Annotated in this window: 47 protein-coding genes (2 of these 47 only partly in view); 26 read left to right on the top strand and 21 right to left on the bottom strand. The window is 69.1% G+C overall.

What is annotated here, in order from left to right:
* The 3 genes in view from ACN0TP_RS06785 to ACN0TP_RS06775 are tightly spaced (each overlapping or abutting the next) and all read left to right on the top strand, a layout consistent with a single transcriptional unit that may run on beyond the window.
* Window positions 1-875 carry the 3' portion of an ABC transporter permease gene (locus ACN0TP_RS06785; RefSeq protein WP_417217979.1) on the top strand. It extends 157 nt beyond the left edge of the window, so 875 of the gene's 1,032 nt are visible here — the last part of the coding sequence; its start codon lies beyond the left edge, outside the window; it ends in the stop codon at window positions 873-875.
* A complete protein-coding gene (locus tag ACN0TP_RS06780; protein WP_417217977.1) occupies window positions 872-1,753 on the top strand; it encodes an ABC transporter permease in 882 nt (293 codons plus the stop codon). Before ACN0TP_RS06785 ends, ACN0TP_RS06780 begins: the two co-directional genes overlap by 4 nt.
* Window positions 1,750-3,477, top strand: coding sequence for a dipeptide ABC transporter ATP-binding protein (locus ACN0TP_RS06775; RefSeq protein ID WP_417217976.1), 1,728 nt, complete (start codon window positions 1,750-1,752; stop codon window positions 3,475-3,477). Before ACN0TP_RS06780 ends, ACN0TP_RS06775 begins: the two co-directional genes overlap by 4 nt.
* On the opposite strand, the gene ACN0TP_RS06770 is transcribed toward ACN0TP_RS06775, so the two are convergent.
* Complete coding sequence (locus ACN0TP_RS06770) at window positions 3,470-4,372, bottom strand: LysR family transcriptional regulator (RefSeq protein WP_417217974.1); 903 nt, start codon at window positions 4,370-4,372, stop codon at window positions 3,470-3,472. The genes ACN0TP_RS06775 and ACN0TP_RS06770 overlap by 8 nt on opposite strands.
* Window positions 4,373-4,531: 159 nt before the next feature.
* Here ACN0TP_RS06770 and ACN0TP_RS06765 point away from each other — a divergent pair, with 159 nt between their 5' ends.
* From ACN0TP_RS06765 to ACN0TP_RS06750, 4 genes are read left to right on the top strand one after another with little or no spacing between them, the layout of a single operon-like run.
* Window positions 4,532-6,163 carry an amidohydrolase gene (locus ACN0TP_RS06765; RefSeq protein ID WP_417217972.1) on the top strand — a complete coding sequence of 544 codons (1,632 nt, stop codon included), beginning with the start codon at window positions 4,532-4,534 and terminating at the stop codon, window positions 6,161-6,163.
* A 51-nt stretch (window positions 6,164-6,214) separates the two neighbouring features.
* Window positions 6,215-7,189, top strand: a complete 975-nt coding sequence (locus ACN0TP_RS06760) for an ABC transporter substrate-binding protein (RefSeq protein WP_417217969.1) — start codon at window positions 6,215-6,217, stop codon at window positions 7,187-7,189.
* Between the two features lie 9 nt (window positions 7,190-7,198).
* Window positions 7,199-8,182, top strand: a complete 984-nt coding sequence (locus tag ACN0TP_RS06755; protein ID WP_417217967.1) for an amino acid ABC transporter permease — start codon at window positions 7,199-7,201, stop codon at window positions 8,180-8,182.
* Window positions 8,179-8,964 (top strand): amino acid ABC transporter ATP-binding protein, encoded by a 786-nt coding sequence (locus ACN0TP_RS06750; protein ID WP_417217965.1) that lies wholly within the window; start codon window positions 8,179-8,181, stop codon window positions 8,962-8,964. The genes ACN0TP_RS06755 and ACN0TP_RS06750 overlap by 4 nt, the downstream gene beginning before the upstream one ends.
* A gap of 48 nt (window positions 8,965-9,012) precedes the next feature.
* Here the strand turns inward: ACN0TP_RS06750 and ACN0TP_RS06745 are convergent, their stop codons facing one another.
* Window positions 9,013-9,612 (bottom strand): DUF4396 domain-containing protein, encoded by a 600-nt coding sequence (locus tag ACN0TP_RS06745; protein WP_417217963.1) that lies wholly within the window; start codon window positions 9,610-9,612, stop codon window positions 9,013-9,015.
* Between the two features lie 35 nt (window positions 9,613-9,647).
* Window positions 9,648-10,118 (bottom strand): YdhK family protein, encoded by a 471-nt coding sequence (locus ACN0TP_RS06740; RefSeq protein WP_417217961.1) that lies wholly within the window; start codon window positions 10,116-10,118, stop codon window positions 9,648-9,650.
* A 340-nt stretch (window positions 10,119-10,458) separates the two neighbouring features.
* On the opposite strand from ACN0TP_RS06740, the gene ACN0TP_RS06735 reads away from it, so the two are divergent.
* The 3 genes from ACN0TP_RS06735 (at window position 10,459) to ACN0TP_RS06725 (ending at window position 14,573) form a co-directional block, all read left to right on the top strand.
* Window positions 10,459-12,204, top strand: a complete 1,746-nt coding sequence (locus ACN0TP_RS06735; RefSeq protein ID WP_417218219.1) for an MDR family MFS transporter — start codon at window positions 10,459-10,461, stop codon at window positions 12,202-12,204.
* Between the two features lies 1 nt (window position 12,205).
* Window positions 12,206-12,733: a MarR family winged helix-turn-helix transcriptional regulator gene (locus tag ACN0TP_RS06730; RefSeq protein ID WP_417217959.1), complete on the top strand. Its 528-nt coding sequence runs from the start codon at window positions 12,206-12,208 to the stop codon at window positions 12,731-12,733.
* Window positions 12,734-12,938: 205 nt separating this feature from the next.
* On the top strand, window positions 12,939-14,573 hold the full coding sequence (locus ACN0TP_RS06725) for a family 10 glycosylhydrolase (protein ID WP_417217957.1): 1,635 nt from the start codon (window positions 12,939-12,941) through the stop codon (window positions 14,571-14,573).
* 24 nt (window positions 14,574-14,597) lie between these two features.
* Here the strand turns inward: ACN0TP_RS06725 and ACN0TP_RS06720 are convergent, their stop codons facing one another.
* From ACN0TP_RS06720 to ACN0TP_RS06710, 3 genes are read right to left on the bottom strand one after another with little or no spacing between them, the layout of a single operon-like run.
* Window positions 14,598-15,356, bottom strand: a complete 759-nt coding sequence (locus ACN0TP_RS06720; RefSeq protein WP_417217956.1) for a class I SAM-dependent methyltransferase — start codon at window positions 15,354-15,356, stop codon at window positions 14,598-14,600.
* Window positions 15,353-16,315: an acyl-CoA thioesterase gene (locus ACN0TP_RS06715; protein WP_417217954.1), complete on the bottom strand. Its 963-nt coding sequence runs from the start codon at window positions 16,313-16,315 to the stop codon at window positions 15,353-15,355. Before ACN0TP_RS06715 ends, ACN0TP_RS06720 begins: the two co-directional genes overlap by 4 nt.
* A 30-nt stretch (window positions 16,316-16,345) precedes the next feature.
* Complete coding sequence (locus ACN0TP_RS06710; protein WP_417217953.1) at window positions 16,346-17,164, bottom strand: SDR family oxidoreductase; 819 nt, start codon at window positions 17,162-17,164, stop codon at window positions 16,346-16,348.
* Window positions 17,165-17,546: 382 nt separating this feature from the next.
* On the opposite strand from ACN0TP_RS06710, the gene ACN0TP_RS06705 reads away from it, so the two are divergent.
* A complete protein-coding gene (locus tag ACN0TP_RS06705) occupies window positions 17,547-18,131 on the top strand; it encodes a TetR/AcrR family transcriptional regulator (protein ID WP_417217951.1) in 585 nt (194 codons plus the stop codon).
* A 64-nt stretch (window positions 18,132-18,195) separates the two neighbouring features.
* On the opposite strand, the gene lhgO is transcribed toward ACN0TP_RS06705, so the two are convergent.
* The 4 genes from lhgO to ACN0TP_RS06685 are packed head-to-tail and all read right to left on the bottom strand — an operon-like array spanning window position 18,196 to window position 21,145.
* Window positions 18,196-19,401 (bottom strand): L-2-hydroxyglutarate oxidase, encoded by a 1,206-nt coding sequence (gene lhgO / locus ACN0TP_RS06700; RefSeq protein WP_417217949.1) that lies wholly within the window; start codon window positions 19,399-19,401, stop codon window positions 18,196-18,198.
* A gap of 59 nt (window positions 19,402-19,460) precedes the next feature.
* The gene (locus tag ACN0TP_RS06695; RefSeq protein ID WP_417217947.1) at window positions 19,461-19,973 is read right to left on the bottom strand and encodes a DinB family protein; all 513 of its coding nucleotides are present in this window, start codon (window positions 19,971-19,973) and stop codon (window positions 19,461-19,463) included.
* On the bottom strand, window positions 19,970-20,581 hold the full coding sequence (locus tag ACN0TP_RS06690; RefSeq protein WP_417217945.1) for a hypothetical protein: 612 nt from the start codon (window positions 20,579-20,581) through the stop codon (window positions 19,970-19,972). The genes ACN0TP_RS06695 and ACN0TP_RS06690 overlap by 4 nt, the downstream gene beginning before the upstream one ends.
* Before the next feature lie 60 nt (window positions 20,582-20,641).
* On the bottom strand, window positions 20,642-21,145 hold the full coding sequence (locus ACN0TP_RS06685; RefSeq protein ID WP_417217944.1) for a hypothetical protein: 504 nt from the start codon (window positions 21,143-21,145) through the stop codon (window positions 20,642-20,644).
* A 170-nt stretch (window positions 21,146-21,315) separates the two neighbouring features.
* Between ACN0TP_RS06685 and ACN0TP_RS06680 the strand changes: the two genes are divergently transcribed.
* The 6 genes from ACN0TP_RS06680 to ACN0TP_RS06655 all read left to right on the top strand — a co-directional run bounded on the left by ACN0TP_RS06680 (window position 21,316) and on the right by ACN0TP_RS06655 (window position 35,019).
* Window positions 21,316-21,576 (top strand): hypothetical protein, encoded by a 261-nt coding sequence (locus tag ACN0TP_RS06680; RefSeq protein ID WP_417217942.1) that lies wholly within the window; start codon window positions 21,316-21,318, stop codon window positions 21,574-21,576.
* Between the two features lie 125 nt (window positions 21,577-21,701).
* Window positions 21,702-32,195 (top strand): amino acid adenylation domain-containing protein, encoded by a 10,494-nt coding sequence (locus ACN0TP_RS06675; RefSeq protein ID WP_417217941.1) that lies wholly within the window; start codon window positions 21,702-21,704, stop codon window positions 32,193-32,195.
* Between the two features lie 34 nt (window positions 32,196-32,229).
* Window positions 32,230-32,442, top strand: coding sequence for an MbtH family protein (locus tag ACN0TP_RS06670; RefSeq protein ID WP_417217939.1), 213 nt, complete (start codon window positions 32,230-32,232; stop codon window positions 32,440-32,442).
* Window positions 32,439-33,485, top strand: coding sequence for an ATP-binding cassette domain-containing protein (locus tag ACN0TP_RS06665; protein WP_417217937.1), 1,047 nt, complete (start codon window positions 32,439-32,441; stop codon window positions 33,483-33,485). Before ACN0TP_RS06670 ends, ACN0TP_RS06665 begins: the two co-directional genes overlap by 4 nt.
* Entirely contained in the window at window positions 33,485-34,282 is a 798-nt protein-coding gene (locus ACN0TP_RS06660; protein WP_417217935.1) for an ABC transporter permease, read from the top strand. Before ACN0TP_RS06665 ends, ACN0TP_RS06660 begins: the two co-directional genes overlap by 1 nt.
* Before the next feature lie 5 nt (window positions 34,283-34,287).
* Window positions 34,288-35,019 carry a 4'-phosphopantetheinyl transferase family protein gene (locus tag ACN0TP_RS06655; protein WP_417217934.1) on the top strand — a complete coding sequence of 244 codons (732 nt, stop codon included), beginning with the start codon at window positions 34,288-34,290 and terminating at the stop codon, window positions 35,017-35,019.
* On the opposite strand, the gene ACN0TP_RS06650 is transcribed toward ACN0TP_RS06655, so the two are convergent.
* The 4 genes from ACN0TP_RS06650 to ACN0TP_RS06635 form a co-directional block, all read right to left on the bottom strand.
* A complete protein-coding gene (locus ACN0TP_RS06650; RefSeq protein WP_417217932.1) occupies window positions 35,016-36,707 on the bottom strand; it encodes an ABC transporter ATP-binding protein in 1,692 nt (563 codons plus the stop codon). The two genes, ACN0TP_RS06655 and ACN0TP_RS06650, sit on opposite strands and share 4 nt — an antisense overlap.
* A gap of 11 nt (window positions 36,708-36,718) precedes the next feature.
* Window positions 36,719-37,711, bottom strand: coding sequence for an ABC transporter permease (locus ACN0TP_RS06645; protein WP_417217930.1), 993 nt, complete (start codon window positions 37,709-37,711; stop codon window positions 36,719-36,721).
* Complete coding sequence (locus ACN0TP_RS06640) at window positions 37,704-38,630, bottom strand: ABC transporter permease (protein WP_417217928.1); 927 nt, start codon at window positions 38,628-38,630, stop codon at window positions 37,704-37,706. The genes ACN0TP_RS06645 and ACN0TP_RS06640 overlap by 8 nt, the downstream gene beginning before the upstream one ends.
* A 147-nt stretch (window positions 38,631-38,777) precedes the next feature.
* Complete coding sequence (locus ACN0TP_RS06635; protein ID WP_417217926.1) at window positions 38,778-40,418, bottom strand: peptide ABC transporter substrate-binding protein; 1,641 nt, start codon at window positions 40,416-40,418, stop codon at window positions 38,778-38,780.
* Window positions 40,419-40,688: 270 nt separating this feature from the next.
* Here ACN0TP_RS06635 and ACN0TP_RS06630 point away from each other — a divergent pair, with 270 nt between their 5' ends.
* Complete coding sequence (locus ACN0TP_RS06630; protein ID WP_417217924.1) at window positions 40,689-41,150, top strand: hypothetical protein; 462 nt, start codon at window positions 40,689-40,691, stop codon at window positions 41,148-41,150.
* A gap of 94 nt (window positions 41,151-41,244) precedes the next feature.
* Window positions 41,245-41,736 (top strand): hypothetical protein, encoded by a 492-nt coding sequence (locus ACN0TP_RS06625; protein ID WP_417217922.1) that lies wholly within the window; start codon window positions 41,245-41,247, stop codon window positions 41,734-41,736.
* Here the strand turns inward: ACN0TP_RS06625 and ACN0TP_RS06620 are convergent.
* Entirely contained in the window at window positions 41,733-43,094 is a 1,362-nt protein-coding gene (locus tag ACN0TP_RS06620) for an MFS transporter (protein ID WP_417217920.1), read from the bottom strand. The two genes, ACN0TP_RS06625 and ACN0TP_RS06620, sit on opposite strands and share 4 nt — an antisense overlap.
* Window positions 43,091-44,329, bottom strand: coding sequence for a M20 metallopeptidase family protein (locus ACN0TP_RS06615; protein WP_417217918.1), 1,239 nt, complete (start codon window positions 44,327-44,329; stop codon window positions 43,091-43,093). Before ACN0TP_RS06615 ends, ACN0TP_RS06620 begins: the two co-directional genes overlap by 4 nt.
* A gap of 117 nt (window positions 44,330-44,446) precedes the next feature.
* Here ACN0TP_RS06615 and ACN0TP_RS06610 point away from each other — a divergent pair, with 117 nt between their 5' ends.
* The gene (locus tag ACN0TP_RS06610; protein WP_417217916.1) at window positions 44,447-45,442 is read left to right on the top strand and encodes an Lrp/AsnC family transcriptional regulator; all 996 of its coding nucleotides are present in this window, start codon (window positions 44,447-44,449) and stop codon (window positions 45,440-45,442) included.
* A gap of 7 nt (window positions 45,443-45,449) precedes the next feature.
* Here the strand turns inward: ACN0TP_RS06610 and ACN0TP_RS06605 are convergent, their stop codons facing one another.
* Window positions 45,450-46,238, bottom strand: a complete 789-nt coding sequence (locus ACN0TP_RS06605; RefSeq protein WP_417217914.1) for a FadR/GntR family transcriptional regulator — start codon at window positions 46,236-46,238, stop codon at window positions 45,450-45,452.
* A 19-nt stretch (window positions 46,239-46,257) separates the two neighbouring features.
* Window positions 46,258-47,952, bottom strand: coding sequence for an L-lactate permease (locus ACN0TP_RS06600; protein WP_417217912.1), 1,695 nt, complete (start codon window positions 47,950-47,952; stop codon window positions 46,258-46,260).
* 225 nt (window positions 47,953-48,177) lie between these two features.
* Here ACN0TP_RS06600 and ACN0TP_RS06595 point away from each other — a divergent pair, with 225 nt between their 5' ends.
* The 5 genes from ACN0TP_RS06595 to ACN0TP_RS06575 are packed head-to-tail and all read left to right on the top strand — an operon-like array spanning window position 48,178 to window position 52,519.
* Window positions 48,178-48,978 carry a (Fe-S)-binding protein gene (locus ACN0TP_RS06595; protein WP_417217910.1) on the top strand — a complete coding sequence of 267 codons (801 nt, stop codon included), beginning with the start codon at window positions 48,178-48,180 and terminating at the stop codon, window positions 48,976-48,978.
* Entirely contained in the window at window positions 48,975-50,504 is a 1,530-nt protein-coding gene (locus tag ACN0TP_RS06590; RefSeq protein WP_417217908.1) for a LutB/LldF family L-lactate oxidation iron-sulfur protein, read from the top strand. Before ACN0TP_RS06595 ends, ACN0TP_RS06590 begins: the two co-directional genes overlap by 4 nt.
* Entirely contained in the window at window positions 50,504-51,139 is a 636-nt protein-coding gene (locus ACN0TP_RS06585; protein WP_417217906.1) for a LutC/YkgG family protein, read from the top strand. The genes ACN0TP_RS06590 and ACN0TP_RS06585 overlap by 1 nt, the downstream gene beginning before the upstream one ends.
* Window positions 51,140-51,151: 12 nt before the next feature.
* Window positions 51,152-52,069: a macrolide 2'-phosphotransferase gene (locus ACN0TP_RS06580; protein WP_417217904.1), complete on the top strand. Its 918-nt coding sequence runs from the start codon at window positions 51,152-51,154 to the stop codon at window positions 52,067-52,069.
* 18 nt (window positions 52,070-52,087) lie between these two features.
* Entirely contained in the window at window positions 52,088-52,519 is a 432-nt protein-coding gene (locus ACN0TP_RS06575; protein WP_417217902.1) for a VOC family protein, read from the top strand.
* A 27-nt stretch (window positions 52,520-52,546) separates the two neighbouring features.
* Here ACN0TP_RS06575 and ACN0TP_RS06570 read toward each other — a convergent pair whose 3' ends face one another.
* The gene (locus ACN0TP_RS06570; protein ID WP_417217900.1) at window positions 52,547-54,157 is read right to left on the bottom strand and encodes a sialidase family protein; all 1,611 of its coding nucleotides are present in this window, start codon (window positions 54,155-54,157) and stop codon (window positions 52,547-52,549) included.
* Window positions 54,157-54,834: a helix-turn-helix transcriptional regulator gene (locus ACN0TP_RS06565; protein ID WP_417217898.1), complete on the bottom strand. Its 678-nt coding sequence runs from the start codon at window positions 54,832-54,834 to the stop codon at window positions 54,157-54,159. Before ACN0TP_RS06565 ends, ACN0TP_RS06570 begins: the two co-directional genes overlap by 1 nt.
* A 92-nt stretch (window positions 54,835-54,926) precedes the next feature.
* Between ACN0TP_RS06565 and ACN0TP_RS06560 the strand changes: the two genes are divergently transcribed.
* Window positions 54,927-55,373, top strand: coding sequence for a hypothetical protein (locus ACN0TP_RS06560; protein WP_417217896.1), 447 nt, complete (start codon window positions 54,927-54,929; stop codon window positions 55,371-55,373).
* Between the two features lie 75 nt (window positions 55,374-55,448).
* Here the strand turns inward: ACN0TP_RS06560 and ACN0TP_RS06555 are convergent, their stop codons facing one another.
* Window positions 55,449-56,853 carry the 3' portion of a gamma-glutamyltransferase family protein gene (locus tag ACN0TP_RS06555; RefSeq protein WP_417217894.1) on the bottom strand. Its footprint extends 407 nt past the window's final position, so the window shows 1,405 of its 1,812 coding nt (coding positions 408-1,812); the start codon falls outside the window, past its right edge; it ends in the stop codon at window positions 55,449-55,451.

The raw sequence follows: 56,853 nt of genomic DNA, 5'->3' as shown, positions 1-56,853 counted from the left end.
CCTTCACCTTCTTCATCCAGGCGCTGCTGCCCGGGGACCGCGCGACGCTGCTGCTGAACCAGCTCACCGGCCAGATCCAGGAACGCACCGCCGCCGAGCTGGCCCCCATCAACGCCAAGTACGGGTTCGACGAGTCGCTGCCCGTGCAGTACCTGCACTTCCTCACCGGGCTGCTGCGCGGTGACCTGGGCATGTCCTACCAGCTGTACAAGCCGGTCACCGAGGTCATCGGGGACCAGGTCCTGCCCACGATCGTGCTGACCTTCTCGGCGCTGGCCGTCGCCTGGGTGATCGCCACGATCTTCACGATCGCCACGGTGCGCCGGGCCGGCTGGCTGTCCTCGCTGGCCGCATCGATCGAGGCCTTCGCCGCCGGGCTGCCGCAGTACTGGCTGGGGGTGATCCTGCTGGTGGTCTTCGCCCTGGGGCTGGGGGCCTTCCCCATGGTCGGCGGCACCGGATTCGATTCCCTGGTGCTCCCGGCCCTGACGCTCGGCATCCCGTTGGCCGGGTTCCTGGGCCAGACCATCCGCAGCGAGTTCGCCAGCGCCCTGGACCAGCCGTTCACGTTGACCGCCAGGATGCGCGGGATGGGAGACACCCAGGTCAGGCTGCGCCATGTGCTGCGCCATTCGGTCCTGCCGGGCATCACGCTCAGCGGCTGGGCGATGGGAGCCCTCTTCTCCGGTGCCGTCATCGCCGAGAACATCTTCTCCCGCCCGGGCCTGGGCAAGGTCCTGGTCACCGCGGTGAACAGCCGCGACCTGCCCGTCGTCTGCGGGGTCGTGATCCTGGTGGCCGTCATCTACGTGGTGGCCAACCTGCTGGTCGACCTCGCCTACACCCTGATCGACCCAAGGATGAAAACCGCATGAGCACCCTCCAGATCCCCACCCCCTCCCGGACCGCCGCCGCGGGGACCACCGGGCGCCTGCCGGCGCTGCTGCGCCAGGTGCCCCTCGGCACCGTGGTGGCCACCGCCGTCGTCCTCTTCTTCGCCGTCGCGGCCCTGGCACCCGGGCTGCTCACCGGCGGTGACCCGTTCGCGATCGACCTCGGCGCCGCGCTGCAGGGCCCCAGCGCGCAGCACTGGTTCGGCACCGACCAGTCCGGGCGCGACCTCTACACCCGGGTGGTCTACGGCACGCGCGAATCGCTGCTGATCGGCCTCGGTGCCACGGCCCTGGCCGTCGGGATCGCCGTGGTCCTGGGCCTGGCGTCCGGGCTCGGTGCCCGCTGGGTCGACGGGCTGGTCAACCGCGGGCTCGAGGTGCTCTTCGCCTTCCCCGTGTTGCTGCTGGCGATGCTGTTCGTGACCATCTACGGGCCCAGCGTCACCACGCAGGTCATCGCCGTGGGCCTGGGGACGGCCCCCGGGTACGCCCGCATGATCCGCGGCCAGGTCCTCTCGGTCCGCACCTCCGGGTACGTGGAGGCGGCGCACGCACTCGGCCACGGCAGGGCCCGGATCCTGCGCCGCCACCTGCTGCCCAACGCCACCCGGCCGCTGGTGGCCGTGGTGGCCCTGGGGGTCGGCCAGTCGATCGTGTGGGCCTCGGGGCTCGCGTTCCTGGGGCTCGGCGTGGCCCCGCCCTCGCCGGAGTGGGGTGCCCTGCTCGACGCCGGCCGCCTGTTCATCACGCACGCCTGGTGGCTGGAGGTCATGCCGGGCCTGGCCATCGTGGCCCTGGCGCTGGCCTCCACCACGCTGGGCCGATTCCTGCAATCCAACCTCGAAGGGGCACGACCATGACCACCACCGCCATCCCGACCGAGACCACCGCCACCCCGGCTCCCCCGGCGCCGGCACCGCGGCGGCTGCTCGCCGTGGAACACCTGGACGTGTCCTTCACCTCAGGGCGCGGGCGATCGGCGCACACCACCCACGTGGTCAAGGACGTGTCCCTGACCTTGGAGGCCGGGCGGTGCCTGGCCATCGTCGGGGAATCGGGCTCCGGCAAATCGGTCACCGCCCGCACCCTCGTGGGGCTTCCCGGTGCCGGGGCCCGGGTGGCGGCGGACCGCCTCGAGGTCGCCGGGCACCAGGGCCTGGGCCGCTCCGAACGGTTCTGGCGGCGGATCCGCGGGGCGGACATCGGGTTCCTCCTGCAGGACGCACTGGTCTCGCTGGATCCGCTGCGGCCCGTGGGCCGGGAGATCGAGGAGTCGCTGCGCCTGCACGGCGCCACGCACGCTGCGGATCGCCGGGCCAAGGTGTTGGAGCTGCTGGCCAGCGTCGGGGTCCCGGAGCCGGAGGTGCGCGTCCTCCAACGCCCGGACCAGCTCTCCGGCGGGTTGCGGCAGCGGGCCCTGATCGCCTCGGCCATCGCCCTGGACCCCGCACTGGTCATCGCCGACGAGCCGACCACGGCCCTGGACGTCACGGTCCAGGCCCAGGTGCTGGACCTGCTGGCCGGCATGAAGGAGGCGGGAACGGGGATCGTGCTGATCAGCCACGACCTCTCGGTGGTCGCCCGGATGGCCGACCACGTGGCGGTCATGCAGGGCGGGGCGATCGTCGAACAGGGCCCCGTGGCCCAGGTCCTGGGCGATCCGCAGCACGAATACACCCGGGCGTTGCTGGATGCCGTGCCCTCCTCCCACACCCGCGGCGTCCCGCTGACCAGCGCCGGCCGGGAGGCCTTGTCCGGCACCGCGGGTCGGGAGCGGATCGAGCGCGGTGCCGACGCGCCAGCCGTCCTGAGCGCCGAACACCTGGTGAAGACCTACCCGGGCCCCGGCGGCCGGCGCAGCACCGTGGTGGATGATGTCTCCTTCGAGCTGCGTGCCGGCGAAACGCTGGGCATCGTGGGCGAATCGGGTTCGGGCAAGAGCACGACGGCGAAGATCGCCTTGGCGATGCTGGAACCTGATTCCGGGCGGGTGCTGCTCGACGGGCAGGCGTGGACCGGGCTGACCACCGCCCAACGCCGTCCGCGCCGGCGGACCGTCACCGCCGTCTACCAGGACCCCCTGGGTTCCTTCGATCCGCGCTGGAACGCCGAGCGGATCCTGCTCGACGCCCTCGACGCCGGCGCCTACCCCACCTCGTCTGCCCGGCGGGCACGGATCGTGGAGCTGGCCTCCGCCGTCGGACTGGCCGAAGAGCACCTGGCCAAGCACCCGCTCCAGCTCTCCGGCGGACAACGCCAACGCCTGGCGATCGCCCGCGCGCTCGCCCCCGAACCGGAGGTGATCGTGCTGGACGAGGCGGTTTCCGCACTGGATGTCTCGGTCCAGGCGCAGGTGCTGGACCTGCTGGCGGACCTGCAACAGCGCTTTGGTCTGAGCTACCTGTTCATCTCCCATGATCTGGGCGTCATCCACCACATGAGCGACCGGGTGCTGGTGATGAAGGACGGCCGGGCAGTGGAGCAGGGGGATGCGGACCAGGTCTTCACCGACCCGCAGCACCCCTATACCCGCGAGCTGCTGGCCTCGTTGCCGCGGGTGGACGCCGGGGACCGGGTCAGCTGACGGAAAGCATCCGTCCGCACCCCTCCACGAGGCGCTCCACCAGGTCCGCCGGGGCATCCTCGGACCACAACGCCATGAGCTTGCGGGAAAGCTGCAGCTCGGGGACCTGGACGGCGACCACTCCGGGCGGACGGGCGGTCATGGCCAAGTGCGGAACCATGGCCGCCCCGTGCCCCGCAGCGACCAGGCGCAGGGTGGCGTTGAAGTCATCGCTGGACGCGACGATGCGCGGGTGGATGCCCGCATTGGCCAGGACCGCGTCCACGACGGTCGCGTCGCTTGAACCGCGCTGGTGGATGACCCAGGGCATCGCCCCCAGCTCGCCGAGGTCCAGGCGCTGCCCTTCCTCGTGGCCCGCTGCGGCCGGGACCACCACCCGGAAGGCGTCGTCGGCGAGCCACTGCCGCGTGACCCCCTGCGGGAGAACCAGACCCGACTCCCCCACCTGGTAGACCAGCGCCGCGTCGAGTTCACCGCCGGCCCTCAGCCCGGGGACGACGGCGCTGGGCTCACCGATCGAGATCACCATCTGCGCACCGGAGCCGGTCCACGCCTCGGATTCCAGGAATCCCGCGAGCACGAAGGTCGCCGCCGACGGGAAGACCCCGACCCGCAGTTCCCGGTTCCCCGGCTCGTGCGCGGCCGCCCCCGCCGCCAGCAACCCCTCCACATCGCGCAGCAGCTTCAGCGCGTGCCGGCCCATCGCGAGCGCAGCCTGGGTGGGTTGGACGCTGCGCGCACTCCTGACGAACAGCCGCATCCCGGTGTCACGCTCCAGTGCCGACATCTGCTGGGACACCGCCGAGGCCGTATAACCCAACCGGTTCCCGGCGGCCGTGAAGGAGCCCAGCCGGAGGACTTCGGCCAGCGTGCGCAGGTGCGTCAGATTGAGCATTAGCAATCCTTGAACTCAGTGTGTCAAACGGTCAGGTGACTTACATCATATGCCCGGCATTCCTCCCCTAGAGTTAGCGGCACGACCGACAAGAAGCTCCGGATGCTGCAGGGGAACACCTCCCCTGATCCGCGCGCGAATCTCCACAGAGGATTAGGAATGCTTGAGCAACACCTGTACGTCAACGCCACGTTCCACACCCAATGGGCCGGGGTGCCCCGGGCGACGGCGTTGTGGACGCGCGGTGAGCGGATCCTCGCTGTCGGGTCGCCGGAAGAACTCAGGGCACACCTCACCGGCCCCGTGGAGACCGTCGACCTGGGCGGCGCCACCGTCATCCCGGGCCTCACCGACGCCCACATCCACACCGCCAACTACGCCCGTGAGATCTCGGCGCTGGACCTGCGCGGGACCACCAGCCTGCCCGAGGCGTTGGCACGGATCCGCGCCCATGCCGCCACCCTGCCGGACGGCGCCTGGATTTTTGGCGGCCGGTGGGATTTCAACGCCTGGGACGTCCCCGTCCAGCCGGATCGGGCGGCCCTGGATTCCGCCACCGGCTCCCACCCCGCAGCACTGCCCAGCGTCGATGGCCATACCGTGTGGGCGAATTCGGCGGCGCTCGCCGCCGTCGGGATCGATGCCCGCACCCCGGATCCGGTCGGCGGGGAGATCGTCCGCGGGCCGGACGGGGAACCCACCGGGATCCTCCGCGAATCCGCCCACGCGCCCCTTGCGGAGATCATGCACGGCGGCGCCGCCGGCGACCTGCACTCCCAGCTCGACCGCGCCCAGCACCGGCTCCTGGCAGTGGGGCTGACCGGCGTCCATGACTTCGACGGCGATGAATGCCGTGCCGCCTACGCATCACTGCGCGCCGAGGGGAAGCTGCGGCTGCGGGTCCACAAGTCCATCCCGGCCACGTCCCTGGAACGCGCCATCGACGCGGGCTGGGCGACCGGGGACGGGGACGCCTGGCTGCGCACCGGCCCGGTCAAGCTCTTCTCCGACGGCGCCCTCGGTTCCCACAGCAGCCACATGGGCCATCCCTTTCCCGGCGAGGACGGGAACACCGGGATCGAGGTCACCCCCTATCTCGAACTGCTCGCCCTGGTCCGCCGCGCCGCCGGCGCCGGGATCGCCGTGGCCACCCATGCCATCGGCGACCGGGCCAACCAGCTGGTGCTCGACGCCTACCAGGACCTGCTCCGCCACCCGTTGGACGCCGCCCCCGGCCGGCCCGGCAGTTCGCTGCCCACCCACCGGCCGCTGCGGCACCGCATCGAACATGCCCAGCACCTGCGTCCCGAAGATGTCCAACGGGTGGCCGGCCTCGGCGTCGTGCCCTCGATGCAGCCCACCCACTGCACCACCGACATCCCGCTCGCCTCCACGCTGCTGGCCGATCGCCAGCTGGCCTCCTACGCCTGGCGGTCATTGATCGACGCGGGGGCGTGGCCGGCCTTCGGCTCCGACGCACCGGTGGAACTGCCCCACCCGTTGCACGGGATCCACGCCGCCGTCACCCGCCAACGCCACGACGGCGAACCCGCCGGAGGGTGGCAGCCCGGCGAACGCATCACGGTGGCCGAAGCGATCGCGGGCTTCACCACCGGGGCGGCACGCGCCTCCGGGGAGGAAGCCCTCAAGGGCCGCCTGCGCCCGGGAATGCTGGCCGACTTCACCGCGCTGGCCGCCGACCCCCATGCCGTCGACCCGCGGGACCTGCGCGAGCTGCCGGTGACGGCCACCGCCGTCGGAGGCACCCTGCGCTACCGCAATGACTCCTGACCGTCTTCCCACCCATCCACCCACGCACGACCATCCACCGAGGAGAACACCATGAACACCACGCTGTTCCGCAAGCTCCGCACGGGGGCCCTGGCCTCCGCAGCCCTGCTCGCCGTCCTGTCCACCACCGCCTGCGGCGGCCAGTCGCTCTCCGGCAACGACGACGCAGCCGCGGCCGACCCCTCGGCCTTCTCCGCCGCACCCGCGCCAACCGAGGACCTCGCGGCCCAGGCGATCGACGCCATCAAGCCCGACGCCGAACTGGCCAAGATGCTTCCCGATTCAGTGCGCACCAAGGGCCTGCGCATGACCACATCGGAGGGCTACCCGCCCATGGAGCTCTTCGCGAAGGACGGCAAGACCCTCATCGGTGTGGACCCCTCGCTCGGTCGGGCCATCGCCAACAAGCTCGGCGTGAACATCAGCATCAAGAACGAGGACTTCAACGCCCAGATCCCCGGCATCACCACGGGCCGGTACGACATCATCATGTCCTCGATGACCGACAACGCCGAGCGCCGCGAGACCGTCTCGTTCGTCGACTACGTCCAGTCCGGCAACGGCTGGGTGGTGAAGAAGGGCAACCCGGCGGGCCTGGGGGAGCCCATGACAGCGTGCGGAAAGACGGTATCCGTCGTCGACAACGGATCCTCGCTCGCCCTGGCCCAGCAGTTCGACAAGGACTGCACCGCGGCCGGGAAGGACGGGGTGAAGATCCTGAAGTTCACCGGCGACCAGGACGCCATCCTGCAGGTGCGCAACGGCCGGGCCGACGCCGGCATCAACGACTACCCGGTGGCCGCCTACCGCGCCCAGACCTCCAAGGACGTGCTGGAGGCAGTGGCCATCCCCGGCGACGAGAGCGTATGGGGCATCGCCATGAAGCAGGACGCCACCGAGCTCTCCTCGGCAGTGCAGAAGGCACTGCAGGAACTCATCGACGACGGCAGCTATGCCAAGATCCTCGATGCCTGGAACGTGCAGAAAATGGCCCTGGAGACCGCGACGATCAACGACGGGAAGTAGGAGGACGCCATGAGTGCGGCCACTCGACGCAACCACCGGCCCACCCAGCTCAGCGGCCCCGACGGCGCCACCGTGCCCGTCGTCGCGCTCAAGCACCGCGAACGCTGGGTCCTCGGCGCCCTCGCAGCCGCCGTGTTCCTCTGGCTGGCCTACACGATGGCCACCAACCCCAACATCCGCTGGGGCAAGGTCGCCGAATACCTGTTCTTCCCCAAGATCATCGACGGCATCTGGATCACCCTGATGATCTCCGTGCTGGCCACCGTCCTCGGGCTGGTCCTGGGCGTGGTCCTGGCCGTCATGAAGCTCTCGGTCAACCCGGTCCTGAATTGGCTCTCCACGCTCTACATCTGGTTCTTCCGCGGAACCCCGGTGCTGGTCCAGCTGATCTTCTGGTACAACTTGGCGTTCCTGTTCCCGACGCTGGTCCTCAAGATCCCCTTCACCAACATCGGGTACCTGTGGAACACCAACGACGTGATGACCGGCTTCACCGCCGCCTTGCTCGGCCTGGGACTGAACCTGGCCGCATACTTCGCCGAAACGGTGCGGGCCGGCATCCAGGCAGTGGACACCGGACAGACGGAGGCCGCCTACGCGCTGGGCATGACCCCGGGCAAGCGCATGCGCAAGATCGTCCTGCCACAGGCGCTGCGCATCATCATCCCCCCGACGGGCAACGAGTTCATCTCCATGCTCAAGACCACCTCGCTGGTCTATGTGGTCGCCGGGAACGACCTGATGACCAACGCCAGCCAGATCTACAAGCAGAACAACCTGATCATGGAACTGCTGATCGTCGCCTCGCTCTGGTACATGGTGATGACGGCCATCGCCACGTTCTTCCAATCCAAGCTCGAAGCACACTACGGCGCCGAGGCCGTGCGCCTGGTGCGCAAACCCGGCGTGCTGCTCAAGACCGTCAGCGCCGCGAAATCCGGTGCCCCGCGTGGCGACGATGATGTCGCCGCCGCAGGAAAGGACCTCTCATGAACGCCCAACCCATCGAGCACGGAACGCTCCACGTCCAGGCCAGCGGGGTGACCAAGTCCTTCGGCAGCCACCAGGTGCTCACCGGCGTCGACTTCACCGTCGGCTCCGGGGAGGTCAGCTGCATCGTCGGCCCCTCGGGATCCGGGAAGTCGACCTTCCTGCGCTGCCTGAACGCACTGGAGACATACGACGACGGCACCCTGTTGGTCGAAGGCCGGCACGTCGGGTACGAATTCCGCGACGGACGCTACTACGAATGGAACACGAAGCAGTTCGCCGCCTTCCGCTCGCGCATCGGGATGGTCTTCCAGCGTTTCAACCTCTTCGGGCACTTCTCCGCGGAGGAGAACGTCGCCTGTGCCCTGATGGAGGTACGGGGATTCCCCAAGGCGAAGGCACGCTCGCGTGCCCTGGCCGAACTCGAACGCGTCGGGCTGGCCGGGCACTCGCACAAGCGCCCCCACCAGCTCTCCGGCGGCCAGCAACAGCGCGTGGCCATCGCCCGCGCGCTGGCCATGGACCCGGAGATCATGCTCTTCGACGAACCGACGTCAGCGCTGGATCCGGAGCTGGTCGACGAGGTGCTCGAGGCGATGAAGGCGCTGGCGCGCGCGGGCATGACGATGGTGGTGGTCACCCACGAGATGGGTTTCGCCCGGGAGGTCGCGGACACCGTGCACTTCTTCGACGAAGGGGCCATCGTCGAATCCGGTCCGCCGGCCGAGGTGCTGGCCAACCCGCAGATGGACAGGACCCGGGCCTTCCTGGCCAAAGTGCTGTGACCCGCACCGGTCCGCAGGCGGGTCGCGGCACGGCCCGCGGACCGGCCGTCAGCCCAGCAGTGACCCGATGGACGCAATGAACCCACCCAGCAGGAAGGCGCTGATGCCGATGACCAGCGGCCGGTTGTCCATCGTCGCGCCCTCACCGAGCGCATGATGGGTGACAGCGTGCCCTTTGCCGCGGCGCAGCAGGGCCCGGTTGACCGGCCAGGCAACGAAAAACGCGACGGTCAGGGCGATCGCCATCGAGACCCAGAAGATGGGGTTGAGCAAACCGGCGTCCATGGCCCCGGGAATGACCAGCATGACCAGGTTGTCCACGATCTCCATCGTCACGATGGACAAGGTATCGGCGGCTAGAACCAAGCCCAGGGCGGCGGAGAGGGCGATCCCACCGCGCACCAGGGGCAGTGCCGACAGCGAGTACCCGAAAATGAAGGCCAGTACGATCGACAGGACCGTCGTCGGCAAGTTCGCCCAGCCGGCGGCGGTCCCCACCAGCAGGCCGATGATCTCCCCGATCGAGCAGCCGGTCAGGCAGTGCAGCGTCGCGCCGACTGCCATGCCCGACATGTCATGCCCGTGCCCCGCGCCGTGTCCGTCGTGCCCGGCTTGTGCAGGGTCGTGCCCTGCGTGCTCCCCGCTCATGTCGTGATCCAACGCAGTCCTCCTCGATTCGTCCGTCAGTTGGCGGGCCGGAGCTCTTCCTCGGCAACCCATTTGTGGTTCTTCATCGTCATGCCGTCCGCCTGGTAGTCGACCATGTAGACGGTACCCGTCCACACCCGGGCGATCTTCGCCGTCGCGCCCTTCATCCCGGGCATGTGGTCCGCCGTCATGACTGCGGTGTCCCCGGCCTCCAGCTGCTGGTCGCCCGAGTCCCGTAGTTCCTCCTGCACGACCCATTTGTGGTCCTCGACCTCTGGGCCGCCATCCGTCGGCGTGTAGTCGACGGCGTAGGCGGTCGTCGTGAAGGCGCCCGAGATGGTGGCGGGCGCGTTCTTCATGCCCGGCATGTGGTTGGCCTCCAAGGTGACCTTGGCCCCGACCGGGAACCGGGGATCTGCCGCCTTCTCGATCCCCTCCGGCACGGGTCCACCGTCCATGGCGTGGCCGTGGGCGGCCGAGCCGGAGGAAGCCGGCGACGACGGCATCGAGTGTTCCGGACTCGACGGGTGGTGGGCACCACCGCCTCCCGCAGCGCATCCGCTCAGCGCTAGAACGGCTACGGCCGTTGCAGTGGCCATTCGGATTCCCGGCGAGGTCTTCATGCATTCTCCCTAGCTTCGACGTCACGACGAAGATACCCCTAGGGGGTATGTAGGGTCAAGAATGCACGTGGCTGTCGCGAGGCACATCACGCCTAAACTAGTTGTCCTGAGGCAACCATTTCTCATATAGTTGTCTCAGAACAACCATCCCCTTCTTCTCCATGGAGCCCCCTTGTCTTCAGTTTCCACCCCGGAGCGCACGGCATCGCTGTCCGATTCCGGCATGACCCACCGGCAGGTCATCCAGTCGCTGACCGGCCTGCTCATGGGCATGTTCGTCTCGATCCTGGCCGGGACCGTCGTCTCGACGTCGCTGCCCGTCATCCTCTCCGACCTCAACGGCAGCCAGACAGCCTACACCTGGGTCGTCACCGCCACCCTGCTGGCCACCACGATCTCCACCCCCATCTGGGGCAAGCTCGCGGACCTGAGCAACCGCAAGGTGCTGCTGCAGCTCTCGCTGCTGATCTTCGTGATCGCCTCGGCCATCGCCGGGTTCTCGCAGGACACCACGATGCTCATCACCATGCGTGTCTTCCAGGGCCTCGGCGCCGGTGGCCTGACCGCCCTGAGCCAGATCGTCATGGCCGACATCATCTCCCCGCGCGAACGCGGCAAGTACATGGGCCTGTTCGGCGCCGTCATGGCCCTGGGCACCGTGGGCGGGCCGTTGATCGGCGGCTTCATCACCGACTCGATCAACTGGCGCTGGAACTTCTTCATCGCCCTCCCGTTCGCCGCCGTCGCGATCATCCTCATCCAGAAGACCCTGCACCTGCCGGCCCAGGCCAAGCGCAAGGTGAGCATCGACTACGCGGGCATCGTCCTGCTCTCCACCGGCGTCGCCCTGCTGCTGATCTGGGTCTCCCTGGCCGGCAAGGACTTCGAGTGGGCCAGCGCCACGACCGCCTGGATGGTCGGTGGCGCCGTCGTCGCCCTGGCCGCGTTCGTCATCGCCGAGTTCAAGGCCTCCGAGCCGATCATCCCGCTGACCATGTTCAAGAACCGCACCTTCACGCTCAGCGTCGTCGGCTCGATCTCCGTCGGTGTCTCGATGTTCGGCACCTCCGTCTTCCTGGCCCAGTACATGCAGCTGGCCCGCGGTGCCAACGCCACCCAGTCCGGCCTGATGACCATCCCGATGATGGCCGGGCTGCTGATCGTCTCCACCGTCGTCGGTGCCCTGATCTCCCGCCGCGGCAAGTGGAAGGCCTACATGGTCATCGGCTCCGTGCTGCAACTGGCGGGCCTCTACCTGCTGGGCACCATCCACTTCGACACCGACTTCGTGCTGGTCTCGGCCTACATGTTCATCCTGGGCGCCGGCCTGGGCATGGTGATGCAGAACCTCGTGCTCGTGGTGCAGAACGCCGTCGTCCCCGCCGAGATCGGCGTGGCCTCCTCCGGCATCGCGTTCTTCCGCTCCCTGGGCGGCACCATCGGCGTCTCGGTCCTCGGCGCCATCATGGCCACCAAGGTCACCGATCTGATGGGTGAACGCGCGGCCGACCTGAAGTCAGCCATCGCCTCCCTCGGGGCCGGCGGCAAGGACGTCGCGGCGGCCCTGGCCAGCGGCAACATCCCGGCGGTCCACTCGCTGTCGGAACCGGTGCGCCTGGTCATCGAGTCCGCCTACGGCGATGCCGTGGCGCACATCTTCGCCGTCGCCGCACCGCTGAGCATCCTGACGATCCTCGCCGTCGTGTTCCTGCCCAACCTGGAACTCAGCACGCAGACGCGCCACCAGCGCGCCGAGGCCGAAGCTGCCGGCACCGACGCCTCCGCCGAGCCGGCCCACCCGGAGCTCGAAGCCGCCGAATTGCGCCTGGCCGAGGTCAGCGAAGCGACCATTGCAGTCACCCCGACGCTGGACACCGACGCCATCCCGCTCGTCAGGTCCACCACGGACGGGCACGACGGCGATGCCCAGGTGGCGCGCGACGCCGAGCTTCCCGGGACGCGAGGCTGAGATGACACTCCTGCCCGACCCGTTCGCCGCACCGGCTATTTCCCCGGAAGCCGCCCCGGCAGCTTCCGCGGGCGGAGGCGCCATGACGGCGGCGATCGGCGAGGTCGAGCGGCAGTTCGGCACCCTGATCGTCTCGGCACGGGCCAGCATCCGCAACCGCGCGGCGGCCATCCACCCGGAACTGCAGCCCACCGGCTACAAGGTCCTGACCCTGCTGGCCCAGCAGGGTGCACGCCAGCAGGTCGAACTTGCCGCGGAACTGCAGACGGACAAGGCCATGATGAGCCGCACCGTCAAGCAGCTCGGTGAGTTCGGACTGGTCGAATGCACGGCCGACCCGCACGACGGGCGCGCGAAGCTGATTTCGATCACCGAGGACGCCCGGGCGAAGTACGAGACGACGATCGCCGAATCCCGCCGGTTGCTCTATGACCGGTTGGGCACCTGGGACCAGGCCGAGGTCGAACGGTTCGCCGAACTGTTGGCCCGGTTGAACGAGACGAGCAGCGCGGGGAACACCCCCGCCTGACGCACGCCACCTTGTCGGTAGACGGGCCGTGGAACGGGTCACCCCGGTCCACGGCCCGTTGGCTTGCGGCCGGGCCGCTCCGGGCCCCACCGACGGTTTCCGCCCGCCATCTTCCCCGCCCCGGGACACAGGTGTAAAATCCGTGTCAATCGGTGGGCTGGTGCCGGAATGATCCGGCCCGCAAGCCGTCGTCGAAGGCCCGGCCATGGAACAGCTCCCCGCCACCCGTGAACTACCCAGCCGCCGGACGGTCTTGTCCGCTGCAGCCGTGGCCGGCGCCGTCATGGCCGCCTGGTCAAGCACCGCCCCGGCGGCTGCTGCGGTGACCCGCAACAAGGTCTACACCGTTTCCGGTCGCAACACCGGTTCGAGCAGCGTCTACCCCCGCAGCGAATTCCGCGGCCTCTGGGTCGCCAGCGTGGTCAACATCGACTGGCCGTCGAAGGCCGGACTCGGCGTCTCGGCGCAGCAGGCGGAACTGCGCTCGATCCTGGACCTCGCCGTGTCGCGGAACCTCAACGCGGTCCTGTTGCAGGTGCGTCCGGCGGCCGACCGCATGTGGCGGGCGACCCTGGGCGAACCCTGGTCGCGCTACCTCACGGGAACCCAGGGCAAGGATCCCGGCTACGATCCGCTGGCCTATGCCATCAGCGAGGCCCACCGACGCGGCCTCGCGCTGCACGCGTGGATCAACCCCTTCCGCGTGGCCATGGATACGAGCCTCTCCTCGCTGGTGGCCGACCATCCGGCACGCAAGCACCCGAGCTGGTCGTTTGCCTACGGCGGCCGCCGGTACTACAACCCGGGCATCCCCGCGGTGCGCACCTACATCCGCTCCGTCGTCGTTGACCTCGTCAAACGCTATGACGTGGACGGCATCCACTTCGACGACTACTTCTACCCCTACCCGGTCGCCGGAGCCGGCATTCCGGACGGTGCCGCCTACGCCGCCTACCGCGGCTCGTGGACCACGGTCGCCCGGTGGCGGATCGACAACATCAACCTGTTCGTGCGCGACACCTACAACGCCATCAAAGCCGCCAAACGCCGCGTCGTCTTCGGCATCGGCCCCTTCGGGATCTGGCGCAACCGGAGCAGCACGCCCCTCGGCTCCGCCACCAGCGGGCTGGAGAGCTACACGGCGCTTTACAGCGACACCCGCCGCTGGGTTCGCGACGGCTGGGTGGACTACATCCTTCCCCAGCTGTACTGGTACCAGGGCTACAAACCGGCGGACTACAACGTCCTCGTCAGCTGGTGGGCCAAGCAGGTGTCCGGCACCCCCGTGAAGCTCTACACGGGCGAGGCCGCCTACAAGGTCGGGGACGCGACGACCGCCGCCTGGCGGGACCCCAACGAGCTGCGCGACCACCTCGCCAAGGGCCGCTCCCTCGCGGCGGTGCGAGGCCAGGCGTTCTACAACACCACGGCATTCCGGGCGAACAAGCTCAATGCCATCGGCATCCTCAAGGCACGCCACTATGCAAGGCCGGCCCTGCCGGTGCCCTTCACCCAATTGAACGCCACCCGTCCCTACACGCCCGTCATCACGAAGGCGGTCCGCGAAGGCAGCGGAATCCGGCTCACCTGGCTCTCCAGTTCCAACGGCGAACCGATCAAGCACATCGCCATCTGGCGGTGGGAATCGACCGGCCCCGTGGTTCCCTACATCCAGTCCACCGCCACGAACCTGCGCGCGGTACGACGCCGGACGACGGCGGCCCAATCCTGGCTCGACACCGGAGTGGTCCCCGGACACACCTACTGGTACATGATTCAGTCAATCAGCCAGACGGGGACCGACTCCTCCCGTGCCACCGCGATCTTCATCCGCGCCTGAGCACCCGGACGCGGCGGCCGGGGCTCAGGGGCATCCCCGTGCACACCAGGCTGTCGCCGTGATCTCCAGCGGCCCGGCGGGCAGCGCCTCCGCACAGCGGGCCTTCAAGGCCTCGCGCCGTTGCGGTGACAGGGCCTGCACATAGGCCCCCGCGGGCCCGACCCCCAGGGTATAGGGCTCCCACCACTCGGCGAACGAGGCAAACGGCACCGTGACCGTCAGCGGCGCGGCCTCGACGGCACGCAGTCCCGCCGCGGCCATCAGCCCGGCCAGCTGGCCCTCCGAGGTGCCCGGCAGGTCCGCCTCGCCCGCCGCCGCGGGGTCCTGCTCGCGCACGGCATCCCAGAACAGGGCCAGCGGTCCGGTACCACCCGCGTGATCCCACACTGCGGCCGCGACGACACCACCGGCCCTGGTGACCCGCATCAGCTGGGCCAGCCCGCCCACGGGATCGGCCATGAAGTGCACGACCAGCTGGGCGAGGGCCACGTCAAAGACCCCGTCCGGGTAGGGCAGTTCCTCCGCGGTTCCCGTCCGGACGTCGATGCCGGGCCATCGGTTCCGGACGGACGCGCCAAACGGAACCGAGGGGTCGATGGCCGCCACCGCGTCGATCCCCAGGCGCTCGACCAGGCGCGCCGTGAGCGCCCCAGGCCCGCAACCGACGTCGAGTGCCCTGTGGCCGGGCCGTACGCCGGCGAAGTCGATGAAGGTCTCCGCCAAGGGCTCCGAAAAGCGCCCCATGAAACGGCCGTAGCTTTCCGCGGCGACATCGAACATCATGGCACCCCGTACTTCCGTTCCACGGCAAACTGCAGGGGCTCCAGCTCCGCACGTCGGCGGACCAGCTCGAGGGCATGCTGGTCCAACCGGCGGTCCTCGTCGCTGGCGAGCACCAGCTGGGGAACCGCCGACGCCCGCCCCGCATCGTCGCGGCACACGAAGATCGTCATGCACTGGGTCGTTTCCCGCCAGTCGTCCGAACGTGGGTCGCGCGCCCTGACGTGCACGGCGATGTGCATGCTGTGCGGACCGGTGTGGATCATCCGCGCCTCGAGTTCGACGACATCCCCGATGTGGATCGGGTTCAAGAAATGGATGCCGCCGGAGTAGACGGCCACGGCGTCATCTCCACACCATCCCATCGCACAGGCCCGGGCCACCTCGTCAATCCAGCGCATGACGATCCCGCCATGGGCATTCCCGCCCCAGTTCACATCGGAGGGTGAGGCGAGGAACCTGAACTGTTGCCTCGGCGTCGTGCCCGCCTCCGTGTACTGCTGGGCCCGCATGAGGTCGCGGATGCCCGAGCGGGCCACGACACGTTCGTCCGTCCCCCGGGAAAGCTGCTCCGATTCGACGTCGGAGGGTTCCCAGTGCGGAACCGGCGTGGGGCGGCGTTGCTCGTCCATCGCGACGAAGGCCAGGATGCAGTCCATCGCCGGGCGGAAGACCCGCTCGCGGACGTCGGCGGCATCGACGGTGACCACCACCTGCATGCTGCTGCGTCCGGTGTGCACGATGCGCGCCGTGACCTCGATGAGGTCGCCGTTGCGGATCGGGCGGGTGAAGTGCACGTTCCCGACATAGGCCGTGACGCAGTAGCCGCCGCTGTAGCCCACGGCGCAGGCGTATCCGGCCTTGTCGATCCACTCGAGCACCCGCCCTGCTTGGACGGTCACCCCGTCTTCGGACACATCGGTGGGTGCGGCCAGGAACCGCAGCGTCATCACGTCGTTCATGAGGACATGTTAGCGACGGCTCGCGTCCCGTCAGTGCTTGGTGACCTGCTCACCCCGCCCCACGAAGTGGTCCATGGTGTTGTTCACGCCCAGGAAATTGGCCAGCTTGTCGAAGAGCGGCACGGGCAGCAGACGGGCCGGCGACAGGGCGTGGACCGCGCGCGGCATGATCAGCTGCTTCTTCCCGGCCTCGATGGAGTCCAGCACCCGATTCGCCACATAGTCCTGTTTCAGGATCGGCAGCAGCAGCGGGAACTTCGTCGCCACGCCCTCGAACATGCCGGTGTCGATGTAGTACGGGCACACCGCGAGGGAGTTGACGCCGGTGTTGCCCTTGGCCATTTCGACGCGCAGCGATTCGGCGAACCCGAACGCGGCGAACTTGCTCGCCGAATAGTCGGTTTGCTTCGCCACCCCCACGAGGCCGGCGGCGCTGGACACGGTGACGACGGTTCCGTGCTGGCGTTCGATCATGCCGCCCAGGAACGCCTTGGTCACCCAGTACAGGGCCAGCACGTTGATCCGGAAGGTGCGCTCGATCGCCTCGTCGGGGGCGTCCATGAGGCGCTTGCCGGTCACGACCCCGGCGTTGTTGACCACAACGTCGACCGGGCCGGTTGCCTCCGCGGCGGCTCGGACGGCCTCGCGGTCGGAGACGTCGACGGCGAACGCCTCGGCCGCCGCGCCGATGGCGCGGACCTCGTCGCGGACGAGCTCGCCGGCGGCGGCGTCGAGGTCCCAGATGATGATCCGGGCGCCGCGCCGGGCGGCCCCGAGGGCCATGAGGCGCCCGATGCCGCTGCCCGCGCCGGTGATCAGAACGGTTTCATTTCGCAAGGGGTGACGCATGGGTTCTCCAATTTTCAGCTGAAGCGGTTGAGGATGCGGACGCCGGCGGACCGGACCTGCGACCACCGTTCGTGTCCCAGACCGGCAGGGCCTCCCACCGGGACGAGTCGTTGGGCGGCGATGGTCTGCGGCTCGGCTACCGACGACCGTGTCGTCGAAGGCGCTGCGAATGGTCGTCGAACCGAGCGTGCCGGACGAGGCGACCAACGCGGCCAACCGGTCGCCGGGACGGCCGGCTCCGTCGTGGTTCCGGAGATCCTCGGAATCAGCTGAGGGGTTCGTCCCGACGGTCATGGATGTGATGGGAGCCATATTCCTATATTGAACCACGGTTCGATATGACGCAACCGCCATGCGCCCGCCCAGCCGATACTGTGGGTCCATGGTGGGAATCAAGAAGCCCGAGGGCGAGCGGCGCAGTGACATCATCAGGGCCGCCAAGTCGGTGGCGCTGCACGGCGGCGTCGAGTCGGTGACCGTGAGGACAGTCGCGGCCGAGGCCGGGCTGTCGATCGGCCTGGTCTACTTCTACTACGACTCCAAGGAAGGTCTGCTCCATGCGCTGCTGACTCGCCTGCTGGAGACCACCTTGGACGGGCCTCCCCCGGGATTCGGCGAGAATTTACGGCCGACAGCCGCCCTCAATGCGATGATGGCCGAAGAACTCGAGGGGCTGCAGACCCAGCGCGGCGAGGTCGACCTGATCTTCCAGTTCTACTTCGCGCGCCATGCCGACGAATTTCGAAGCCCGATCAACACCGCACTCGATGAATACGCAGCCCGCATGGAACCCGTGGCGGCGCGCGTGTCCGAGGCGGCGGGCTTGGAACCGGACGCCCTGCGCTCGGTACTCGCGTCCCTGATCTACGGCGCAGCCATGGACGTCGTTCGCCGTCCGGAGGACTTCAGCGCGGCCCGGCTGCTCGGTGTCGTGGCAGGCCTCGCGGCCAGCGTTTCCCGCCACTGAACCGGCAGCCGCACAGCTCCAGCCGGCCCCCGGCACCGGAAAAGGTGCCGCGCCCCGCCGTCGTTCACGGTTTCGGCGAAATGCCCAGGTGGTGTTCGAGCACGTGTTCGGCGATCGCCATCGCCGAGGTGGCCGCCGGCGACGGGGCATTGCGCAACAGCGTGACGGCACCGACCTGGTCGACCGCGAAGTCATCGACCAGGGAACCGTCCTTGTCCCAGGCCTGGGCCCGCACACCGGCCGCAGTCTTCGCGGCGAGGTCGGAGGGGCGCAACTCGGGGACGAAGCGCCGGGCCTGCTGGAAATAGAGGGGCTTGATGAGCGATGCGGAGATCTCGCGGACGCCCATCAGCCAGTGCTGGCGGGCCAGGACCGGGGCACCGGGCCAGCGCAGGGATTCGAGGGTGTCCCGCACCGAGATCCTGCCCCACCCGTATCCCTCCCGGGCCAGGGCGGGCACCGCGTTCGGGCCGACGTGCACCTCGTCGTAGACCCCGCGGGTGAAGTGGACGCCGAGGAAGGGGAAGCGCGGGTCGGGCACCGGGTAGATCATGCCCTTGACCAGGTCCTGCCGGCCGGGCGCCATCGACCAGTATTCGCCGCGGAAGGGCAGGATCTTCGGTGACGGCGAGGCCCCGACCATGCGGGCGACGACGTCGGATTGGAGTCCGGCGCAGACGATGAGCCGGTCGAAGACGTGGGTTCCGGCGGTCGTCGAGACCGTCACCGTCCCGGTAGCCGTCGCGACGGCGGTGACTTCCTGGCCGAGCAGGATCGTGCCTCCCGCCCGACGGACATCGTCGGCCAGCGCCTCGGTGATGGCCGAGTAATCCACGACGGCGGTGTGGGGCGAGTGGACGGCGGCGACGCCGGCGACATGGGGTTCGATCTCGCGCATCTGCGAAGCGGTCAGCCGTCGGAGCCCGGGGACGCGGTTTTCGCGGGAGCGACGTTCGATGTCATCGAGTCGCGGAAGCTCGTCCTCGGTCACGGCGACCACGAGCTTGCCGAGTTCGCGATAGGGCAGGTTCCGGTCCCGGCAGAACTCGCGCGTCATCGCCCGGCCGCGGGCACAGAGCGTGGCCTTCAGGGAACCGGGCTGGTAGTAGAGGCCGGCATGCACGACGCCTGAGTTATGGCCCGTTTGGTGTGCCGCGACCCGGTGTTCCTTCTCGATGACCGTCACGTCCGCGTCCCCGATGGCCGCCAGGGCGAGGGCGATCGCGATGCCCACGATGCCGCCGCCGATGATCCCGATCCGTTCAACCATGCCACTCCCCTTCGCCGCCCGCCGTGGGCCCTGCCCGATTCTTGCACGGCGAACCCCGTTCACACGCCGGTGACGCCGTCGATCCTCTCGCGCAGGATGTCAGCATGCCCGCAGTGCCGGGCGTACTCGGCGATCATGTGCTGGTAGATCCAGCGCAGGCTCACCTCCGTTCCCATGAACGGTGCGGTGTCCGGGAGGCCGCGCGCCGCGCAGTTCGCCCGCGCCGCGGACACTTCGTCTTGCCACGCCTCGATGACCACCGCAAAGGAGGTGCCGGGATCGACCTCGAAGCCGCCGTCGTGCCCCTCCGGTGTCCTGCCACCCGGATGGATGGACGGAAGATCCTCTCCGGCGAGGACGCAGCGGAACCAGTTCCGTTCGACCTCCGCCAGGTGCTGCACCAGTCCCTGCAGGCTCAAGGCCGAGGGATCCGCCGGGGTGCTGCGCAGCGACTCGGCGTCGACTCCCTGGCAGATGAGCAGCAGGGTCGAGCGGTAGTAGTCGAGCCAGCCGTCGACGGTGTCGCGTTCGGTGGCGTTCAGGGGCGGCATGGTGCGTTCGATGGTGGTCATGGACGCCATGATGCCAGCCGGATCCGACTATCTGGACGCATCTTCAACTCGACCCACAGCACCGCGTCGACCAGGGCGCCTTGGACGGACTTGGCCTGCAGGCGTTGCATCGGCGGGACGGCGGTATCGATGCACGAGCCGACCGCCGCCGAGACGCTCCGTTCGGCGGCGGGGCGCTTGCCCTGCCCGGCCAGGACCGCCACCTGCTGGACGCCGGTCGGGCCGGCCCGGCCCGCTGCACAGTAGGCGATAGCGGCCGTGAACTTCGCGATCGGACCCGCGTCGACGCGCCCGGCCATGGTCCGGAATCCGTTGGCGTCCGCGGCGTCGTCCGGGAAGAGCTTCGCGGCACTTGCGTGGACGGTGGTCCCCGGCGCGATCGTGGCCAGGCGCTTCATCAGGACCGGGTACTGGTCCGGGGAGGCTGCCTGGGCGCCACCGGCGGCGAACAGCAGGGCAGCGATCGTGAGCAGGGCGATGGACAGGGGCTGCAGGCGTGCTCGGAAACTGATGTCGTGGGGTCCTTTCGCGGGGTTTCGTTGATCCGGTCCGGCCGGTGGCGAACCGGCCCTCCACCGAAGGTATCGCGGGACGCAGGCCCCGGGCACCCCCGGTGGTGGGCCGAGTGGCCCGCCCGCTGGTGGCCCGGACCGCAGGATCTCCGGGGCTCAGCCGTCCCGGGCCGCCAGATAGTCCCTGAGCCCGTGTTCACCTTGCCGCATCACGCGGGCATGCATCGCCGAGAACGCCGGCGCGGCGATCGGGGACAGCAGCGCCATCCAGCGTCGGGCGGGGCGGACGATCCACTGGATGTGCACCGCGGTCCGGTCGCCATCCTCCACCAGCGCGACCCTGCCGATGCCCCTCAGATCCCCCTCCGCGTCGAATTCCACGAACCGGGGCGCCTGCACCCGGGTCGGGCGGATCGTGAGGTGCAGGGTGTAGCCGGGGGCCGCGCGGAAAGCCAGGGACGCGTTGCGGCCGACCAGCCCGCCCCCGTCGGCGGTGGCGTCGACCGGTTCGGCGGCCGGCCCGTCGACCGGCCCGTCCGCGGCACATTGCGCCCACCAGTCGGGCCAGCTCATCCGCGGATCGGCAATGACGTCCCACACCCGTTGGGCGGGCGCGTGGAGACTCCAGCGGGTGTGCAGATCGTAGCGGGGCGATGCCATGCCCCAGTGTTTCGGACCGGCATCGCCCTGGCAAACGACAGCCAGGCGAAAGGTGAGGCGCATCACCTCGGACCGGCAAATCCAATCCGCACCCGTTTCCCGTTGCGAACCCCCGACATTGTGGTCCGGGGAAAACCTGCGGACCCGCCGTCAACCCAGGAGGAACCACCGTGAAGAAGAACACCGGGAACATCGCCCAGCGCCTCGCCGGAGTCGGCACCGTGGGTGCCCTCGCCGTCGGCTTGGCCGTTGTCGCAGCACCGGCAGCACAGGCCGCGCCCGCTTCCCCGACACTGGTCCAGGGTCCGCTGGTCAACGGTCCGCTGATCGAAGGCGGCCTCCTGGGCGGAGACGTCCTCTCCGGCGGCCTGCTCAACGGTTCGCTGAACCAGGTCATCCGGGACGCACTGAAGTTCGGCCAGTTCCAGTAGCCCCGGCACCGACCCCGGCAGCCCCGCCCGGTGACGCCACCTGTCACCGGGTGGCGCATGCCCGGCGGCTCCCCCGGCCCGGACCCGCCGCCACCCCCAGCACCCCATCGAAGGATCGCATCCCCATGCCCGAGCCCACCTCCACCGCTCCCCTTCCGCTGACACCGGCACAACGCGGCATCTGGTACGCCCAGGCGTTCGACCCCGAGAACCCGAAGTTCCAGATCGCGCAGTACGCCCAGATCGACGGCACCTTGGACACGGGGCTGTTGGCCACCGCAGTCGAACGGGTCGTGGCCGACACCGATGCCCTGAACATGCGGTTCGCCGCGGGCGCGGACGGCCCCGTCCAGGTCCCCGCGGCCCAGGCTGCCCGCCTGCAGGTGAGCGACCTGCGCGGTTCCGGCGACGGCGCGGAGGAGGTCGCCCGGAAACGCATGGACCAGGACCTGGCCCGGGCCCGGGAGGTGGACGGCGGCGACCTGCTGCACCTCGAGGTGTTCCGGGTGGCCGATGACCGCCACCTCTTCTACCAGCGGGTGCACCACCTGATGCTTGACGGATACTCGGCCGTGCTGGTCCTGCAGCGCATCGCCGCCGGCTATTCCGCACTGCTCGGGGGGACGGACCCCGAGACCGGCCCCGCATCCCCCGGGAACGCCGGGTCGTTGGCCGCGCTCGTGGAGCACGAGGCGGCCTACGAGGACTCCGACGCCCAGGGCGCCGACCGCGACTACTGGCGCGGCTACCTGGAGCGCACCGAGGGCGGGCATCCGCTGGCCGGCTACCCGGACGGGACCGCTGCGGCGACCGTCAGCCACGCCCAGGCGCTGCCCGCCGACGTCGTGTCCCGGCTGGGCCAGACCGGCACGGCGCCCGCGGTGCTGCTGGCAACGCTGGCCGTGTACCTGCACAAGATGACCGGCGAGCGCACGGTCTCCATCGGGTTGCCGGTCACCGCCCGCCGCGGCAAAACCGCCACCTCGGTCCCGTCCATGACCTCGAACGTGGTCCCCGTCGCGGTCGGGATCCGACCCGACGCCCTGGTGCGCGAAGTCGTCGCGGAGGCCGGCCGGGCCCTGCGCTCGGCGCTGATCCACCAGCGCTACCGCATCGGTTCGCACGACGCGGGTCCGCGCTATCTCGGCCCGTCCCTGAACATCCTGCCCGTCGTCAGCGGGCTGCACTTCGGCCCGGCCCCGGCGTCCATGCGCATCCTCTCCACCGGCCCCATCGACGACCTCTCGATCGTGGTCCACGGGCTCCCCCGGGACGCCACGGCCCCCGGGAACGGGGACACCATCATCGCCACGCTGGCGCTGGAGGGCAACGCCGACCTGTACGACGGCGAGGCCCTGCAAGCGCACGCCGCGCGGCTTCTGCGCCTGGTCACGGCCATCTCGGCCGACCCGGACGCACGGGTCTCTGATGTCGAGGCCCTGGGCGACGACGAATACCGGGCCCTGGTGGATGCGGGAACCGTCGAGAGCCGCGAGATGCCGCAGGGCACCGTCGTCGAGCAATTCGCCGCCAGTGTTGCCGCGCGCGGCGGGGCGCTGGCGGTGGTGGCCCAGGACGGGGAGCTGACGTTCAGCGAACTGGACAGCGCCTCCAACCGCCTGGCCCACTACCTGCGCCGTTTCGGCGCCGGGCCCAACGCGCTGGTGGCCGTTCACCTGGAACGCTCCACCGACCTGGCCGTGTCCCTGCTGGCCGTGCTGAAGTCGGGAGCCGCCTACGTCCCCGTCGACCCGGACTACCCGCCGTCCCGCGTGGATGCGATGCTGCGCGCCTGCGAGCCCGCGGTCACGCTGACTTCGGCGGAACTCGCAGCCCGCCCCGGCGACCCCCTGCCCGGGCACACCATCGCCGTGGATTCACCGCTGGTCTCCTCGGTGTTGGCCACCAAGCCCGACACCGCTCCGCCGACACCTCCCGGCCCGCAGGACCTGGCCTACGTGATCTTCACCTCCGGGTCCACGGGAACCCCCAAAGGCGTTGCGGTCGAACACCGCTCGCTGACCAACCTGTTCCTGGCCCACCGCGAGTCCCTCTTCGAGCCGGCATCCCGGCGGCTGGGCCGGATGCTGCGCGTGGCCCACACCGCGGGCATCTCCTTCGACGCTTCCTGGGACCCGATGCTGTGGCTGCTGGCCGGGCACGAGCTGCACATCGTGGACAACCTGACCCGCAGGGATCCGCAGGCGCTCTCGGCCTTCATCGAGACCACCGGCATCGATGCCATCGAGACGACGCCGTCGTTCGTGCACGCGTTGACAGGACACGGGCTCCTCGAGGATCCGGCACCGGACGTCATCGCCCTCGGCGGCGAGGCGGTCGACGCCGAGTTGTGGTCCACGTTGGCCGACCACCCCGACGTGCACGCCTTCAACTTCTACGGCCCCACGGAGACCACCGTCGACAGCCTGACTGCCTCGATCGACTCCACCGACGATCCCCACCTCGGTTCCCCCGTGGCCAACACCCGCCGGTACGTCCTGGACTCCGGGCTGCGCCCGGTGCCCCCGGGGGCAGTCGGCGAACTCTACCTGGCGGGAACCAATGTCGCCCGCGGCTACCTGGGCCGCCCCGAGTTGAGCTCCGAGCGCTTCATCGCGGACCCGTACGGCCAACCCGGCGAACGCATGTACCGCACCGGCGACGTCGTGCGCCGCTCCCCGGAACGGGGCATCGAGTTCCTGGGGCGCTCCGACGACCAGATCAAGATCCGCGGATTCCGCGTGGAACTACCGGAAATCGAGGCGACGTTGCGCGCCCAGCCCGGCGTCAGCGGGGCCGCCGTGATCGCCACCAAGAACAAGGCCGGTTTCGACCGGCTCTCCGCCTACGCGACGGGCCACGACCTCGAGGCCACCGAACTGCGCGACGCGCTTCGCGGGACCCTGCCCGATTACATGGTCCCGGCATCCATCGACGTGCTGGATGCCATCCCGCTGACCGTCAACGGCAAGCTCGACAAGCGCGCCCTGCCGGCACCAACCGACCACCGCGTCGGCACCCTCCCGCGCTCCGATGCCGAACGCGCCGTCGCCGCGGCCTTCGCCGAGGTCCTGGACCTCCAGGACGTCGGGGCCGAGGACGACTTCTTCGAGCTCGGCGGCCACTCCCTGCTGGCCACCCGCCTGCTCGCCGAACTCACCGACCGGCTGGGCGGCGCGCCGACCCTGCGAGAGGTCTTCCAACACCCGACGGTCGCCGGCCTCGCGGCCCGCTGTGACGCCACCACGCCCGCCGTCCCCGCGTTGGCCCCGCAGCCGCGGCCTGACCGGTTGCCCCTGTCCGCCGGGCAGTCGCGACTCTGGTTCATCAACCAGCTCGACCCCACCGACGGCAGCTACAACATTCCCGTGGTCCTGCGTCTGCGCGGCCGCCTCGACGCCGCGGCCCTGCGACGGGCTGTCAACGACGTCGTGGGCCGCCACGAGATCCTGCGGACCATCTACCCCGAGCGCGGGAACGACGCCGGCGCCAACCCCACGGGATCAGGCACCACCTCCGGTCCGGTCCAGCGGGTGCTTCCCCGGGGCGAGGCCACCGTGGACGTGCCCCACGTCGGCGCGACGGAGGAGACCGCCCGTGCGGCCATCGCCGCCGCGTCCGCACGCGGGTTCGACCTCACCACCGAGCTCCCCCTGCGTGCCGCGCTGTTCACCACCGCCGCCGATACCCATGTCCTGCTGCTGAGCATCCACCACATCGCCGCCGACGGCTGGTCCATGGCCCCACTCGCCGGGGACCTCTCCCGGGCCTACAACGCACGTCTGGCAGGGGAGGCGCCGGACGACGCCCCGCTGGATGTCCAGTACGCGGACTACACCCTCTGGCAGCAGGAGCTGCTGGGCCGCGCTGCGGACCCGGGCAGCGCGCTGGCCGACCAGCTCGCCTTCTGGACCGGCGAACTCGACGGCGCCCCGGCGCAGCTGCGGTTGCCGGGCGCCCTGGTCGCCGACGCGCCGCCGGCCGACCCGGGCGCCGGGGCACCGGCCGTGGGCCAGGAGCCCGTGCACCTCGATGCCGCGACGGCGTCCCGGCTCCGGGGGCTGGGCCGCGAGCACCGCGCCAGCCTGTTCATGGTGCTCCAGGCGGGGTTCGCCGCGATGCTGACCCGGATGGGAGCCGGGGACGACCTGCCGATCGGGACCCCGGTCGCCGGCCGGACGGATCCGGCGCTGGAACCGCTCGTGGGCTTCTTCGTCAACACCGTGGTCCTGCGCACCCGGACCGGAGGCAACCCGACGGCAGCGGATCTCATCGAGCGCGTCCGCGACACCAACCTCCGCGCCTACGCCCACCAGGACGCCCCCTTCGACAGCGTTATCGAGGCCATCCGGCCCGAGCGCATCGAGGGCGTCAACCCGCTCTTCCAGGTCATGTTGACGCTCCAGACCGGCCCCGCCCCCACCATCACGATGGACGGGCTGGACGTCACCGCCGACCCGAACCCCGAGTCGGGTGGCTCCAAGTTCGACCTCTTGTTGGACCTGGCCGAGGACGGTCTGGATGCCGAGGGCGGCGCCCTGACCGGCGGGCTGTCCTTCGACCCGCGGCGCATGGACGCCACCGTGGCTCGAGGGCTCGCGCGGCGTTTCGAACAGGTCCTCGCCGCAGTGGCCCAGGCGCCCGATACCGCGCTGGAAGACCTGCCCCTCTTCCTCGAGGGCGAGGTGGAGCAGCTCGCGTCACTGGCCGTCGGCACCGTCATCACCGACGGGCCGCACACGATCATGGAGGCCTTCGCGGAAACGGCCGCCGCCCATCCCGCGGCCATCGCCGCCAGCGATCAGGACAGGACGCTGGACTTCGCGGAGCTCTCCGAACGGGCGTCCGCCCTGGCGGGTGGCCTCGCCGCAGCCGGAGTACGCCCCGGCGACCGCGTGGCCTCGGTCCTCCCGCGCACCGTCGACGTGCCCGCACTGGCCCTGGCCGTGCTGGGCTGCGGAGCCATCCTGGTCCCCGTCGACGCCACCTACCCGGAAGGGCGCATCGCCCGCATTCTGGAGGACAGCAACCCGACGGTCATCGTGGGCACCGCCGACCTGCGCCTCGAAGCCGACGACGCGCCACCGGCGCGGCGTCGCATCGGCATCAACGAACTGCTGGAGTCCGGAGCGGCGAACGGCGCCCTGCCCCCCGACATCGTGACCCCGCAGGACCCTGCCTACATCGTCTACACCTCGGGCTCCACCGGGACACCGAAGGGCGTGATGGTCCAGCACGGGGCACTTGCCAACCTCTTCGCCCACCACACGGCAACCCTTTTCGCCGATACCGAGCCACTCGGCGCCACGGTCGGACACATCGCCGGCCTGGGCTTCGACGCCGCCTGGGATCCGATGCTGTGGATGATCGCCGGCGCCCACCTGGTCATGGTGCCCGACGACGTGCGCGCCAACGCCGAGGAACTCGTCGCACTGGTCCAGGACCAGGGGATCACCGTCTTGGAGACCACCCCCTCGTACGCGCACCAGCTGCTCTCGATGGGACTAACAGCCCCCACGGCGGAATCCCAGTTAAGCCTCGCCCTCGGCGGCGAGCAGATCCCGCAGGAATTGTGGGACGCACTGGCCGGACGCCCCGATCTGGTGGCGCACAACTTGTACGGACCCACCGAGTTCACCGTGGATTCGCTGACCAGCCGGATCCGGCCGGGCGCCGTGGCCATCGGCCGCCCCGCCGCCAACATCCACGCCCGCGTCCTGGACGAAATGCTGCGCCCCGTCCCGGCCGGCGTCATCGGCGAGCTCTACCTCTCGGGGGCCGGATCCGCTGCCGGATACGTGAACCGCCCACGCGAGACCTCCGTTTCCTTTGTGGCCGACCCCTGGCTCGACGGCGGACGCATGTACCGCACCGGCGACCTGGTGCGGACCAACACCGACGGAACCCTGTCCTTCGTGGAGCGAGCCGACAGCCAGGTCAAGATCCGCGGCTTCCGGATCGAGCCCGGGGAAATCGAAAGAGTCATCGCGACGTGCCCGGGCGTCACCCACGCCGCCGTCGTGGCCGACGCAGGCCGCAGCCGGATCACCGCCTACGTCGTGGGTGCGGGCGACCGGGAGACGTGGCGCCGGCACGCGGCACGACACCTTCCCTCCTACATGGTCCCCGGCTTCTGGGTCGGACTGGAGGACATCCCGCTCACCTCCCACGGCAAGCTGGACCGGGCGGCCCTGCCCGAACCGGCGACCGCCCCCAGTGCCGGACGCGCCCCGGCGACGGAGACCGAACGGCGGGTCTGCGCCGCCTTCGCCGAGGTCCTCGGCGTCGAAGAGGTCCCCCTGGACGGCAACTTCTTCGAGCTCGGCGGACACTCCCTGCTGGCAGTGTCCCTGTCCGCCGCGCTCCGCAACGCCTGCGGCATCGAGATGCCCTTGCGCACGCTCTTCGAAGCCCCCACCCCTGCGGGCATCCTCGAACGGACGGCGCCCGCCGACGCCACCGCGCGTTCGGGATCCGGCATGACCGCCAACGGCACGACGGAGGGGCATCCAGAAAACCAACCGCCGGTCCCACGCCCCCTCGAATGGCTGGCCACCTCGCCGGAAAGGCCCGCCCGGTTGCCCCTCTCCTGGGCGCAGCGGCGCATGTTCTTCCTGAACCAGCTCGACCCCGGCAACGCCGAATACAACATCTCCCTGGCCGTCCGGCTGACCGGCGCCCTGGACCGGGACGCACTCGACGCCGCGCTGGGCGACGTGGTGCACCGCCACGAGATCCTGCGGACCGTCTACACCGAGGACGAAACCGAACCCACACAGCAGGTGCTCGATACCGTCGCGACCTGCGAGATCCTGCGCCACGAACGCGCGGAATCAGCCGGCAAGCTGCGCGGCGCCCTGGCCCGCGGGGCGAGCACCGGGTTCGACCTGCGCACCGACCTGCCCCTGCGCGCGAACCTGATCGAAACCGGGCGTGGGGACCATGTCCTGCACCTGGTCATCCACCACATCGCCTCCGACGGGGCCTCGCTGCAGCCGTTGGCCCGTGACATCTCCGCGGCCTACACCGCCAGGCTCGGCGGCTCCGGCCCCGAGTGGACCGATCTCGACCTCCAGTACGCCGACTACGCGCTCTGGCAACGCGATGCCCGGCAGGACGACGAGGGTCTCGCCGAACGCCTCCAAGGCTGGGCAAGCGATCTGGCGGGAGCGCCCGACGAGCTCGAACTGCCCACCGACGGGCCCCGCGCTCCCGAGGCCCGCCAGCCCGCCGCGCAAGCACACTTCACCCTCGACGCCACCACTTCCGCGGAGCTCTCGCGACTGGCCGCCCGGAACAACGCGAGCCTCTTCATGGCCCTGCACGCGGTTCTGGGCGGTTACCTGACCCGGCTCGGAGCAGGCGAGCGGACCGTCATCGGCTCCCCCACCGCCGGGCGCCCGGACACCGAGCTGGAGCAGATCGTCGGATTCTTCGTGAACACCCTGCCGATCTCCGTCGACCACTCCGCGCGGCCCAGCCTCGACGCAGCGATCGGTCTGGCCCGCACCGCGGTGCTCGACGCCTTCGACCGGGACACCGTGCCCTTCGAACGACTGGTGGAGGCGGTGAACCCACCGCGCGAACTCGGTCGCCACCCGCTGTTCCAGACGATGCTCACCTACGAGGCCGAGCCCCCGGCGGCACTCGAGCTGCCAGGACTCGAGGTGACCATCGTGGACGAGGAGGGATCGGGCTCAGCCAAGTTCAACCTCTCCTTCACCTTCAGCCGGCGCGGGGACGGATCCCTGGCCGTGACTCTCGAATACAACTCCTCGTTGTTCACCCGTCGCGCCATCGAACGGATGACGGACCAGCTGGCCCGTTTTGCCGCCGCGGCCGCCAGCCGGCCGGAAACCGCACTGGACGAGTTGGCGCTCCTCGACGCGACGGCGGAGTCGGACCTGCAGGCGGCCACCGCGACCCCTGCGGCACCGGAGGCCGGTGCCGCCTGGCACGGCATCCTGGATGACCTCGACGAGACAATCGCCCGCCACGGCGGGCGCGCTGCGGTCGTCTCCGACGACCGCCGGCTGACCTTCGCCGACCTCGACGCCGATGCGTCCCGCGTCGCCGAAGCGCTCGCTACGGCGGGGGCCGGGCCGGGCGACGTAGTGTCCCTGCTCCTGCCCCGCGACGAACGCCAACCGGTCGCCGTCGTGGGCACCCTGCGCACCGGGACGGCCGTCAACCCCATCGATGCCGAGTACCCCGACGGGCGGATCGCGGACATCCTCGCCGATGCAGCCCCTTCCGCCATGCTCACCTCCCGGACGCTGGAGGAACGGGCCCGGGCAGCACTGGCCACCGCGCAATCCACGGCCGGATTGCTGTTCATCGAGGACCTGGTGGGGCGGGAGGCCCACCAGGACGAGGCCGTGGCGGCCGGCAGAGGCAACGAATCCACCCGGGCCTTCCCGCAACCTGGCCCCGAGGACCTGGCCTACGTGCTCTTCACATCGGGCTCGACCGGCCGCCCCAAGGGCGTCGAGGTCAGCCACGGGGCCCTGGCCAACCTGTTGCGCAGCCACCGCGCGACGCTCTTCCCCGCGGCCCCGCCCACCGCCGAGGCTCCATGGCTGCGGGTCGCCCACACCACTGGCCTCGGTTTCGACGCCGCGTGGGATCCGTTCTTGTGGCTGGTTGCCGGACACGAACTCCACCTCATCGGGACCGACATCCGACGCGACCCGCAGTCGCTGGCGGACTACCTCGACCACGAGGACATCGGCGCCTGGGAAACCACCCCCTCCCACGTGCGCCACCTCTTGACCCAACCGGGCTTCCAGCGGCTGCTAGAACGCTCGGGCACCGACGGCCACGCCCGCCTGCACCTGGCCTTGGGCGGCGAGGCGTTCGACGCTGACCTCTGGGAACGGCTCGCCGCCCACGACGGCGTGGTGGCCCACAACCTCTACGGTCCTACCGAAGCCACGGTGGACGCCCTGCTGGCCAGGGTCCACGCCGACACCACGCCCCACCTCGGCCGACCGGTCGCGGGGACGGCAGCATATGTCCTGGATGCCCGGTTGCGCCACGTCCCGCCGGGAGCCACCGGCGAGCTGTATCTCGCTGGTGCCGGTCTGGCCCGTGGCTATCGCGGACGCACGGCGCTGACCGCCGAGCGCTTCGTCGCGGATCCCCACGGGGGCACCGGTGCCCGGATGTACCGCACGGGCGATCTGGTCACCCGGCAGGCCGACGGCACGATCGTTTTCCGCGGACGCAACGACGACCAGGTCAAGATCCGCGGCCAACGCGTCGAACCCGGCGAGATCGCCAGGACCCTGCGTGCCGTCGACGGCGTCGCGCAGGCTCTGGTGCTCGCCGACGGGATGCCACCCACCCAGCGCCTGGTGGCCTACGTCGTCGCTGCCGGGGACGGGCCGGCGAAAGCCGGCTTCGTCGACTCCCTGCGCCGCGAGGCCGCCTCGACGTTGCCCGCCTACATGGTTCCCGCGGTCTTCGTGCAGGTCCCGGATATCCCGCTGACCTCCCATGGGAAACCGGATGTGCGCCGGCTACCCGAGCCCTCGGCAGCCGCATCCACCGGTGGCCGCCCGCCCAACACTCCGCGCGAGGCAGCCGTAGCCACGATCTTCGCCGACGTGCTCGGTGCTGAACGGGTCGGGGTCGACGAATCGTTCTTCGACCTCGGCGGGCACTCCTTCGTGGCACAGGAGCTCATCACCCGGGTCAACGACGCGCTGGGCTCGGATCTGGCAGTGCAGACGCTCTTCCGTTCCCCCACGGTGGAGGCCCTGGTGCACGAGGCCGGACGCGGTGCCGGGGAATCCGTGGCCGACAGCCTGCGGCCCCTGCTGCCGCTGCGTACCAGCGGCAATCTCGAGCCGTTGTTCGCGGTCCATCCTGCCAGCGGCGTCGCCTGGGGCTACTCCGCCATGCTGCGCCATCTGGATCCCGGGCGTCCGCTCTACGGGTTGCAGTTGCCGGGCATGGCACCCGATGACACGAGTCCCCTGGCCGCCTACACGCTGACCGACTTGGTGGACCTCTACATCGCCGAGATCCGCACGGTCCAAGCTCACGGGCCCTACCGCCTGATGGGCTGGTCCTTCGGTGGCAACGTGGTCCAGCGCCTGGCGACCCGCCTGCAGGAACTGGGCGAGCAGGTCTCCCTGCTGGCGATCCTGGATGCCTATCCCAGCCGCCAGGACGAGAATGCCGACGTCGGCGTGGGCGGTTCGGGGACGCTGCTGGCCAACTTCCTCGACGCCGTGGGCCATCCAGTACCCGAGGACGGCGCCGAGCTCACCGGCGAGCGCGCGCTCGAAGTGCTGCGGGAGAACGGCAACCCGCTCGGCGCGGTGCCGATGGCATCCCTGGAGGCCATGATGGCGAACTTCGCGCGCCTGGCGCAGTTGATCCGCGAGGCCCCCGTCTTGTCCTTCCGGGGGAACCTGAACTTCTTCACCGCCACGCATGACGTCCCGGAGAGCCGGCCAGATGCCGACGACTGGGCCCCATATGTCACGGGGAACATCGTGGATACGGAGGTTCCCGAGCGGCACTCCCAGCTCCTGAGTGAACGTGCCCTTGATCACATCATGCCGGTCATGACAAACCTTCTGGCCGACCGCCCCGAAGACCCTAGGTAAGGAAGAAACGCCCTGCAGTTCCAAGGAGAGTGACATGGTCAACCCATTCGACGACGAGTCAGCACAGTTCCGCGTCCTGGTGAACGAACGCCAGCAACATTCGCTGTGGCCCTCGTTTGCCGATGTGCCCGAAGGCTGGGTGGTCATGCACGGACCGGACGCCCGCGAGACCTGCCTGGACTACGTGGAGCGCAACTGGGCCGACATCACGCCGCGCCATGCCGGTGACCTGGCCGCCTCACAGTGATACGCCTCGAGGCGGTCAGCCAGGCCTACGGCTCCTTTCGCGCCCTCGACGGGCTCAGCCTCTCGGCGGGACCGGGCGAGGTGTTGGGACTGCTCGGACCCAACGGCTCGGGCAAGACGACCACCGTCAAGGTCATCTCCACCTTGCTGCAGCCCGACGCCGGAGTGGTGACGGTCAACGGCCATGACGCCGCGACCGCTCCGGACGCCGTGCGCCGCTCCATCGGCCTGTCGGGCCAGTATGCCGCCGTTGACGAGAAGCTCACCGGCTACGAGAACCTCCAGATGGTGGGCCGGCTCTACGGGCTCTCCCGCCGCGACGCCGCCACCCGGGCCGGCGAACTGCTGGAACACTTCCGGCTGGAACCGGTCGCCGGCAAGCGTGCCGGGCAATACTCCGGCGGGATGCGTCGGCGCCTGGACCTGGCCGGCGCCCTCGTGGCCCGGCCACCCGTCGTCGTGCTCGACGAGCCGACCACCGGCTTGGACCCACGCGGTCGCATGGACACCTGGAGCGCCGTCCGCTCGCTGTCCGCCGAAGGCACCTGCGTCCTGCTGACCACGCAATACCTGGAGGAAGCCGACCAGCTGGCCGACAACATCGCGGTCCTGGACGCCGGGCGGGTCATCGCCGAGGGAACCGCCCAGGAACTGAAGGACCGCGCCGGCTCCGCACGCATCGACGTCGTCCCCGCCGACAGCACCGATAGCGAGCGTGCCGCACGCGTACTCGAACGCGCCAGCGGGAACATCGAACCCGCCGTGGTCGAGGCCGGCGGCAACCGGCTGGGGGTTCCCGCGCCCCGCGGCGAGGCAACCCTGGCTGCGGCACTGGACCAACTGGCCGCGGCCGGAATCCCCGTCGCCGAGATCTCCTTGCGGCGCCCCACCCTCGACGACGTCTTCCTCCGCCTGACCGGCACCAACGCGGTGCCCGCCGGCGCCGGGGACGAACACGGCGGCGCGCCAAATGCGGGTGACGACACCCCCGAGCCGGTCGCGGCCGGCGTCGGTGGTCATAGACGCCAGGGGGTGCGCAGCTGATGTCAGTGCTCGTCTCCGCAGGTGTCGACAGCGCCGTGATCGCCCACCGCAACCTGCTCAATTCCTGGCGCACCCCCGGCGCCCTCATCACCGGGATCGTCCAACCGATCATCTTCGTCCTGCTGCTGGCCTTCGTCTTCGGCGGGCGGTTGGGCGGGGATGCCTACCGCGAGTTCCTCATCGGCGGGATCCTCGCCCAGACGTTGACCTTCAATTCCTCCTTCACCGCCGTCTACCTGGCCAAGGACCTGCAGCTGGGGCTGATCGACAGGTTCCGTTCCCTGCCCATGTCCCGGGTGGCGGTGATCCTGGGACGCACGACGGCGGACCTGGCCACCAGTGTCATGTCGATGGCCGTGATCCTGGCCTGCGGGCTGGCGATCGGCTGGCGGGTGGAGGCCGGGCCCTGGCAGGCGCTCGGCGCGGCCGCCCTGCTGTTGGCGTTCACGTTCTCCGTCTCGTGGATTGGCGCCGTGATCGCCCTGACCGCCCGCAGCGTCGAGGTCGCCCAGAGCCTGGGGCTGATCTGGCTATTCCCCGTCACGTTCATTTCCGGGGCCTTCGTCCCGCTGTCCTCCCTGCCGGGTGTGCTGCGCACCATCGCGGAGTGGAACCCGGTTACCGCGGTGGCCACGGCGGTCCGCGAACTGTTCGGCAACGGGTTGCCGCCGGGATTCGACATGGGCGAGAGCTGGCCGCTGCAGCACCCCGTCGCCTATGCCCTGTTCAGCTGCGTCGCCATCATCGCCGTCTTCGCGCCGCTGGCGGTGTGGCAATACCGCCGGATCGGACGCTGAATCCGATGTCCCGCGGCACGGCATCACCGGTGGTCCTTCACGCTGTGGCCCATGTCAGTGACTTCACGGCAGCCGCCGCGGAACGTGGCGGTCTGGAGCGGTTCGTCTCCGCCGTCGACCTTGCCTCCGCGCAACGGCATGCAGCACCCGAGGATGGTGCGCGGGCGCTGGCTGCCCGCGCCCTGGCCCGCCTGCTCAGTGCACGAGTGCTGGGACTCGCGCCGATCAGGGCCGCTGGCCTCGCCCCGCGCGCGGACGCCTGCCGTTCCTGCGGCGGAGCACACGGGAAGCCCGGCGTGGAGGGGGTAAGCGTCAACTGGTCGCGTTCGGGCGCGTGGGTCATGGCCGCCGCCGCACCGCCCGCTGCCGGGCCCCTGGGTGTGGACATCGAGCGCATTCCCGGGACTCTATTCGATGGTTTCGACGCCCACTGCCTATCGCCACTTGAAAGCTCGTCGCTGGCCCCGCACGACGTCGAGGGCCGGATGCGGCTGTGGGTCGCCAAGGAGGCGCTGCTCAAGGCCTGCGGATACGGACTCTCCATTCCACCGGCGGCCGTCCGCACCTCCCCGCTACCGGCCATCGACCCGTTAATGGCAGACGGGGCCGACACCCGTGCGCTGGACGGATTGTCCGTGCACAAGGTGTCGGCCCCGGGGGGCTACGCTGCGGCTGCATCCTGCCGCGGGCAGCTTCAGTTGGTGGCTGTCACCCCACACCAGCTGTTTTCCGCCTAGGCCACCTCGGGCGGGAGCATCAGTCCGGCACCGGGGATGGCGTCCAGCAGCGAGCGCGTGTACTCGGTCTGCGGGGCGTCGAAGACGTCGTCGGTGCTGCCCGACTCGACCAGCTGCCCTTTCTCCATGACGCAGACGTGGTCCGCGATCTGGCGCACGACGGCCAGGTCGTGGGTAATGAACAGGTAGCTCAACCCCAATTCGGTCTGGAGGTCCGCCAGCAGATTGAGCACCTGCGCCTGCACGAGCACGTCCAAGGCGGAGACGGCCTCGTCGCAGATCACCACCTCGGGATCCAGCGCAAGCGCCCGGGCGATGGCCACGCGCTGGCGCTGGCCGCCGGAGAGCTCGTTCGGGAACCGTTGCATCATCGACGCCGGCAGCGCGACCTGGTCCAGCAGGGCCCTGACCTTCTTCTCCCGCTCCTTCGCGTTGCCGATGCGGTGGACCCGCAGCGGTTCCTCGATGGTGCGGAAGATGTTGTACATCGGGTCCAGCGAGCCGAACGGATCCTGGAAGATCGGCTGCACCCGTCGCCGGAAGGCGAACATCTCCTTGCGCGAAAGCGAGGTGAGGTCGACGCCGTCGAACAGGATGCTCCCTTCGGAAGCGTCTTCCAGGCCCAGAACCATCTTGGCCACTGTGGACTTGCCCGAACCGGATTCGCCCACCACCGCAGTCGTGGTGCCGCGTTTGATGCTGAACGACACGTCGTCCACGGCCCGGAATTCCGTCGACTTGCCCAGTTCGCCGCGGATCTTGTAGTTCTTCACCAGGTTGCGGACCTCGATGACATCGTCGCTGCCGGTGGATTCCTCGTTGGCCAGCACCTCATCGGACGCCTGGCCGCGTTCCTTGGCCGATTCGATCCGGCGCGAAGCCAGCGAGGGGGCGGAGGAGACCAACCGCTGCGTGTAGGGGTGGCGCGGATTGGTCAGCAGTTCCACGGCGGGGCCCGCCTCGACGACCTGTCCCTTGTACATCACGACGACCTTGTGCGCGCGCTCGGCGGCGAGGCCCAGGTCATGGGTGATCAGCAGGACCGCGGTCCCCAGCTCGCTGGTCATCGTATCCAGATGATCCAGGATCTGGCGCTGGACCGTGACGTCCAGCGCCGACGTCGGCTCATCGGCGATGAGCAGCCGGGGCCGGCAGGAGAGGCCGATGGCGATCAGCGCGCGTTGGCGCATGCCGCCGGAGAACTCGTGCGGGTACTGGTTGGCCCGCTCCTCCGCCCGCGGCAAGCCCGCCTGGGTCAGGACCTTGGCCACCGCCTTCTTGTCATGCGGCAGTCCGTTGGCACGCAGCGTCTCCTTGACCTGGAAGCCGATGTTCCACACCGGGTTCAGGTTGGACATGGGGTCCTGCGGCACCATGCCGATGGAGGAGCCACGGAGTTCGATCATGCGCTTCTCCGAGGCATGGGTGATGTCCTCGCCGTCGAAGAGCATGGTCCCGTCGGCCACGCGGCCGTTGCGCGGCAACAACCCGATGGCGGCCAACGCCGTCGTGGACTTGCCCGAACCGGATTCCCCGACGATCGCCACGGTTTCCCCGGGCAGGATCGTCAGGTTGGCCTTGCGGACCGCGTTGACCTCGCCGTTGCCGGTCTTGAAGCTGATGGCCAGATCCCGCAGTTCCAGCAGCGGACGGGGCATCGACGTCTCGTCGGTGGTTTCGTTGGTCATGGTTGCACCGTTCATCGTTTGCGCGCTTTCGGGTCCAGGGCATCCTGCAGGGCGTCGCCGAGCATGATGAAGCTCAGCACCGTCAGGGACAGGGCCAGGGCGGGCCAGAACAGGGCCATCGGGTTCGAGCGCAGCGAGCTCTTGGCCGAGAAGATGTCATTGCCCCAGGACATGACGTCCGGCGGCAGGCCGATGCCCAGGTAGGACAGGGTGGACTCGGCCACGATGAACACGCCCAGGGAGATCGTGGCGATGACGATGACCGGAGCCAGCGAGTTCGGGATGACGTGGCGGATCAGCGCACCGGTGCGGCTGACGCCCAGCGAACGGGCGGCGATGACGAAGTCGGCGTCGCGCACCTCGATGACCGCAGCCCGGGTGATGCGGGCGATCTGCGGCCACCCGAAGGCGGCCAGGATCAACACGATGGTCCAGACGTTGCGGTTCTCGCGGAAGAACGGGATCTGCACGACGACGATCGCACCGAGGATGAGCGGCAGCGCGAAGAAGATGTCGCCCAGGCGGGCCAGCACGGCGTCGACCCAGCCGCCGAAGAACCCGGAGACCGCCCCGATGGTTCCGCCGAAGATCACGATGGCCAACGTGGCGAAGAGCCCGATGGTCAGCGAGGACTGCGTCCCGTACATCACGCGGGCCAGGATGTCGCAGCCTTGCTGGGTGAAGCCGAGCGGGTGGCCCGGGGCCGGTCCGCCATCGGAGTTGGAGAGCAAGCATTGCGCGTTGGGTTGTTCGTTGGTGAACAGCCCCGGGAACAAGGCGACGAAGATGACCGCGAGGATCAGGAACGCGCTGATGATGAACAGCGGCTGCCGGCGCAGGTTGCGCCAGGCCTCGAGCCACAGGGAGACGGGCGCCTCGGAGGAGACGGCACTGTCGGTCGCCTGGACCGGGGTGTCGGCGGGATCGGCCACATAGTGCTCGATCGGGTACTTGGAGATCTTGGCGCCGCGGACGGTGGGCGCGTTGGTGGTGTTCTCAGGCATATCGGATCCTCGGGTCGAGCCACGCGTACAACAGGTCCACCAGCAGGTTCGCCAAGACGAAGACCACGATCAATACGGTGACGATCGAAACGACAACGGGGGCCTCCCCGTTCAGGACGGCGCGGTACAAGGTGTTCCCCACGCCATTGACGTTGAAGATTCCCTCGGTGACGATGGCCCCGCCCATCAGGGCACCGAGGTCGGCACCCAGGAAGGTCACCACGGGAATCATGGAGTTGCGCAACACGTGCACCATGATGACGCGGCGGCTGCTGAGCCCCTTGGCCGTGGCCGTGCGGACGTAGTCGGCACCGGCGTTCTCGATGACCGCGGTGCGGGTCAAACGCAGCACGTAGGCGAATGACACCAGTCCCAGCACGAGCGCCGGAAGGATCAGTTCGGTGATGGAGGCATCACCGCTGACCGTCGGGTTGGCCCATTCGAGCTTGACGCCCACCACGAACTGCATGAGGAAGCCCAGCACGAAGATCGGCACGGCGATGACGACCAGGGAGAAGACCAGAACGGTCGAGTCGAAGATCTTGCCCTTCTTCAGACCGGCAATGAGGCCGATGACGATGCCGAACACGGCTTCGAAGATCAGGGCCATGATCGCCAGGCGGGCTGTCGTGGGGAAGACGCGGGCCAGGATGTCGGTGATCGGCTGCCCGGCGAAGTTGGTTCCCAGGTCAAAGGTGAAGATGCCCTTGAGGTAGAGGAAGTACTGGACCCAGAACGGCTGGTCCAGGTTGTACTGTTCGCGCAGGGCGGCCTCGACGGCCGGCGTGCAGCCCTTCTCGCCGCAGATCGCGGCGGTGGCGTCACCGGGGAGGCTGAAGACCAGGAAGTAGATCAGCAGCGTTGCCCCCAGGAAGACGGGGATGAGCTGCAGGAAACGACGGAGCAGGAACCGTGCCATCAGGCACCACCTGCCCGGGGGGAGCGTGCCCTTTCCGGGCACCGGGAAAATAGCATCAACTTAACCTTTGGGATGTGGCAGGACCGCGGGGCCCGCTTCCGGGTGAGGGAAGCGGGCCCCGCGGAGGGCAGGGAAGGACCAGTGCCCCTACTTGCCGGTGATTGCGTAGTACAGCGGCACGCCGTTCCAACCGAACTTCACGTTGTCGACGTTGGTGCTCCAGCCGCCCTGGGCGACCTGGTACCACAGCGGGATGGCCGGGAGATCTGCCAGCAGCATCTCCTGTGCCTTGTTCATCTGCTCATTGCCCTGCTCCACCGTCTCGGCGGACAGGCCCTTGTTGATGGCAGCGTCGAACTTCTTGTTCGCGTAGACGGCGTCGTTCGATCCGGCACCGGTGGTGTAGATCGGGCCCAGGAAGTTGGCCAGCGACGGGTAGTCTGCCTGCCAACCCGAGCGGATGGCACCGGTCAGCTTGTGGGCGGTGGCCTCGGTACGGGCTTCCTTGAAGGTCGCGTACGGCTTGCCGGCGACGTCGATGCCGAGGTTGTTCTTGATGTTGTTGACCACGGCCTCGACCCAGGTCTTGTGGTCGCCCTTGTCGGCGTTGTAGGCGATGGTCAGCTTTTCGCTCTTGTCGTACGGCTGGATCGACTCTGCCTTCTTCCAGAGTTCCTTGGCCTTCTCCGGGTTGTAGGCGAGGTTCTCGTGGCCCGGGATGGAGTCCGAGTAGCCCTCGAGCACCGGCGCGGTGAATTCCTTGGCCGGGGTGCGCCCGCCGTTGAAGATGACCTTGGTGATCTCCTCGCGGTTGATGGCCATGGACAGGGCCTGGCGGCGCAGCTTGCCGGCTTCGCCCTTCCAGTTGTCCAGGTAGTACGGGATGGCGATGGTCTGGTTGCCGGCGTACGGGGACTCGATCGACCGGTCACCCAGGTCGTTCTTGAAGTTCTTGATGTCAGAGGTCGGGATGACCTTCAGGACGTCCAGGTTGTCCGAGATCAGATCCTGGTAGGCGGTGGTGTCGTTCTGGTAGATCTTGAACGTCACGCCGGCGTTCTGGGCCTTCTGAGGGCCTTCGTAGCCCTCGTTCGGGACGAGCTTGATCTGCTGCTCGTGCTGCCAGGCGTCCTCGCCATCGAACTTGTAGGGGCCGTTGCCGACCGGGTGCTCCCCGTACTTCTTCGGGTCCTTCAGTGCCTCGGCGGGCATCGGGTAGAAGGCGCTGTAGCCCAGGCGCAGCTTGAAGTCGGATTCGGGCTGCTTGAGCTTCACGGTGAAGGTCTTGTCGTCGACGACCTTCAGGCCGGACATCTTCTCGACAGTGGAGCCCTCAGCGGCGGCTTCGTCGTAGCCGTCGATGCTCTCGAAGAAGTAGCTGCTCAGCTGGGCGTTCTTCGCTGCGGCGCCATAGTTCCAGGCGTCGACGAAGGAGCTGGCGGTGACCGGGTCACCGTTGGTGAACTTCTGGTCGTCCTTGAGCTTGATGGTGTAGTTCTGCGAGTCCTTGGTTTCGATGGACTCGGCCACCTCGTTCTGGGGCTTGCCATCGGCGTCGTAGCTGATCAACCCGGCGAAGATGAGATCCAGGATGGCACCGCCACCCACCTCGTTCGTGTTCGTGGGGATCAACGGGTTCTGCGGCTCGGAGCCATCGGCGATGATGACGCGGCTGGTGTCTCCCCCGCCGGCGGCGGACTTGTCGTCCCCGCCTCCGCCACAGGCGCTCAGGCTCAACGCAACAACGGCTGCGATGCCCAGGATCTTGGAAGTGCGCGAATAACGCATACTTTCTCCTTGTGATGCCGGCGGCGGGAGTTCTTCCGGACACCGCAACGGCTGCTTGTTGTTAGATTCAAGTGTTGTGAAGCACTTGCTAGGCAATAGCGTAGGGCATCCGGCACCCCCGATGTGACGAGAGCCATCTTGTCGGGTGGCACAAGGCACAGATGCAACCGTGGTGGATCCGCGTCATGACGCCGATCCGGCGTTGACAAGATTTAAACAGATTTTTTTGTTTCCGACCCCGCGTGGAGGTCGACCTGCTATGTTTCGGCCATGACCCGCCATCAGCGCAGCGTGCCCGCGTCGCCTCCATCGCCGGTCCGCCGGATAGCCGCCGGCCTGTTGGGGGCCTTCCTGGTGTTCGCCGGAGCCAGCCACCTGACATTTGCGCGCGAGGAGTTCGCCGAACTCGTTCCCGACTGGGTCCCGCTCGATCAGGACAACGTCGTCGTGCAGTCCGGCATCGTCGAAATCGCCCTGGGCACCGGCTTGCTCGCCCTGCCGGCCAGCCGCGCCCGGTGGGGGATGGCCGCCGCGGTGCTCTTCGTCGCAGTCTTCCCCGGCAACCTCCACCAGTTCCTGCAACGCAGGGACGCATTCGGCCTCGACAGCGATGCCGGCCGGCTGACCCGCCTGGCCCTCCAGCCGCTGCTCGTCCTGTGGGCCCTCTGGTCCACGGGCGCATGGCGCGAACTGCGGTCTCCACGCCCCCTGCACCGGGACGCCCGCCGGTGAGGACGGCCCCGACGCAACGTGCTGACATGCCGAGGCTCGGGACGTAGGCTCGGGCACGAGCGCACCAGCGACACACCACGAAGGGGACGCCGCCATGTCCAGCACTCGCGATCCATCCGGCCCCGACGACGGACCCGACGCGGCACACCAGATTCCCGACGGCGTCGACCAGGCCACCGTGGAGGCCCTCGGCAAGCTCTCCGAAGCGCTGGAACTGACCGAGGACGCCCGGGGAAGCCTCTACAACTTCCACCGCAAGACCGGCGCCGCCGACCTGGCCCTCGGCGAAGCAGTGGAGATGCTCCGTGCGGCGGGGCACGCGGGCATCGCGGCCCGCATCGAACGCGAACTCGTGGGTCGCAACGTGATCGAGCACCGGTGGACGTTCCAGATCGTCGAGGACTACGACGACGGCTACTACGCAGAATTCCGCTCGCAGGAAAGCAAGGCCCGGCAGGAGCTCGCCGAGGGCAAGCGGCACCTGTTCGAGGCGCGGATGAAGGAGGACCGCCGCACCCACGGCCAACGCCACCACGAGGCCCGCCCCTCACCTGATTCCGGGAGGGGAGGCCCCGGCCCCTCCTAGGGGACCGTCGTCGTGCTCTTCTCCCGCGGTGGCGAGGGCTGGCGCAGGTCGATGCCCTTGGTCTCGCGCAGGGTGAAGACGGTGGCGATCCCGATGCAGAGCAGCACGATCGTGTAGACGCCGAAGATGGTGGGGCCGGCGTCGCCGAACCAGGCGTTCATCCCGGCCTGCAGGTAAGCAGCGGTGCCGCCGAAGGCAGCCACGCAGATGGCATACGGGATGGCCACGCCCATGGTGCGGATGGTCGTGGGGAACAGCTCGGCATAGGTGGTGGGCACGATCGCCGCCGAGGCGGAGATGAAGGCCAGCATAAGGGACATGCCGAGCGCCAGCTGGACGGCCGAATCGCGCACGATGAGGGTCGCCGGGAAGAAGAACACCGCGCTGCCGATGCCGCTGATGAGCAGGACCGGCTTGCGTCCGACCCGGTCCGAGAGCCGGCCCCACAGCGGCAGCGCGATGAGGAACACGATATTCGCGACGACGCCGGCCCACAGGGCGCCGGCGGCGTCGATGCCCAGCTCGTGGATGGCGTAGGCAGGGGTGGAGACGCCCCAGACGTAGTAGACGACGGTCAATCCCATGGTCAGACCGATGACCTTGGCGGCCTGGCGCCAGTTGGCGGCCAGCTGGCGGAAGACTCCGTCGGGGCCCGGCCGTGGTGGGGCATCCGGGTGGTGTCCGCCGTCGGCGTTGGCCTCCTCGAAGGCCTCGGTCTCCTCGAGCTTGGTGCGCATGTACAGCGCGAACAGGCCGATGACGGCGCCGATGAGGAACGGGATGCGCCAGCCGATGGCCGACATCTGCTCTTCGCTGAGGATCGTGGAGAGGATCGCACCGATGAACGTCCCGGCCATGATGCCCAAGGTGCCGGAGAAGTAGATCAGCGAGGACCACAGGCCGCGGCGCTCGCGCGGAGCCATCTCCGAGAGGTACGTCTGGGCGCTCGGCAGTTCCCCGCCATGGGCCAGGCCCTGGATGATCCGGGCGATGAGCAGGATGACGGAGGACCACGCGCCGACGGCATCGTAGGTGGGGCACAGGGCGATCACGAGCGAACCGAGTGAGGCCAGCAGGACGCACCAGACCAGCGACGTCTTGCGCCCGATTTTGTCCCCGAGCCAGCCGAAGACGAATCCGCCAAGTGGGCGGGCGGCGAAGCCCACGGCGAAGACCGCGAGCGTGGCCAGGAAGGCGGACGTCGGGTCGGCGTGGCTAAACAGTTGGGAGGCGATGAAGGAGGCGAAGGTCGCGTAGATCGCCCAATCGAACCATTCGGCGGCGTTGCCGGCACCGGTGGCGACGAGGGTGCGCATCACGGTGGACCGGTCTGCTGCGGGGGTGGGATTGGCGCTCATGGTGTTTCCTTTGCAAGTCGTTCGATCGCCAGCCGTGCATATAGCGCGGTTCCGTCGGCGAGGATCTGATCGCCGAAGACGGCTTCGGCGGAGTGGTTGAACGGGGCCGTAGCGGGGTCCTCGCCCTCGGGGACCGCCGAGAGGAAGTGGAACGAACCGGGTACTTCTGCCAGGACGCGGGAAAAGTCCTCGGATCCGGCCAGCGGCGAGGCCATGTCCAAGTACCGCGCCGTGCCGAAGAGTTCCTCCGCCTGCTGGCGGAAGAATGCGGTTTCGGCGTCGTCGTTCACGGTGACCGGGTATTCGTCGAGGTAGGTGACTTCGGCCTCCAAGCCGTGGGCGGCGGCGATTCCGTGCATCAGCTGGGGAACGGCGGTGCGCAGCTTTGCGGCGTTGGCTGCCGAATAGGAGCGGATGGTGGCCTCGAACCGGGCATCGTCGGGGATGACGTTGCGCTTCGTCCCGGCCTGCAGCAGACCGACCGTGACCACGACGGGATCGAAGATGTCGAACCGGCGGGTCACCGTGGCCTGCAGGGCGGTCACCATCTCGGCTGCGGCGGGAACAGGGTCACGGGCAAGGTACGGCGCGGACCCATGCCCGCCGGCACCCTTGACGGTCACGATCAGGCCATCGGACGCGCTCATGACCGGCCCGGGACGGCCCATGACCGTTCCTCCGGGTGCCATGGCGCTGGCGACATGCAGCCCATACGCGGCGCTCACGCGGTGTCCGGCCGCGTCCAAGACCCCTTCCCGGATCATGACCGAGGCCCCGTCATACCCCTCCTCACCCGGCTGGAACATCAGCACCACGTCGCCGGCTAACTGTTCACGCTTCTCGGCCAACACCGTGGCTGCCCCGGCCAGCATGGCGGTGTGCAGATCGTGGCCACAGGCGTGCATGGCACCGTCGATACGGGAGGAGTAGCGCAGGCCGGTGCGCTCCTGGATGGGCAGCGCGTCCATGTCCCCGCGCAGGAGCACCGCGCGGGCGTTTCCGGCCCCATGAGCCGGACCGCCCCGCAGCACCGCCGTGATCGAGGTCGCGTCGGTGCCGAGGGTGACTTCGTACCCGAGGGGCTCCAGCCAATCGAGCACCTTTTCCTGGGTGCGGGGAAGGTCGAGCCCGATCTCGGGCTCCTGGTGCAGGCGGTGGCGCAAGTCCGCGATGTCCCCCTGAAGGGCGCGCGCGTCCTCCAGCAGGGCTGCGGCATTTTCGGCTGACGTGTTCATCGGATGCCTTTCGTTTACGGTACGCATCCGATGATGGTGTGACTTGAAGCACCGTGGTTCTATTATCACGAAATGTGCATAAGATAGCCGTTTGACCAATAAAGATTGCAGGAACTCATGGAACTGCCCGTAGAAGACCTCGAACTTGTCCATGCGCTGCAGATTTCACCCCGCGCCACCTGGAGTGATCTCGGCTTGGCACTGGATCGCCATCCGACCACGCTGGCCGCCAGGTGGGCGCGGTTGCATGGAGGAGGCCTCGTCTGGGTCACCGGGCACCTGGCGGGGGATCCTCGGCAATCGTGCACCGCCTTGGTCCGCGTCTCGGTCACCGAGCATCTGCGCGATGGAGCCGTTCGTGGCCTTCAGGCCATCCCTGAGGTCGCCACCGTGGAGGAGGTGGCCGACGACGGAGCCCTGCGACTCGTGGTGCTAACCGCAGACTGGCGGCACCTGGCCAGTGAGACACTCTCCCGGATCCGCGAGATCGCCGGCGTCGCCGGGATGGATGTCGTGTTGAGCACGCGGATGTACGCGCTGGGAAACAACTGGCGCCTGGATGTTCTGGCCGCCGAGCAGCAGCGCCGGCTCGCCGGGCTGCGTCTGGCGGCGGAGGCACACGCCCGGAACGTGCCTCCGTTGTTCGGCCGTATGCTGCCGCTATTGGCGCGCAACGGCCGCGCCACGGCAGCAGAGCTGGCCACGGACCTAGGCGTCCACCCGTCAACAGCCGGGCGGCAGCTGCGGGCAGCCGTCGCTTCCGGGTTCTTGACCTTTCGCTGCGAACTAGCGCAGGACTTCTCCGGCTACCCGATCGCTTGCCATTGGTTCGTCCGCGTCCCGCCTGCGGACATGGAAGCAACCGTGGCGTTCTTGCGGCGCCACCGGACACTACGCCTGTGCGCCGCCATCAGCGGCAGCGCCAACTTGACCTTCCATCTGTGGCTGCGGACGCCGGCTGACATCGTCGAGCTCGAGGAGCAACTGCAGGCAGCGGTTCCGACGGTTACCATCATCCAGTCCAGCGTCTGCGTCCGCACACACAAGCGTCTGGGATGGCTGCTCAAACCAGACTCGACCTGTACCGGCGAGGTGGTCCCCCAGGTGCTCTAGGCGCGGATCAACTGCCCGTGGACCAGCCGTGGAACCACTCGATGTGTTCGCGCAGCAAACCTGCTGCCTGCTCGCCGTCGCCGGCCGCGACGGCGTCGAGGATGCCATGGTGCTGCCCGCGCAGGACCGTGGCGACCGGCCCCCAGGCCTCGTCGCTGCGCACGGCATCGCGGACGTAGTCGCTGATGGCCAGGCGCAGCGATTCCATCATGGCCTCGATGACCGCGTTGCCGGCCAGCCCCGAGAGCAGCACGTGGAAGCGGGCATCGAGTTCGTGGAAGGACCCGCGTTCCAGCAGCGGATCGTCCATCTCGGCCAGGAGCCCGCGGGCCTCCCGCAGCAGTGCCGCACTGCGTTCGGGGTTGGCGTCCAGATCCGCCGCACGCGCGGCCCAGGTCTCCAGCAGGATGCGCGTCTGGACGATCTCCTGCACGCTCAAGCGCGCCGAGGCCACGTGCATGCGCAGGGCCGTGGCGATGCCGGCCGCCGGTTCGGAAATGACCACGGAGCCCGCCCCGGGGCCGGAGCCAGTGGCGGGGCGGACCACCCCCATGACATCAAGGATGCGAATGGCATCGCGGACCGAGGCCCGGGAGATGCCATGGGCCTCGGCCAGGGCGCGCTCGCCGGGTAGCTGGTCGCCGACCTTCAGTGCGCCGGTGCGCAGCTCGTCCTCGATGTCGTCGAGGACGAGCTCATAGGCCTTGGGTCGGCTCGCGGCCGGGGTGTCGGTAGCGCGCTTGCGCTCGATGCCGGAAGGATGTGCCACCCCGGCATTCTTCCACGTCGCAGCCATGCGGCCATCCTTTTTTTCATCAGGGGGTCGGGAGCATCCAGCTCAGGACCGGGGTGGACTGCAGGTACACCAGGCAGCACAGGATCAGCAGCATGGCCACCGACCAGCCGGCGACCTTACGCAGGATGACCGATTCCTGCCCCTCCATGCCCACGGCGGTGGCGGCGATGGCCAGGTTCTGCGGGCTGATGAGCTTGCCGACGACGCCGCCTGCCGTGTTGCCGGCAACCAGCAGGTTCGGATCGATTCCGGCGTTGATGCCGGCGGTCTGCTGCAGCTTGGCGAACAGGGCGTTGGCCGAGGTGTCGGAGCCGGTGACCGCGGTGCCGATCCATCCCAGGACCGGCGAGAGGAAGGCAAAGCCCGCCCCGGCGCCTGCCAGCCAGGTGCCAATGCTGATCGTTTGGCCGGACAGGTTCATCACGTAGGCCAGGGCCAGCACGCAGATGATGGTCGTTGCGGCCCAGCGCATGTTGACGATGGTGCGCCAGATCTCGGCAATTCCCTGGCCCACGGTGATCTTGTACCGTCCGTTGTCGTCCCAGATCGAGTAGACGATGGTGACGATGATCCCGGTGATCAGCAGCAGGGTGCCGGGGCTGGAGAGCCACTGGAAGTTGTAGGTGGTCGCCGAGAGCGCCTCGCCGCTGGAGTTGACGACGTGGTGGTGCAGCAGCGGCCACTTGACCTTGACGTCGGTGGACTCGAGCAGCTTCGGGATGCTGATGCCGGCGGTCCACAGCTTGGCGAGGCCGAAGATCACGATGACCAGCAGGTAGGGGAACAGTGCCATGAAGACTCGTGCTCCACCCAGCGGCGATGCCGCGTCATCTGCGCTATGGGTGGCACCCGACCCGCCGACGAGGACGCGTTCGCGGGCGGCCTCGGCGCCGACCGGGGACCAGAAGCGCAGGAAGATGACGGCGGCGGCCAACCCGGCCAGCGAGGCGACGATGTCGGTGAGTTCGTACGCGAAGTAGGTCGCCGTGAGGAACTGGGCGATGGCGAAGACGAACCCGACAATCAGGGTGGCGGGCCAGCATTCCTTGACGCCGCGCCAGCCGTCGAGGATGAACAGCAGCAGGGTGGGGACGAACAGGGCCAGCAGCGGGGCCTGGTGGCCCACGATCGCGCCGATGTGGGCGGGGTCCAGTCCGGTCAGCGCGCCGGCCGTGGTGATCGGGATGGCCACGGCACCGAAGGCAACGGGCGCTGTGTTGGCGACCAGGACGGCTGCGGCGGCGCGCAGCGGGGCCATGCCCAGGGCGATGAGCATGGTGGCCGTGATGGCCACGGGTGCTCCGAACCCGGCCAGGGCCTCGAGCAGTCCGCCGAAGCAGAAGGCGATGAGGACCGATTGGATGCGCACGTCGCCGCCGCCGATGACGTCGAAGACGCGGCGCAGGTCATCGAACCGGCCGCTGACCACGGTGACCTGGTACAACCAGATGGCCATGACCACGATCCAGACCACGGGGAAGGTGCCGAACACCCCGCCCATGACCCCCGACATCAGGGCCAGGCCCACGGGCATCTTGAACGCGAAGATCGAGACCAGGATGGCCACCAGCAGCGACCAGGCGCCGGCGACGTGGGCCTTGGTCTTGACGAGTGCGAGGAGCGCAAAAAACGTCACCAGCGGCAGCAGCGCCACGAGTGCCGACAAGGCGACGCTTCCGGCCACCGGATCGGTCGGGGGTGTGAATGTGTCCATGGTTCGGTCCTTACACGCGAGTGACTGGCTTCCGTGGTCTGACCACTATGGTCTGACCACGGAAGCATAACCTGTACAGTGGGCACTTGTGAACCCCATCACAGCGATTCGTCGCGGGCCCAGACGTTTCCGCCCAGACACTAGACGGGCCACGCCCGCCGCCCTATAGTGGTCAGACCACACCGGCTACGGCGTCGCCCCGACGGCACCACGGAAGGCATCACCATGAAAATCGCCCTCTTCGCCACCTGCATCGTCGATGGCATGTACCCCAGCACGGCACGCGCCACGGTCTCGATCCTGGAGCGGCTCGGCCATGAGGTCGTCTTCCCTCCCGGCCAGGCCTGCTGCGGCCAGATGCACATCAACTCGGGCTACTTCAAGGAAGCCCTGCCGGTTGTCGCGAACCACATCAAGGCCTTCGACACCACCGACTACGACGTTGCAGTGGCCCCCTCGGCCTCCTGCGTCGCCTCGGTGAAGCACCAGCAGCCGATGATCGCCGAACGCGCCGGCGACAACGGCCTGAAGCAACGGGCCGAAGAGGTCGGGGCCCGCACCTACGAACTGTCCCAGCTGCTCGTCGACGTCCTGGGCATCACCGACGCCGCCGCGCAACTGGGCAGCTGGTTCCCCACCTCGGTGACCTACCACCCGTCCTGCCACGGCATGCGGCTGCTCCACCTGGGGGACCGCCAGCTGGACCTGCTGCGCACTGTCGAGGGCATCGAGCTCAAGGACCTGCCCTCGGCCGACCAGTGCTGCGGATTCGGCGGCACCTTCTCGATGAAGAACGCCGAGGTCTCCTCCGCCATGCTCGAGGACAAGGCGGCCAACGTCACCTCCACCGGCGCCTCGCTGTGCACCGGCGGTGACGCCTCCTGCCTGCTGCACATCGGCGGTGGCCTCTCACGCACCGGAGCCGCCGCGGGCACCCTGCACCTGGCAGAAATCCTCGCCAGCACCCGGGAGCACCCGTACGACGCCGGTACCTCCTTCGGCGCGACGGCGGAGGTGGCACGATGAGCCAGGTCTTCATCGGCATGCCGTCCCTGCCGGCCTACGGGCAGGGCAACCTCTTCGCCACCGAGTCCTTCCCCGACGCGGCCCACCACGAGCTGCGCGACGACCAGCTGCGCAAGAACCTGCGCCACGCCACCACCTCGATCCGCGAGAAGCGGGCCCATGTGGTGGGCGAGCTCCCGGACTGGGAGGACCTGCGCGATTCCGGGTCGGCGATCAAGGAAACCGTCATGGCCAACCTGCCGGCCATGCTCGAGCAGTTCGAGGCCAACTTCACCGCACGGGGTGGGACCATCCACTGGGCCCGCGACGCCGAGGAGGCCAACCGGATCGTCGAGGGGCTGATCCGGGAACAGGACACCGACGAGGTCGTCAAGGTCAAGTCCATGGCCACCCAGGAGATCGGGCTCAACGAATACCTGGAAGAGCACGGCATCAAGGCGTTCGAGACCGACCTGGCCGAATTGATCGTCCAGCTCGGCCACGACAAGCCCAGCCACATCCTGGTTCCGGCCATCCACAAGAACCGCAGCCAGATCCGCGACATCTTCCTGAAGGAAATGAAGGACGTCGACCCGGACCTCTCCAACGACCCCCGAGAACTGGCCATGGCGGCCCGCGCCCACCTGCGGCGTAAATTCCTCTCCGCCAAGGTCGCCATCTCCGGCGCCAACTTCGCCCTCGCCGACACCGGCACCCTGGGCGTCGTCGAGTCCGAGGGCAACGGGCGGATGTGCCTGACGTTGCCCGAAACGCTGATCACCGTCATGGGCATCGAGAAGCTGCTGCCGCACGCCGATGACCTCGAGGTCTTCATGCAGCTGCTGCCGCGTTCGTCCACCGGCGAGCGCATGAACCCCTACACCTCCTTCTGGACCGGGGAATCACACGACGACGGTCCCAAGAACGTGCACCTGGTCATGCTGGACAATGGCCGCACCGCCGCCCTGGCGGACACCTACGGGCGGTCGGCGCTGCACTGCATCCGCTGCTCGGCCTGCATGAACGTGTGCCCGGTCTACGAACGCACCGGCGGCCACGCCTACGGTTCCACCTACCCGGGGCCCATCGGCGCGATCCTCTCGCCGTTGATGACGGGCATCAAGGCCGAGGAGAACAACTCCCTGCCCTACGCCTCCAGCCTCTGCGGTGCCTGCTACGACGCCTGCCCCGTGAAGATCAACATCCCCGAGATCCTGGTGCACCTGCGCGGCGAGGACGTCGATTCACGGCGCGGCCAGCGCAGGGTCCCCTCGGAAATGGACCTGATGATGAAGGGTGTCCAGTGGGCCTTCTCCTCCGGGACGCGCCTGGGCCTGCTGGAAAAGGCGCTGCCGCTGGGCAAGCTCGCCGCCGGACGCGACAAGAAGATCAAGCGCCTGCCGGGCCATCTGGCCGGCGGGTGGACCAGTTCGCGTGACATCCCCGCACCGCCCTCGCAGTCCTTCCGCGACTGGTGGGTCAAGGAACACGAGTCACCGGCCCCCGGAACACCGGGGCCGGCCGAGACCACCGGCCAGGAGAAGTGATGGAAGCCCGCGAAGAGATCATGGACCGCATCCGTGCGGCGCTCAAGGACGCCCCGGCAGTACCCGAGGTTCCCCGCACCTACCGCAGGACCGGCGACCTGGACCACGACCAGGTGCTGGAGATGCTGGTGGACCGGCTCGAGGACTACAAGGCAACGGTCAAGCAGGTCACATCGGCGGATCTGCCCTCCACCATCGCCGGGCTGCTCGGGGAGGCGACCACCTATGTGGTCCCCCACGGGCTGCCCGCCGAGTGGCTCGACCACGACTCGCTCCGTGAGGACGATCGGCGCCTCACCGACGCCCCGGGCCACCGGCTGACGGTCGAGGACCTGGACGGGATCTCCGTGGTGACGTCTTCCACGGTGTCGATCGCCGAGTCGGGGACGATCATCCTGGACGGGTCCACCACCCAGGGCCGCCGTGCCATCAGCCTGGTTCCCGATCACCACATCTGCGTCGTGCCGGCGTCGACGGTGGTGCAGTTGCTGCCCGAGGCGCTGCCACGGGTCGACCCGACCCACCCGTTGACCTGGATCTCGGGACCGAGCGCCACGAGCGACATCGAGCTCGAGCGCGTGGAGGGCGTCCACGGGCCGCGGAACCTGGACGTCGTCATCGTCACCGACCTCTGACACGATGGGTGCATGAGCACCGATACCCCCGATCCCGCCACCATCGTCGAGCTGGCCGCCCGGCACGGGCTGGCACTGGCCCCCGACGGCATCACGTTCAACGAGGCCGGGCTCGACTACCGCGTCGCCTTCGCCCACGAGGCAGCCGACCCCGGGCAGCAGTGGGTCCTGCGCATCCCGCGTCGCGAGGACGTTTCCGCCAAGCTCGGGGAGGAACAGGCGATCCTGGACTTCGTGCAGCCGCGGCTGGACGTGGCGGTCCCCGACTGGAAGGTCCAGGCCCAGGAGCTGATCGCCTATCCGCTGCTGCCCGGCTTCCCGGGGCTCACCCTGGACGACGACGGTGAGCCGGTCTGGCACTTCGACACCGACTCCCAGGCGTATGCCGACTCGCTGGCCCGGCTCATCGCCGACCTGCACGCGCTCGATCCGGCAGCCGCGGAGGCAGCCGGCGTCCAGCGGGAGCAGCCCGGGGACGTGCGCGCCCGCTGGCGGGCCGAACTGGACCGGGTCTGCGCCGAGTTCGAGGTCTCCGAGGACCTGCTCGGCGGCTGGCGGGCCTGGCTGGCCGACGACGGCCTGTGGCCCACCACAACGGTCTTCACCCATGGGGAGCTCTACCCGGCCCACCTGCTGCTGGATGAACACGAGGAGATCGTCTCGGTCCTGGATTGGACCACCGCCAAGGTCAGCGACCCGGCCATCGACTTCGCGTTCCACTGCATGATCTCCTCGGCGGACACCTTCGAACGCACCGTCGCGCTCTACACCAAGCTCACCGGCCGCACCGAGCCGCGGCTGGCCGAGCGCTGCGCCGCCCTGCTGTCCGCCGGGCCGCTGAACTACGGCATCTACGCCCTGGTCACGGGGAATCCCGACCACCGCGCCGCAGCAGCCGAAATGCTCAACCCCGCAGCACCCGCCGAGTAGCCCCCGGAGAGGCCAGCCATGGACCAGAACCTGCACTTTTTGACCATCGCCACGGCCGACCTGGAGGCGGCGCGCGCCTTCTACACGACGGCGATGGGGTGGACGCCCCAACTCGATGTGCCCGGTGAGATCATCTTCTACCCGGTGGCGCCGGGCCTGCTGCTGGGGTTGTTCGACGCGACGAAGTTCAACGAGGACCTCGGTCTCGGCGAGGACCGTTCGCGCGTCTCCGGCCTCACCCTGGCCCACAACGTCGGCTCCCCGGAGGAGGTCCGCAGCCTGGCGGCAGCCATGGAGGCGGCCGGCGCCACGGTGCTCAAATCCCCGCGCCCCGGGGCCTTCGGTGGCGTCTTCCACGCACTGGTCGAGGACCCGAACCACGTGATCTGGGAGATCGCGCACAATCCGGGCTGGCACGTGGACGAGGACGGGACCATCCACCTCTCCTGAACCCCCTGAGCACCGGGGGTCCTGCCGTCAGCCGCCGGCGGCCGGCGCCGTGGCGTGGATCCGGACCTGCCCGGTGGCCGTGTCCACCTGGGCCCACTGCGACCACACGGTCCCGCCGGCCGTCACCGACCAGTGCACAACGGCGGTGCCCGCGGCGATGTCTGCGGCGGTCACCGTATACACGGGAGTGAAGTACAGGACGTGCTCCCCCGGCCCCAGCGTCGCCGGCGGGAACAACGCGGCCATGCTGCCCTCCTCGTTCCCGTCGAAGGTCCCCGCCAGAGTGGCGGTGACGGGGACCGTGTCGATGTTGGTGAACCTGCCGGTGAACGCCAGGATGTCCCCGGTCTTCAGCCCGGGTGCCGGTTCGCCGTAGTTGGCGACCTGGGCCTCGCGGGTGCCCAGGATCTGGGCGCCGCCGGTGTAGCCCTGGCCGATCTCCTTCCAGGTGTGCACGCCCCAGGTGCCGGCATCGGCGCCGATGGTGTGCCAGTCGCCCACACTGATCCAGTGTTCGGGACGGCCCGGGGTGATCGAGCGCAGCACCATGGCCAGGTCCCCGCCGTCGTCCTCGGTGAAGGATCCGGCGGCGGCAGCGATCGCCTCCTCGGTCAGCTGGGCTGCCTCGATGCGGGTGAAAACGAGCTCGGAGTAGCCGTTGCGTTCGAGGAAGACGCCCAGCGAGCCGTCGGCGAGCAGTGCGTCTGTGGAGTACGCGGAGCTGCCCGGGCAGAGGGTGAGCACCGGGGCCCAGGTGGCCCCGTCGTCGTGCGAGGTGCTCAGGACGGTGTTGCGGCGCAGCGCGGTGTCGCGGTTGTTGGTGGCCAGCAGCGTGCAGCTTCCGTCGGGTGTGGTGCGCAGGCGCAGGATGGAGCCGTTGTCGCCGGGATCGGGCAGGGTGGGGATCGGTTCCAGGGCGGTGTAGCTGTGGCCGCCGTCGGTGGAGCGGGCGCCGCGTCGGGCGCCGGGGGCACGGGAATTGAGCAGGACGGTGCCGTCGGGTAGGGGGACCGTCTTGTTCTCGTTGGCCTCCCCGGGGGCGGGTTCGCCGAGCGTCCAGGTCTGCCCGTGGTCGTCGGAGTAGGCGCTGGCGGCACGGATGGTGCCGTGCAGCAGGATGACCATCTGCTGGATGAGGCGGCCGGCGTGGGGGCCGGCGTCGAGCTGGATGCCGGCCCCGGCGGCGGCGAAGATGCCGGTGATGCCTTCGCGTTTGAGCTGGGCGGTGAGGCGGCGGTGCGTCCAGGTGGCACCGTCGTCGTCGGAGGTCGAGAGGTCCACGTGTTGGACATCGTCCTCGGGATCGAGGCCCTCGGCGGCCTCGAAGAACCCGGCGTGGGTGCCGGCGGCGTGGAAGCAGAAGATCCGGCCGGTGTCCCGGTCCACGAGCAGGCTGGGGTCCCCGAACCCCTGCAATCCCGTGCCGGTGCGGATGGGTTGTTGCGGTTCCCAGGTCCGGCCGTCGTCGAAGCTGCGGCGCAGCAGCAGGTCGATGGTGTTGGGCAGGTCATCCAGGTTCGGGCGGCCATCGTAGGCGGCCAGGACGGTGCCCTTGGTGGAGACGGCGAGCGCCGGGATCCGATATTGGCGGTAGCCTCCGTGGCCGCGGGTGGCGAGGACGTGTTCGGCCGGGGGCATCAGGGGGCAACCGTTCCGCCGGACAGCCTGACGCAGCATCCGCAGGGTTGGCCCGGGGTGACCCGCTCGGCCGTCCGGGAGGGTTCCAGGGCTTCCAGCGCACCGCCGATGAAGTCCTGGTTCATGTCGCACACGGTGTCGGTGTGGCGCGAGGACAGGGCGTGGAACGGGCAGTTCGCCAGGATGGCGGATCCGTCGGGCTGGACCTCGGGGCGGTAGCCGTAGGTTCCGAGGAACTCCCCCAGGCTGGACTGTTCGGCGGCCAGGCGCCGGCCGGTGGCCCGGGCGGCTTCGGCCAGGTGGGCCTCCACCGATCCGCCGTCGGCGCGTGCTGCATCGATCGCCTCGGCCATGATGTCACCGGCCAACGGGTATTCGCGCTGCGGAACGCTGGCGTTGAGTTCGGCGTGGACGGCACCGTAGACCTTGGAGGGGCGGCCGGCTCCCGGCCCGGTGGCACCGTTGAGGCGTCGATACGAGACCTCCAGGAGCCCCTGTTCGGCCAGCTTGTCCAGTTGGAAGGCGGCGGCCTGGCGGGTGATGCCAACGGCCTCGGCGACGTGCTCGCGGCCCACCGGTTCGCTGTTGGCTGCGACTTCCTGGTAGATGCCGGACCGCACCGGATCGGCCACGGCGGCGACGGCTTCGAGAAGTTCCTGATGCTGCATCCGTTCCATGCATCCAGCATATCTCTAAAACGAAAATGTATTGACTTAGAAAGATCTTCGGTTCTAAAGTGAGACATAATCACTTTAGAAAGGACCCAGTCATGGCCGCCCCCACTGTTCCCGCCGCTGCCCGGCGTCAGGACGCCAACACGCATCAGGCCTTCCTCCTCCTGCGCACCATCTTCACCGTCGCGCCGATCCTGTTCGGGATCGACAAGTTCACCAACCTCCTCACCGACTGGACGCACTACCTCGCGCCACTGGCCACCGACATCATCCCCGTCAGCCCCGAGGTCTTCATGTACGGCGTCGGGGTTGTCGAGATCATCGCCGGGATCGTGGTCGCCGTGCGTCCCCAGCTGGGTTCGCTGGTGATCGTCGCCTGGCTCGCCGGCATCATCGTCAACCTGCTCCTGCTTCCGGGGTTCTTCGACGTGGGCCTGCGCGATTTCGGGCTCCTGGTCGGCGCCCTGGCGCTCAACCGCCTGGCCGCCACCGAGGCCCCGAACTGGCTGGGCAAACAGCGGGACAGCTCCACCGCCCACTGACGTGGGCGCCGCGTGGCAGAGCTCCGGTGCCGGGAAGCCGCACTTCCCGTCACCGGGGCGCTGCCACGTCGCGTTTCAGCGTCCGGCGGCGTAGCCCTGGGCCCCGCGCGGGTTGGCCGCGGCGGCCAACTGCCCGGTCAGCGGATCCCGCACGACGGCGGAGAGCCGTCCCAGCGCCCAGTCGCCGGCACGGGTGAGAACGTGGCCGCGGGCCTCGAGCCCGGCGATGACCTCCTCGCCCAGCCGGTCCTCCACCACGGCCCCGCCCGGGGTCCAGGTGCGCGGCCAGAAGGAGCCGGGAATCGACGTCGTATGCAGGGACGGGGCGTCGATGGCCTCTTGGGGCGTGTAGCCACCGACGATGGTGCGCAGCAGGTAGAGCAGCTGCCACTGGTCCTGCTGGTCCCCGCCGGGCGAGCCGAGGGCGCAGATGGCCTGTCCGTCCCGGAGTACCAACGTGGGAGTCAACGTGGTGCGCGGGCGCTTGCCCGGGGCGAGCGTGGAGGGGCCGCCTGCTTCGAGCCAGGTCATCTGCAGCCGGGTGCCCAGGCAGAACCCCAGCGCGGGGATGGTGGGCGAGGATTGCAGCCAGCCACCCGACGGGGTGGCGGAAACCATGTTGCCCCACCGGTCCACGACGTCCAGGTGGCAGGTGTCGCCCCGGGTCTCCCCGCTCGGTTGCACCGTCGGCTCCCCCACGCCGGCAAATCCGGTCTTCGCCCCGTCGGCGGTGGCCGGAGGCGTGTAGTCGGTGCGCAGCGGCGGGACGAACGGGGTCCGGCCGGGGACCGCTCCTGGACGGAACCCGTGGCTGGCCGTGGCGGTGATCAGGGATCTGCGTTCGGCGGCGTAGGAATCGCTGAGCAGGTACTCCAGCGGGACGTCGGCATCGCCGAAGTAGGCTTCCCGGTCGGCGATGGCCAGTTTCTGCGCCTCCAGGATGGTGTGCGCGCCGAGCTCGGTGGACGGGTCCAGCCGCTCGTCATCGAACCCCTCGAGAATCGCCAGGGTCAGCAGCAGCGCCGGGCCCTGGCCCCAGGGACCAGTCTTGGCGATGACGTGGCCGCGGAAGGTGAAGGTGGCCGCCGGTTCGTAGCCGGCACGGAACCCCTGGACATCCCCCGCCGTCAGCACGCTTGAATGGTCGGTTCCGGAGGAATGCCGGTGCGGGGCGGCCAGGAAGGCCTCGGCCTCGGTGCCGACGATGCCGGCCCACAGGTCGCGGGCGGCATCGATGCCTGCGGCCCGGTCCCCCGTGTTGGCCGCCGCTGCGGCCAGCCGGTCCAGCAGATCCGCATACGGTGCATTGCGCAGCAGCGAGCCTTCGGTGGGGACGACGCCGTCGGGCATCCAGTGGGCCGCGGAACTGGGCCAGTGATCGGTGAACAGCTCGGCCACCGTCGCGATGGTGGTGCGCACGCGCGGCAGGATCTCGTGCCCGTCGCGTGCATAGCCGATGGCGTAGGCGAGCACGTCGGCC

This window comes from Arthrobacter sp., assembly GCF_048266065.1.
Lineage (GTDB): Bacteria > Actinomycetota > Actinomycetes > Actinomycetales > Micrococcaceae > Arthrobacter_H.
Note: the sequence above shows the minus strand (reverse complement) of the source record. Positions and strands in the feature narration are given on the sequence as shown.

What these genes read in the sequence shown, in the direction of transcription:
- ACN0TP_RS06670 (WP_417217939.1), top strand. Translation starts at nt 32,230, where the DNA reads ATGGTCAACCCATTCGACGACGAGTCAGCACAGTTCCGCGTCCTGGTG.
- ACN0TP_RS06655 (WP_417217934.1), top strand. Translation starts at nt 34,288, where the DNA reads ATGTCCCGCGGCACGGCATCACCGGTGGTCCTTCACGCTGTGGCCCAT.
- ACN0TP_RS06705 (WP_417217951.1), top strand. Translation starts at nt 17,547, where the DNA reads ATGGTGGGAATCAAGAAGCCCGAGGGCGAGCGGCGCAGTGACATCATC.
- ACN0TP_RS06660 (WP_417217935.1), top strand. Translation starts at nt 33,485, where the DNA reads ATGTCAGTGCTCGTCTCCGCAGGTGTCGACAGCGCCGTGATCGCCCAC.
- ACN0TP_RS06780 (WP_417217977.1), top strand. Translation starts at nt 872, where the DNA reads ATGAGCACCCTCCAGATCCCCACCCCCTCCCGGACCGCCGCCGCGGGG.
- ACN0TP_RS06605 (WP_417217914.1), bottom strand. Translation starts at nt 46,238, where the DNA reads ATGGCTGCGACGTGGAAGAATGCCGGGGTGGCACATCCTTCCGGCATC.
- ACN0TP_RS06765 (WP_417217972.1), top strand. Translation starts at nt 4,532, where the DNA reads ATGCTTGAGCAACACCTGTACGTCAACGCCACGTTCCACACCCAATGG.
- ACN0TP_RS06620 (WP_417217920.1), bottom strand. Translation starts at nt 43,094, where the DNA reads ATGAGCGCCAATCCCACCCCCGCAGCAGACCGGTCCACCGTGATGCGC.
- ACN0TP_RS06635 (WP_417217926.1), bottom strand. Translation starts at nt 40,418, where the DNA reads ATGCGTTATTCGCGCACTTCCAAGATCCTGGGCATCGCAGCCGTTGTT.
- ACN0TP_RS06575 (WP_417217902.1), top strand. Translation starts at nt 52,088, where the DNA reads ATGGACCAGAACCTGCACTTTTTGACCATCGCCACGGCCGACCTGGAG.
- ACN0TP_RS06735 (WP_417218219.1), top strand. Translation starts at nt 10,459, where the DNA reads ATGACCCACCGGCAGGTCATCCAGTCGCTGACCGGCCTGCTCATGGGC.
- ACN0TP_RS06580 (WP_417217904.1), top strand. Translation starts at nt 51,152, where the DNA reads ATGAGCACCGATACCCCCGATCCCGCCACCATCGTCGAGCTGGCCGCC.
- ACN0TP_RS06585 (WP_417217906.1), top strand. Translation starts at nt 50,504, where the DNA reads ATGGAAGCCCGCGAAGAGATCATGGACCGCATCCGTGCGGCGCTCAAG.
- ACN0TP_RS06650 (WP_417217932.1), bottom strand. Translation starts at nt 36,707, where the DNA reads ATGACCAACGAAACCACCGACGAGACGTCGATGCCCCGTCCGCTGCTG.
- ACN0TP_RS06615 (WP_417217918.1), bottom strand. Translation starts at nt 44,329, where the DNA reads ATGAACACGTCAGCCGAAAATGCCGCAGCCCTGCTGGAGGACGCGCGC.
- ACN0TP_RS06610 (WP_417217916.1), top strand. Translation starts at nt 44,447, where the DNA reads ATGGAACTGCCCGTAGAAGACCTCGAACTTGTCCATGCGCTGCAGATT.
- ACN0TP_RS06685 (WP_417217944.1), bottom strand. Translation starts at nt 21,145, where the DNA reads ATGGCATCGCCCCGCTACGATCTGCACACCCGCTGGAGTCTCCACGCG.
- lhgO (WP_417217949.1), bottom strand. Translation starts at nt 19,401, where the DNA reads ATGGTTGAACGGATCGGGATCATCGGCGGCGGCATCGTGGGCATCGCG.
- ACN0TP_RS06720 (WP_417217956.1), bottom strand. Translation starts at nt 15,356, where the DNA reads ATGATGTTCGATGTCGCCGCGGAAAGCTACGGCCGTTTCATGGGGCGC.
- ACN0TP_RS06745 (WP_417217963.1), bottom strand. Translation starts at nt 9,612, where the DNA reads ATGAGCGGGGAGCACGCAGGGCACGACCCTGCACAAGCCGGGCACGAC.
- ACN0TP_RS06595 (WP_417217910.1), top strand. Translation starts at nt 48,178, where the DNA reads ATGAAAATCGCCCTCTTCGCCACCTGCATCGTCGATGGCATGTACCCC.
- ACN0TP_RS06560 (WP_417217896.1), top strand. Translation starts at nt 54,927, where the DNA reads ATGGCCGCCCCCACTGTTCCCGCCGCTGCCCGGCGTCAGGACGCCAAC.
- ACN0TP_RS06740 (WP_417217961.1), bottom strand. Translation starts at nt 10,118, where the DNA reads ATGCCGTCGTCGCCGGCTTCCTCCGGCTCGGCCGCCCACGGCCACGCC.
- ACN0TP_RS06695 (WP_417217947.1), bottom strand. Translation starts at nt 19,973, where the DNA reads ATGACCACCATCGAACGCACCATGCCGCCCCTGAACGCCACCGAACGC.
- ACN0TP_RS06640 (WP_417217928.1), bottom strand. Translation starts at nt 38,630, where the DNA reads ATGGCACGGTTCCTGCTCCGTCGTTTCCTGCAGCTCATCCCCGTCTTC.
- ACN0TP_RS06715 (WP_417217954.1), bottom strand. Translation starts at nt 16,315, where the DNA reads ATGAACGACGTGATGACGCTGCGGTTCCTGGCCGCACCCACCGATGTG.
- ACN0TP_RS06750 (WP_417217965.1), top strand. Translation starts at nt 8,179, where the DNA reads ATGAACGCCCAACCCATCGAGCACGGAACGCTCCACGTCCAGGCCAGC.
- ACN0TP_RS06755 (WP_417217967.1), top strand. Translation starts at nt 7,199, where the DNA reads ATGAGTGCGGCCACTCGACGCAACCACCGGCCCACCCAGCTCAGCGGC.
- ACN0TP_RS06760 (WP_417217969.1), top strand. Translation starts at nt 6,215, where the DNA reads ATGAACACCACGCTGTTCCGCAAGCTCCGCACGGGGGCCCTGGCCTCC.
- ACN0TP_RS06675 (WP_417217941.1), top strand. Translation starts at nt 21,702, where the DNA reads ATGCCCGAGCCCACCTCCACCGCTCCCCTTCCGCTGACACCGGCACAA.
- ACN0TP_RS06645 (WP_417217930.1), bottom strand. Translation starts at nt 37,711, where the DNA reads ATGCCTGAGAACACCACCAACGCGCCCACCGTCCGCGGCGCCAAGATC.
- ACN0TP_RS06590 (WP_417217908.1), top strand. Translation starts at nt 48,975, where the DNA reads ATGAGCCAGGTCTTCATCGGCATGCCGTCCCTGCCGGCCTACGGGCAG.
- ACN0TP_RS06710 (WP_417217953.1), bottom strand. Translation starts at nt 17,164, where the DNA reads ATGCGTCACCCCTTGCGAAATGAAACCGTTCTGATCACCGGCGCGGGC.
- ACN0TP_RS06770 (WP_417217974.1), bottom strand. Translation starts at nt 4,372, where the DNA reads ATGCTCAATCTGACGCACCTGCGCACGCTGGCCGAAGTCCTCCGGCTG.
- ACN0TP_RS06630 (WP_417217924.1), top strand. Translation starts at nt 40,689, where the DNA reads ATGACCCGCCATCAGCGCAGCGTGCCCGCGTCGCCTCCATCGCCGGTC.
- ACN0TP_RS06725 (WP_417217957.1), top strand. Translation starts at nt 12,939, where the DNA reads ATGGAACAGCTCCCCGCCACCCGTGAACTACCCAGCCGCCGGACGGTC.
- ACN0TP_RS06570 (WP_417217900.1), bottom strand. Translation starts at nt 54,157, where the DNA reads ATGCCCCCGGCCGAACACGTCCTCGCCACCCGCGGCCACGGAGGCTAC.
- ACN0TP_RS06775 (WP_417217976.1), top strand. Translation starts at nt 1,750, where the DNA reads ATGACCACCACCGCCATCCCGACCGAGACCACCGCCACCCCGGCTCCC.
- ACN0TP_RS06600 (WP_417217912.1), bottom strand. Translation starts at nt 47,952, where the DNA reads ATGGACACATTCACACCCCCGACCGATCCGGTGGCCGGAAGCGTCGCC.
- ACN0TP_RS06730 (WP_417217959.1), top strand. Translation starts at nt 12,206, where the DNA reads ATGACACTCCTGCCCGACCCGTTCGCCGCACCGGCTATTTCCCCGGAA.
- ACN0TP_RS06625 (WP_417217922.1), top strand. Translation starts at nt 41,245, where the DNA reads ATGTCCAGCACTCGCGATCCATCCGGCCCCGACGACGGACCCGACGCG.
- ACN0TP_RS06565 (WP_417217898.1), bottom strand. Translation starts at nt 54,834, where the DNA reads ATGGAACGGATGCAGCATCAGGAACTTCTCGAAGCCGTCGCCGCCGTG.